This is a genomic window from Azospirillum sp., from assembly GCF_050789165.1.
The window spans coordinates 1-54,590 of the sequence record NZ_JBOZRT010000104.1 but is presented as its reverse complement, the minus strand read 5'-3'; the positions used below and the strand labels follow the sequence as shown (position 1 = coordinate 54,590).

The 54,590-nt window shown below is 64.6% G+C and carries 56 protein-coding genes, 1 tRNA gene and 1 pseudogene; 30 read left to right on the top strand and 28 right to left on the bottom strand.

The features are described 5' to 3' along the window. Positions 1 to 327: 327 nt before the first annotated feature. The 3 genes from ACRWK7_RS23340 to ACRWK7_RS23330 all read left to right on the top strand — a co-directional run bounded on the left by ACRWK7_RS23340 (position 328) and on the right by ACRWK7_RS23330 (position 1,468). On the top strand, positions 328 to 516 hold the full coding sequence (locus tag ACRWK7_RS23340; protein WP_431858712.1) for a hypothetical protein: 189 nt from the start codon (positions 328 to 330) through the stop codon (positions 514 to 516). A gap of 264 nt (positions 517 to 780) precedes the next feature. Beyond that, a complete protein-coding gene (locus ACRWK7_RS23335) occupies positions 781 to 1,137 on the top strand; it encodes a hypothetical protein (protein WP_431858711.1) in 357 nt (118 codons plus the stop codon). 103 nt (positions 1,138 to 1,240) lie between these two features. Continuing rightward, on the top strand, positions 1,241 to 1,468 hold the full coding sequence (locus ACRWK7_RS23330; RefSeq protein ID WP_431858710.1) for a hypothetical protein: 228 nt from the start codon (positions 1,241 to 1,243) through the stop codon (positions 1,466 to 1,468). A 179-nt stretch (positions 1,469 to 1,647) separates the two neighbouring features. Here ACRWK7_RS23330 and ACRWK7_RS23325 read toward each other — a convergent pair whose 3' ends face one another. Continuing rightward, a complete protein-coding gene (locus ACRWK7_RS23325) occupies positions 1,648 to 2,505 on the bottom strand; it encodes a 3'-5' exonuclease (protein ID WP_431858709.1) in 858 nt (285 codons plus the stop codon). 291 nt (positions 2,506 to 2,796) lie between these two features. Between ACRWK7_RS23325 and ACRWK7_RS23320 the strand changes: the two genes are divergently transcribed. The 6 genes from ACRWK7_RS23320 to ACRWK7_RS23295 all read left to right on the top strand — a co-directional run bounded on the left by ACRWK7_RS23320 (position 2,797) and on the right by ACRWK7_RS23295 (position 9,927). Next, a complete protein-coding gene (locus ACRWK7_RS23320) occupies positions 2,797 to 3,726 on the top strand; it encodes an HNH endonuclease (RefSeq protein WP_431858708.1) in 930 nt (309 codons plus the stop codon). A 97-nt stretch (positions 3,727 to 3,823) separates the two neighbouring features. Then, a complete protein-coding gene (locus ACRWK7_RS23315; RefSeq protein WP_431858707.1) occupies positions 3,824 to 5,548 on the top strand; it encodes a class I SAM-dependent methyltransferase in 1,725 nt (574 codons plus the stop codon). Positions 5,549 to 5,623: 75 nt separating this feature from the next. Continuing rightward, positions 5,624 to 5,944, top strand: coding sequence for an antibiotic biosynthesis monooxygenase family protein (locus tag ACRWK7_RS23310; protein WP_431858706.1), 321 nt, complete (start codon positions 5,624 to 5,626; stop codon positions 5,942 to 5,944). Between the two features lie 47 nt (positions 5,945 to 5,991). Further along, positions 5,992 to 8,247 carry an SF1B family DNA helicase RecD2 gene (gene recD2 / locus ACRWK7_RS23305; protein WP_431858705.1) on the top strand — a complete coding sequence of 752 codons (2,256 nt, stop codon included), beginning with the start codon at positions 5,992 to 5,994 and terminating at the stop codon, positions 8,245 to 8,247. Between the two features lie 271 nt (positions 8,248 to 8,518). Beyond that, positions 8,519 to 8,905, top strand: a complete 387-nt coding sequence (locus ACRWK7_RS23300; protein WP_431858703.1) for a hypothetical protein — start codon at positions 8,519 to 8,521, stop codon at positions 8,903 to 8,905. After that, positions 8,905 to 9,927 carry a hypothetical protein gene (locus ACRWK7_RS23295; protein WP_431858702.1) on the top strand — a complete coding sequence of 341 codons (1,023 nt, stop codon included), beginning with the start codon at positions 8,905 to 8,907 and terminating at the stop codon, positions 9,925 to 9,927. The genes ACRWK7_RS23300 and ACRWK7_RS23295 overlap by 1 nt, the downstream gene beginning before the upstream one ends. Positions 9,928 to 10,030: 103 nt before the next feature. On the opposite strand, the gene ACRWK7_RS23290 is transcribed toward ACRWK7_RS23295, so the two are convergent. The 3 genes from ACRWK7_RS23290 to ACRWK7_RS23280 form a co-directional block, all read right to left on the bottom strand. Continuing rightward, a complete protein-coding gene (locus tag ACRWK7_RS23290) occupies positions 10,031 to 10,480 on the bottom strand; it encodes a helix-turn-helix domain-containing protein (RefSeq protein ID WP_431858701.1) in 450 nt (149 codons plus the stop codon). A 136-nt stretch (positions 10,481 to 10,616) separates the two neighbouring features. After that, positions 10,617 to 13,046: a hypothetical protein gene (locus ACRWK7_RS23285; protein WP_431858700.1), complete on the bottom strand. Its 2,430-nt coding sequence runs from the start codon at positions 13,044 to 13,046 to the stop codon at positions 10,617 to 10,619. 500 nt (positions 13,047 to 13,546) lie between these two features. Continuing rightward, positions 13,547 to 13,759: a hypothetical protein gene (locus ACRWK7_RS23280; RefSeq protein ID WP_431858699.1), complete on the bottom strand. Its 213-nt coding sequence runs from the start codon at positions 13,757 to 13,759 to the stop codon at positions 13,547 to 13,549. Between the two features lie 110 nt (positions 13,760 to 13,869). Here ACRWK7_RS23280 and ACRWK7_RS23275 point away from each other — a divergent pair, with 110 nt between their 5' ends. Further along, positions 13,870 to 14,337 carry a thermonuclease family protein gene (locus ACRWK7_RS23275; protein ID WP_431858698.1) on the top strand — a complete coding sequence of 156 codons (468 nt, stop codon included), beginning with the start codon at positions 13,870 to 13,872 and terminating at the stop codon, positions 14,335 to 14,337. Between the two features lie 12 nt (positions 14,338 to 14,349). Here the strand turns inward: ACRWK7_RS23275 and ACRWK7_RS23270 are convergent, their stop codons facing one another. Beyond that, a complete protein-coding gene (locus tag ACRWK7_RS23270) occupies positions 14,350 to 14,823 on the bottom strand; it encodes an Lrp/AsnC family transcriptional regulator (RefSeq protein ID WP_431858697.1) in 474 nt (157 codons plus the stop codon). A 418-nt stretch (positions 14,824 to 15,241) separates the two neighbouring features. Here ACRWK7_RS23270 and ACRWK7_RS23265 point away from each other — a divergent pair, with 418 nt between their 5' ends. Genes ACRWK7_RS23265 through ACRWK7_RS23240 form a run of 6 tightly spaced genes read left to right on the top strand, consistent with a single transcriptional unit; the run spans position 15,242 to position 21,736 of the window. Further along, positions 15,242 to 16,051, top strand: a complete 810-nt coding sequence (locus tag ACRWK7_RS23265; protein WP_431858696.1) for a hypothetical protein — start codon at positions 15,242 to 15,244, stop codon at positions 16,049 to 16,051. Between the two features lie 7 nt (positions 16,052 to 16,058). Continuing rightward, positions 16,059 to 17,135, top strand: coding sequence for a cysteine synthase family protein (locus ACRWK7_RS23260; RefSeq protein WP_431858694.1), 1,077 nt, complete (start codon positions 16,059 to 16,061; stop codon positions 17,133 to 17,135). Next, positions 17,135 to 18,358: an ATP-grasp domain-containing protein gene (locus ACRWK7_RS23255; RefSeq protein ID WP_431858693.1), complete on the top strand. Its 1,224-nt coding sequence runs from the start codon at positions 17,135 to 17,137 to the stop codon at positions 18,356 to 18,358. Before ACRWK7_RS23260 ends, ACRWK7_RS23255 begins: the two co-directional genes overlap by 1 nt. Positions 18,359 to 18,381: 23 nt before the next feature. Beyond that, complete coding sequence (locus ACRWK7_RS23250; RefSeq protein ID WP_431858692.1) at positions 18,382 to 19,314, top strand: DMT family transporter; 933 nt, start codon at positions 18,382 to 18,384, stop codon at positions 19,312 to 19,314. Between the two features lie 36 nt (positions 19,315 to 19,350). After that, the gene (argH, locus tag ACRWK7_RS23245; protein WP_431858691.1) at positions 19,351 to 20,892 is read left to right on the top strand and encodes an argininosuccinate lyase; all 1,542 of its coding nucleotides are present in this window, start codon (positions 19,351 to 19,353) and stop codon (positions 20,890 to 20,892) included. A 22-nt stretch (positions 20,893 to 20,914) separates the two neighbouring features. Further along, positions 20,915 to 21,736 (top strand): JAB domain-containing protein, encoded by an 822-nt coding sequence (locus tag ACRWK7_RS23240; protein WP_431858690.1) that lies wholly within the window; start codon positions 20,915 to 20,917, stop codon positions 21,734 to 21,736. A gap of 87 nt (positions 21,737 to 21,823) precedes the next feature. Here ACRWK7_RS23240 and ACRWK7_RS23235 read toward each other — a convergent pair whose 3' ends face one another. Beyond that, positions 21,824 to 22,939 carry an endonuclease/exonuclease/phosphatase family protein gene (locus ACRWK7_RS23235; protein ID WP_431858689.1) on the bottom strand — a complete coding sequence of 372 codons (1,116 nt, stop codon included), beginning with the start codon at positions 22,937 to 22,939 and terminating at the stop codon, positions 21,824 to 21,826. 346 nt (positions 22,940 to 23,285) lie between these two features. On the opposite strand from ACRWK7_RS23235, the gene ACRWK7_RS23230 reads away from it, so the two are divergent. After that, complete coding sequence (locus ACRWK7_RS23230) at positions 23,286 to 23,831, top strand: DUF6398 domain-containing protein (protein ID WP_431858688.1); 546 nt, start codon at positions 23,286 to 23,288, stop codon at positions 23,829 to 23,831. Here the strand turns inward: ACRWK7_RS23230 and ACRWK7_RS23225 are convergent. Then, positions 23,819 to 24,226, bottom strand: a complete 408-nt coding sequence (locus ACRWK7_RS23225) for a hypothetical protein (protein WP_431858687.1) — start codon at positions 24,224 to 24,226, stop codon at positions 23,819 to 23,821. The genes ACRWK7_RS23230 and ACRWK7_RS23225 overlap by 13 nt on opposite strands. Positions 24,227 to 24,690: 464 nt before the next feature. On the opposite strand from ACRWK7_RS23225, the gene ACRWK7_RS23220 reads away from it, so the two are divergent. After that, positions 24,691 to 25,290 (top strand): hypothetical protein, encoded by a 600-nt coding sequence (locus ACRWK7_RS23220; protein WP_431858686.1) that lies wholly within the window; start codon positions 24,691 to 24,693, stop codon positions 25,288 to 25,290. 286 nt (positions 25,291 to 25,576) lie between these two features. Here the strand turns inward: ACRWK7_RS23220 and ACRWK7_RS23215 are convergent, their stop codons facing one another. From ACRWK7_RS23215 to ACRWK7_RS23205, 3 genes are all read right to left on the bottom strand, one after another. Next, entirely contained in the window at positions 25,577 to 26,149 is a 573-nt protein-coding gene (locus ACRWK7_RS23215; protein WP_431858685.1) for an endonuclease domain-containing protein, read from the bottom strand. A gap of 65 nt (positions 26,150 to 26,214) precedes the next feature. Continuing rightward, entirely contained in the window at positions 26,215 to 27,069 is an 855-nt protein-coding gene (locus tag ACRWK7_RS23210; protein WP_431858684.1) for a hypothetical protein, read from the bottom strand. Positions 27,070 to 27,116: 47 nt separating this feature from the next. Beyond that, positions 27,117 to 27,296, bottom strand: coding sequence for a hypothetical protein (locus ACRWK7_RS23205; RefSeq protein WP_431858683.1), 180 nt, complete (start codon positions 27,294 to 27,296; stop codon positions 27,117 to 27,119). 104 nt (positions 27,297 to 27,400) lie between these two features. Here ACRWK7_RS23205 and ACRWK7_RS23200 point away from each other — a divergent pair, with 104 nt between their 5' ends. Continuing rightward, positions 27,401 to 28,423 (top strand): hypothetical protein, encoded by a 1,023-nt coding sequence (locus ACRWK7_RS23200; RefSeq protein ID WP_431858682.1) that lies wholly within the window; start codon positions 27,401 to 27,403, stop codon positions 28,421 to 28,423. Between the two features lie 524 nt (positions 28,424 to 28,947). On the opposite strand, the gene ACRWK7_RS23195 is transcribed toward ACRWK7_RS23200, so the two are convergent. Beyond that, positions 28,948 to 30,030 (bottom strand): enolase C-terminal domain-like protein, encoded by a 1,083-nt coding sequence (locus ACRWK7_RS23195; RefSeq protein ID WP_431858681.1) that lies wholly within the window; start codon positions 30,028 to 30,030, stop codon positions 28,948 to 28,950. 183 nt (positions 30,031 to 30,213) lie between these two features. On the opposite strand from ACRWK7_RS23195, the gene ACRWK7_RS23190 reads away from it, so the two are divergent. Then, the gene (locus ACRWK7_RS23190) at positions 30,214 to 30,597 is read left to right on the top strand and encodes an MAPEG family protein (RefSeq protein ID WP_431858680.1); all 384 of its coding nucleotides are present in this window, start codon (positions 30,214 to 30,216) and stop codon (positions 30,595 to 30,597) included. Between the two features lie 105 nt (positions 30,598 to 30,702). Here ACRWK7_RS23190 and ACRWK7_RS23185 read toward each other — a convergent pair whose 3' ends face one another. From ACRWK7_RS23185 to ACRWK7_RS23175, 3 genes and pseudogenes are all read right to left on the bottom strand, one after another. Beyond that, a complete protein-coding gene (locus ACRWK7_RS23185) occupies positions 30,703 to 31,491 on the bottom strand; it encodes a cell wall hydrolase (RefSeq protein WP_431858679.1) in 789 nt (262 codons plus the stop codon). Between the two features lie 244 nt (positions 31,492 to 31,735). Next, positions 31,736 to 32,221 (bottom strand): phasin family protein, encoded by a 486-nt coding sequence (locus tag ACRWK7_RS23180; RefSeq protein ID WP_431858678.1) that lies wholly within the window; start codon positions 32,219 to 32,221, stop codon positions 31,736 to 31,738. A gap of 196 nt (positions 32,222 to 32,417) precedes the next feature. Further along, positions 32,418 to 32,618: pseudogene (locus ACRWK7_RS23175) on the bottom strand (FliG C-terminal domain-containing protein); the annotation flags it as partial. A 96-nt stretch (positions 32,619 to 32,714) separates the two neighbouring features. On the opposite strand from ACRWK7_RS23175, the gene ACRWK7_RS23170 reads away from it, so the two are divergent. The 3 genes from ACRWK7_RS23170 (at position 32,715) to ACRWK7_RS23160 (ending at position 34,469) form a co-directional block, all read left to right on the top strand. Beyond that, positions 32,715 to 33,314, top strand: coding sequence for a hypothetical protein (locus ACRWK7_RS23170; protein WP_431858677.1), 600 nt, complete (start codon positions 32,715 to 32,717; stop codon positions 33,312 to 33,314). Positions 33,315 to 33,376: 62 nt separating this feature from the next. Then, positions 33,377 to 34,198 carry a DNA/RNA non-specific endonuclease gene (locus ACRWK7_RS23165; RefSeq protein ID WP_431858676.1) on the top strand — a complete coding sequence of 274 codons (822 nt, stop codon included), beginning with the start codon at positions 33,377 to 33,379 and terminating at the stop codon, positions 34,196 to 34,198. Between the two features lie 13 nt (positions 34,199 to 34,211). Continuing rightward, positions 34,212 to 34,469: a hypothetical protein gene (locus tag ACRWK7_RS23160; RefSeq protein WP_431858675.1), complete on the top strand. Its 258-nt coding sequence runs from the start codon at positions 34,212 to 34,214 to the stop codon at positions 34,467 to 34,469. A 52-nt stretch (positions 34,470 to 34,521) separates the two neighbouring features. Here the strand turns inward: ACRWK7_RS23160 and ACRWK7_RS23155 are convergent, their stop codons facing one another. The 3 genes from ACRWK7_RS23155 to ACRWK7_RS23145 form a co-directional block, all read right to left on the bottom strand. After that, positions 34,522 to 35,928: a hypothetical protein gene (locus tag ACRWK7_RS23155; RefSeq protein ID WP_431858674.1), complete on the bottom strand. Its 1,407-nt coding sequence runs from the start codon at positions 35,926 to 35,928 to the stop codon at positions 34,522 to 34,524. 81 nt (positions 35,929 to 36,009) lie between these two features. Further along, positions 36,010 to 37,098: an IS630 family transposase gene (locus tag ACRWK7_RS23150; RefSeq protein WP_431858673.1), complete on the bottom strand. Its 1,089-nt coding sequence runs from the start codon at positions 37,096 to 37,098 to the stop codon at positions 36,010 to 36,012. Between the two features lie 57 nt (positions 37,099 to 37,155). Next, entirely contained in the window at positions 37,156 to 37,488 is a 333-nt protein-coding gene (locus ACRWK7_RS23145) for a transposase (protein ID WP_431858771.1), read from the bottom strand. A gap of 16 nt (positions 37,489 to 37,504) precedes the next feature. Here ACRWK7_RS23145 and ACRWK7_RS23140 point away from each other — a divergent pair, with 16 nt between their 5' ends. Further along, on the top strand, positions 37,505 to 38,812 hold the full coding sequence (locus ACRWK7_RS23140; RefSeq protein WP_431858672.1) for a hypothetical protein: 1,308 nt from the start codon (positions 37,505 to 37,507) through the stop codon (positions 38,810 to 38,812). Positions 38,813 to 39,077: 265 nt separating this feature from the next. Next, on the top strand, positions 39,078 to 40,049 hold the full coding sequence (locus ACRWK7_RS23135; RefSeq protein ID WP_431858671.1) for a hypothetical protein: 972 nt from the start codon (positions 39,078 to 39,080) through the stop codon (positions 40,047 to 40,049). Between the two features lie 251 nt (positions 40,050 to 40,300). On the opposite strand, the gene ACRWK7_RS23130 is transcribed toward ACRWK7_RS23135, so the two are convergent. The 5 genes from ACRWK7_RS23130 to ACRWK7_RS23110 all read right to left on the bottom strand — a co-directional run bounded on the left by ACRWK7_RS23130 (position 40,301) and on the right by ACRWK7_RS23110 (position 46,239). Next, positions 40,301 to 42,433, bottom strand: a complete 2,133-nt coding sequence (locus ACRWK7_RS23130) for a hypothetical protein (protein ID WP_431858669.1) — start codon at positions 42,431 to 42,433, stop codon at positions 40,301 to 40,303. Between the two features lie 598 nt (positions 42,434 to 43,031). Next, entirely contained in the window at positions 43,032 to 44,519 is a 1,488-nt protein-coding gene (locus tag ACRWK7_RS23125; RefSeq protein ID WP_431858668.1) for an SNF2-related protein, read from the bottom strand. Positions 44,520 to 44,819: 300 nt separating this feature from the next. Continuing rightward, the gene (locus tag ACRWK7_RS23120; RefSeq protein ID WP_431858667.1) at positions 44,820 to 45,338 is read right to left on the bottom strand and encodes a hypothetical protein; all 519 of its coding nucleotides are present in this window, start codon (positions 45,336 to 45,338) and stop codon (positions 44,820 to 44,822) included. A 242-nt stretch (positions 45,339 to 45,580) separates the two neighbouring features. Further along, on the bottom strand, positions 45,581 to 45,913 hold the full coding sequence (locus ACRWK7_RS23115; protein ID WP_431858666.1) for a hypothetical protein: 333 nt from the start codon (positions 45,911 to 45,913) through the stop codon (positions 45,581 to 45,583). After that, a complete protein-coding gene (locus ACRWK7_RS23110; protein ID WP_431858664.1) occupies positions 45,913 to 46,239 on the bottom strand; it encodes a hypothetical protein in 327 nt (108 codons plus the stop codon). The genes ACRWK7_RS23115 and ACRWK7_RS23110 overlap by 1 nt, the downstream gene beginning before the upstream one ends. A 611-nt stretch (positions 46,240 to 46,850) precedes the next feature. Between ACRWK7_RS23110 and ACRWK7_RS23105 the strand changes: the two genes are divergently transcribed. Next, a complete protein-coding gene (locus tag ACRWK7_RS23105) occupies positions 46,851 to 47,753 on the top strand; it encodes a hypothetical protein (protein WP_431858663.1) in 903 nt (300 codons plus the stop codon). A gap of 69 nt (positions 47,754 to 47,822) precedes the next feature. Further along, on the top strand, positions 47,823 to 48,362 hold the full coding sequence (locus tag ACRWK7_RS23100; protein WP_431858661.1) for a hypothetical protein: 540 nt from the start codon (positions 47,823 to 47,825) through the stop codon (positions 48,360 to 48,362). Between the two features lie 72 nt (positions 48,363 to 48,434). Here ACRWK7_RS23100 and ACRWK7_RS23095 read toward each other — a convergent pair whose 3' ends face one another. From ACRWK7_RS23095 to ACRWK7_RS23085, 3 genes are all read right to left on the bottom strand, one after another. Next, complete coding sequence (locus ACRWK7_RS23095) at positions 48,435 to 49,079, bottom strand: hypothetical protein (protein WP_431858660.1); 645 nt, start codon at positions 49,077 to 49,079, stop codon at positions 48,435 to 48,437. A gap of 16 nt (positions 49,080 to 49,095) precedes the next feature. Further along, entirely contained in the window at positions 49,096 to 49,926 is an 831-nt protein-coding gene (locus tag ACRWK7_RS23090) for a PD-(D/E)XK nuclease family protein (RefSeq protein WP_431858659.1), read from the bottom strand. A gap of 139 nt (positions 49,927 to 50,065) precedes the next feature. Beyond that, positions 50,066 to 50,611, bottom strand: coding sequence for a hypothetical protein (locus tag ACRWK7_RS23085; RefSeq protein WP_431858658.1), 546 nt, complete (start codon positions 50,609 to 50,611; stop codon positions 50,066 to 50,068). Positions 50,612 to 51,248: 637 nt separating this feature from the next. On the opposite strand from ACRWK7_RS23085, the gene ACRWK7_RS23080 reads away from it, so the two are divergent. Next, positions 51,249 to 51,322 (top strand) — tRNA-Gln (locus tag ACRWK7_RS23080). Between the two features lie 224 nt (positions 51,323 to 51,546). On the opposite strand, the gene ACRWK7_RS23075 is transcribed toward ACRWK7_RS23080, so the two are convergent. Then, the gene (locus ACRWK7_RS23075) at positions 51,547 to 51,759 is read right to left on the bottom strand and encodes a hypothetical protein (protein WP_431858657.1); all 213 of its coding nucleotides are present in this window, start codon (positions 51,757 to 51,759) and stop codon (positions 51,547 to 51,549) included. Positions 51,760 to 52,483: 724 nt separating this feature from the next. Between ACRWK7_RS23075 and ACRWK7_RS23070 the strand changes: the two genes are divergently transcribed. After that, positions 52,484 to 53,536 (top strand): permease, encoded by a 1,053-nt coding sequence (locus tag ACRWK7_RS23070; RefSeq protein WP_431858656.1) that lies wholly within the window; start codon positions 52,484 to 52,486, stop codon positions 53,534 to 53,536. A 15-nt stretch (positions 53,537 to 53,551) separates the two neighbouring features. Beyond that, positions 53,552 to 53,788, top strand: a complete 237-nt coding sequence (locus ACRWK7_RS23065; protein WP_431858655.1) for a thioredoxin family protein — start codon at positions 53,552 to 53,554, stop codon at positions 53,786 to 53,788. 15 nt (positions 53,789 to 53,803) lie between these two features. Here ACRWK7_RS23065 and ACRWK7_RS23060 read toward each other — a convergent pair whose 3' ends face one another. Continuing rightward, entirely contained in the window at positions 53,804 to 54,241 is a 438-nt protein-coding gene (locus tag ACRWK7_RS23060; protein WP_431858654.1) for a cytochrome C, read from the bottom strand. An 11-nt stretch (positions 54,242 to 54,252) separates the two neighbouring features. Beyond that, positions 54,253 to 54,590, bottom strand: a 338-nt coding sequence (locus tag ACRWK7_RS23055) for a flavin reductase family protein (RefSeq protein ID WP_431858653.1), incomplete at its 5' end; no start/stop codon positions are given.

The window sequence follows — 54,590 nt, the reverse complement described above, 5'->3', positions numbered from 1 at the left end:
TCCCTCCGGGCCATGGCGATGATCTCGATCACCGCCATGGCATGACCCTCAAGCTTGGCGGCGCATGCTGCGTTCTGTCCCCCGTCGGGACATAGAGATTGTTGATGTCAGGGGCCCAATGCATCGCTTTCTTCAAGCCTCGGTAGCCGCCATGATCGTCGTCGGTTCACCATCCGCGCTGGCCGCCAACCTTGCTGCCCGCGCCTTCAATCGCGAGGTCTACGAGGTCGTAAAGGATCAGGCGGTGCTGGACGCGGTGCGGAAAATCATGCCGCCCCGGACTTCGAGCTATGGTCGACCTGGGCCAAGCTCGGCGTCAGCGCACCCATGGAAGAGCGCGACGGTGTCGTGTTCGGCTTCGGGTGTCAGCCCAGCAACTGTGCAACCGTCCACGCCCGCCTCGCGCTCGACCACAACGGCAACGTTTGGGCGTCACTCACCGAGGACGGCCGGAACACGGTCTACTACGGCAACCCGCCCGACACCGTGAAGCCGCTGCTGACCATAGGGGACTGACCATCGGGCCGCACTCTGGTGTCAGCGGACAGTCGCGCCAATCCCGCGGACATCAATGCTCAACAGACGCCGGTCCGGTGACCTCAACATGTCGGCGCCTCAACAAGCGACGGTACCGGCGGACCAACAGGAGACGGCAAGCCAACATGGTGACGCCACCATGCCAGCGCGAAGTGGAACGCCCCTAAGCGCTGTCCCTGTTGTCGCCGCCCGTTCCGATGCCAGCACCATCGCCAGCCAACCGCGTTTCCGAAGGCTCTGTTCATGACCTCCATCTATCTCAGCTACATCGTCGGCATCCCGGTACTGACAGCTATCTTCTGCGCCATCGTACCCCAGTGGGGTTTTCGCGACGGGGACTTGGCAACCGGAATCCTCGCCATTTTCCTGTTCTTCTGCTGGATTGGAGGCGGCGCCATCGGTTTCTTCACCCCACAGTGGCTTGCCATCCAGTACGGCGATGGCACCTTGGGAGCCCTTGGCCGCACCGCCCAGATCGTCGGCGCCCCGTGCGGCTTTATCATCGCGCTCCGGGGGTCCCTCCTGTTCGCGACACTTGGACTGCTGGCCGCCGGGGTTGGCGGCATCATCAGCCTCGGAATCTGGGTCATCAACGGCTGACGTTCCCCCCTGGCCCGCCTGCGCCGGTCTGGAATGCACTCGGTGGCGGAAGGCCAGCGTTGGACTGAAGCCGCAGGCCCTGTCCCCCGAGGAACGGCGCGCCATGCTGCACTTCGCCCAGGTCTTCACAGGAACGCAGCAAGCCATGCTCCTCCGGGCAATGACGGAGATGAACGTCCGCCTGGAAGCTGAAGGCAAGCCGACGCTACGTCTGCTGGACGTAATATACGAGGTGCTCGCCCGCGGAATCGGCCCTGACGTCAGGTTCGGGGAACCGGCCGGTCCGGCATCGAGCGCTTCGACACTCTCGGGCGCCCCAGAGTCCGCGTAGACCTGACGGCAACCGGCCCCCTTCACTCACACCAAATCCGCCTGAGCCGGAACGCCTCGAACACACCGAACCCTCCAGGCGGCGTACGGCTGTGCCCGCCTTGACCACCGGCACCCTGGAGAAGTTCCGGGCAGTTCACAGGTGCTGCCGGAGTGCGGCTGCCGTGTCCTTCCCCGGCCCTACTCGGGCAGCACGTGCTCGCTTTCCAGATGCCGATCAGCGCCGTCGGCCAGCCTTATGACTGGGGGCTCGGATACCAGCAGGGGCATCCCGCGCCGCGTGGCGTTCTCGGTCCACATGTCCAGGAATACGCCCAGATGGGGGCGATCTCCCCGCTCACGGGAGAGGAGTTCGAGCAAGCTCTCCAGGCTCCGGTTGTGTCCGGTGGGCGTGGTCCGGCCGGAGAGCAAGGCGTAGCGGACGTAGAGGGCAAACGTGTTCAGCACGTCACCCTCGCAGTACGCCCGCACGTCCGCGATGCGCCCTTGAGCGACCATGTCGGCGACCTCGGAGCCGTGCCCGCCGATTTTGCTTGGCAGCCCCATGGACCGGCACACGTCGTCAAGGCCACCGAGGTTGCGCGTGGCGCCGAAATCGCTGAGCACATCGTACAGGTCACAGTGCCAGTCCGCGCTGTAGCGCTGACCATATGTCGACCACTTGTCGCCCGCCTTGTACCAGGCGTCCGCCGCGACACCGTGGAACAGTGCGCGGAGCTTGAGCAGCGGCAGGTCGAAGCCCCGTCCGTTGTACGTGACCACCCGCGGCTTCCGGTCGGCGAACCACCTCCAGAACGCCTTGAGGATCTGAGCTTCGCTGTAGTCCTCGCGCCCACCGGAGCGCACGCCGGTGACCCGGTACCATTCGTATCCGGCGTCTTCTCGGACGATCTCCGCCTCGACGAAGGAGACGGCGACGACACGGTGATACGGCAGCTTGGGGAACGCCGCCGGATCGGCGTCGGATGGAAGGAGATCGGTTTCGGGGACAGTCTCGACGTCCAGGCAGGCCAGCACCGAGTGGAATTGCTGAACCATGCCGTCTCCCGTCCGGGTTGATTCCACCGCGGAAGCTACATGACAACTTCCGCAATCAGCAATCGGACTGTCGTCCTAGAGCGCCAACGTGGATGCACTCGACCTGATCATCGGAGGCAAGGCCAAAGCCAGGGTGCCCCATCCTGGAGAACATTTATTGAGCAGTCGCACGACACCCGTTTCCGCGCCTGGGAGGCCCCTCGATCGCGATCGCCTCCGATACTTCAATCGGCGTGTCAGGATCGATGGAACCTGATAGGCTGAATGCTCCGGCCTCAATGCAACCACGCAATGCACGATCCCGACGCCCCATACCGGCTTGCCGCCTTCGATCGCCTCCGCATGCTGAAGGCGATCCATGGAAGCGCGTTGCCGTGGAGCGCCATCGCCGAGGGGTTCGTCTGCGGCACCGAACAGGTGCGGTTTGCCAGCGCAGCTCAGGGAATCTTCAAACCGGCCCAGATGAAGGGCGTCCTGAGCGTCAAGACGGTCGTCCCTAAGCCCGGTGGCCGCATCTGGTACCATGACCAGCTGGAGTCAGACGCCAAGCTCGCCACCGCTACAGACACCCTCGCCTACGCCTTCAAGGGAAGGAATCCGGACGATCCGCAGAACCGGTTACTGCGCGGCGCTATGGAGGGACGGCTTCCCATCATCTACTTCTACGGCGTGGCACCCGGCGCCTATGAGCCGATCTTCCCCACCTATGTGGTCGACTGGAATCCCAACGACCTCTCCGTGAAGCTCGCTCCGAAACCGGTCGCCGATCAAGCCACCCTGTGGATGCCGCCCGGCGCCGAGGAACGCCGCTACGCCCTGCGGCAGGTCAAGCAGCGGCTGCACCAGTCCTCGTTCCGCGAGCGGGTGGTCGCCGCTTACGAAGGACGGTGCGCGCTGTCCGGCCTGCCCGAGGTCCGGCTGGTAGACGCGGCGCACATCATCCCAGACAGCGATGAGGACCTGGGACAACCCGACATCCGCAACGGCATCTGTATGTCCAAGCTGCACCACGCCGCATACGATGCAGACTTGATCGGCATCGATCCCGACCACCGCATCCACATCTCCGAGCGGCTCCTGGAACTGCACGATGGCCCGATGCTCGAACTCGGCATCAAGGGGCTGAAGGGACAGGTGATCCGATTGCCCCGCGAGGATCAGCTGAAGCCCGATCCGGAGCGGCTGGCACTTCGGTTCGAACGCTTCAAGAAGGCCGCATGACCACCCGCCCCTTGCGTTCCTCCCCATGACCGGACCCATGCCGACCGCCCCAACTCCAGAAGCTCCAAAGACCGGCACGGCGCCCATGGGGAATCCGATGGCCGTGTACGACCGCCGGGCTTTGGAACTTGCCAGCCAGTACGAGACGGTCGGCTTCGACGAAGTCCACGCCGACATCCTGGATCTGTTGCCGCCGGAAGGAGCGACCATTCTCGATGTCGGCGCCGGATCCGGTCGCGACGCGGCTTGGCTCGCGGCCAAGGGGCACGACGTTGTCGCGGTGGAGCCATCCGCGGGCATGCGCGCAGAGGCAGTGCGGCGGCACGAAACCGGGCGCATCCGTTGGGTCGACGACCGCCTGCCCGGGCTCGAGTACGTCCACCGGCTCGGTGTGGCGTTCGATTTCATCCTGCTCAGTGCCGTGTGGATGCACGTGGCACCGGCGGACCGGCAGCGGGCGTTCCGCAAGCTCGTAACCCTGTTGAAGCCCGGCGGCCGGATGGTCATGAGCCTGCGGCACGGCACCCCCGACCCGGAGCGGGCCATGCATCCGGTCAGCCGGGCCGAGATCGAACGCCTGGCGGCCGAACACGGTGCCATGGTGACGCGGGCCATCCGGACGCCGGATAGCCTCGGACGCGCGGATGTCAGCTGGGAGACCGTTGTCGTCCAGCTGGCGGACGACGGCACGGGCGCCCTGCCCCTGATCCGGCACATCGTGCTGAACGACGCCAAGTCCAGCAGCTACAAGCTGGCGCTTCTGCGCGTGGTCGCGCGGGCTGCCGACGCCTCGCCTGGGTTGGCCATGGTGGACGGGGACGACGCGGTGGTCCTCCCCCTCGGCCTTGTCGCGCTGTACTGGGTGCGCACGTTCCTGCCCCTGGTCGCCGCCGACCTGCCACAGACCCCGAACAGCAGGAACGGCGACGGTCTGGGATTCGTCAAGGAGCCGTTCCGGCGCTTGGTCGGCACGGCCCCTCCGGAACTGCGTATCGGCGCGCACTTCCAGGGGGACACGGCCGCCGTTCTCGCCGCGGCCATCCGTGACGCAGCGAACACCATCACCAGGATGCCCGCCAACTACATCACCTATCCGGGAAGCGATCGGCAGGTTTTCGGCGTGGTGCAGAGGCGTCCGCCCCGGGTCGCGGGGTCCCTGGTGCTGGACGCTCCGTACCTCTGGTCGCTCGGGGACTTCCGCATCCCGCTGAACGTATGGCACGCGCTCACCCGGCTGAACACCTGGATCGAGCCTGCCCTGACGGCCGAGTGGACCCGGTTGATGCAGCGGTACCTGGCCGGTCAGGGCCGGTCAGTCCCCGAAGGTCGGATCGCGGAGGCCCTGACGTGGCTCGATCCCGAGCGCGGGACCGCCGAGGTCCGGCGCCTGACCGCGGCCATGCTGGATGCCGGGGAACCTGTGTATTGCGTCTGGAGCGGACGCAGGCTCAAACGGGACGGGCTCGACATCGACCATTGCCTTCCCTTCGCGGCATGGCCGAACGCGGACCTGTGGAACCTGATGCCCGCGGATCCGCGGGTGAACCGGCACGCCAAGGCCGACCGCCTTGTCTCGGGAGAACTCCTGGACCGCGCTGGGGATCTGATCGTCAGCTGGTGGGAGCGCGCCTACCTTCGACAAGGAGATGTCCTGGCCAGCCGCTTCGGGCGCGAGGCTGCGGCGTCGCTGCCAGTGGGCGTGGCGCCGGGCGGGCTCGTCGGTGCCGGAGAGGTTCTCGAAGCGCTGGCCGCCAAGCGGCTGATGCTCAAGGTCACCCAGCAGCTTCCGGAGTGGCACGGTCCTGCGGGCGCATGGAAGTAAAGTGACCGGGTCTGCCTTGAAACGAAGGATGCCTGCCTCCATGATCGACACGTTCGACGGCTGGGAGGGCTGACCATGTTCATCGCCATGAACCGCTTCCGGGTCCGCCTGGATGCCCAGCAGGACTTCGAGGACGTGTGGCTCAATCGGGAGGTCCACCTGACCACGGCCCCCGGTCTCGTCGAGTTCCACATGCTGCGCGGTCCGTTGCGGGAAGACCATAGGCTTTACGCCTCACACACCGTCTGGGAATCCGAACAGCACTTCCTTGACTGGACACGCTCGGAGGCGTTCCGGGCAGCCCACCAAGGGGCTGGTGGCCGTAAGCCGCTCTATCTCGGACCGCCCGAGTTCGAGGGCTTCGAGGTGATCCAGACGGTGGCTGGACAGCGCTGACGGAACGGTCGATGGCAACGCGGGCCTGAACTCCTTATTCTGAGGGCATGCCGCACGCGCGCGACCAAACTCCAGGAACCCGGGCAGAGGACCGCGAGCCGCTGTCCGGGCTTGTCGAGCGGGTCACATACCACAACGCTGAGAACGGCTACTGCGTGCTGCGGGTCAAGGCCCGCGGGCATAAGGATCTGGTCACCCTGGTGGGGCACACGCCCTCCATCACGCCCGGGGAGTATGTGCAGGCATCCGGCCGCTGGGAGCAGCACCGAGACCACGGTCCGCAGTTCCGCGCAGCCTTCCTGCGCGCCGCGCCGCCCACGACGCTGGAGGGCATTGAGAAGTACCTGGCCAGCGGCCTGATCAAGGGCATCGGTCCGGTCTACGGCCGGAAACTCGCGCGGGCCTTCGGCGAGGAGGTCTTCGACGTCATCGAGCAGCACCCCCAGCGCCTGATCGAAGTCCCGGGCATCGGACCCAAGCGCGTGGCCAAGATCACCCGGGCCTGGGCGGAGCAAAAGGTCGTCCGCGAGATCATGGTCTTCCTCCAGAGCCACGGAGTCGGCACATCCCGTGCCGTGCGGATCTTCAAAACCTACGGTTCGGATGCCATCCCTCTGGTGACGGAGAACCCCTATCGGCTCGCCCGCGACATCCGTGGCATCGGCTTCAAGACGGCCGACACCATCGCCGAGCGCCTCGGCATCCCTAAGGACTCCATGATCCGGGCACGCGCCGGGATCTCCTACGCCCTGCTGGAAGCGGTGTCGGATGGGCACTGCGGACTGCCTGAAGACGACCTGCTCAAGCTGGCCGAGGAACTGCTCGACATCCCGCAGGCGACGCTGGTCGATGCCGTCGCGCTGGAAATCAAGGAAGGCAACGTTGTCGCCGACACGCTGAAGGATCGGCGCTGCATCTTCCTCATGCACCTGTGGCACGCCGAGCGCGAGATCGCCGACCGGCTGCTGGCATTGGCGGACGGCGTTCCGTCATGGGGCAAAATTGACAATGCACAGGGCATCGACACCGCAAAGGGCATCGACACCGCGAAGGCCATTCCGTGGGTGGAGGGGAAGCTGGGCATCGCCCTGGCCGCCAGCCAAAAGGAGGCGGTGGCCAAGGCGCTGACCTCGAAGGTGCTGGTAGTCACCGGCGGGCCCGGCGTCGGCAAGACAACCATCGTCCGCAGCATCCTGAAGGTCCTCGTCGCCAAGGGCGTCGCCGTCGCGCTGTGCGCGCCGACCGGCCGCGCCGCCAAGCGGCTGTCGGAAACCACCGGGATGGAGGCGAAGACCGTTCACCGGCTGCTCGAGACGGACCCGTCGAACGGTGGGTTCCGCCGCGGTGCCGAGGCCCCGCTCGACTGCGACCTGCTGGTGGTGGACGAGACCTCAATGGTCGATGTCCCGCTGATGGCGGCGCTGTTGCGCGCCCTGCCCCGCACGGCGGCTCTGCTGCTGGTGGGCGACGTCGACCAACTGCCCTCGGTGGGCGCCGGGCAGGTGCTGGCCGACGTGATCGGCTCCGGCGCCGTTCCGGTCGCCCGGTTGACCGAGATCTTCCGGCAGGCGGCCGAGAGCCGGATCGTCACCAACGCCCACGAGGTGAACGCCGGGAAGATGCCCGATCTCCAGGCTCCTCGGGAAGGCGATACCGACTTCTACTTCGTGCCCGCCGATGACCCGGAAGACGGCGCCCGCAAGGTGGTCGAGATCGTTCGAGACCGCATTCCCCGGCGGTTCGGATTGGACTCGATCCGCGACATCCAGGTGCTCGCCCCCATGCAGCGTGGTGCGCTCGGCGCCCGTGGCCTGAACCTCGCCCTCCAGACCGCTCTGAACGGCGATGCCGCAAAGCCATCCGTCGAGAAGTTCGGCTGGACGTATCGGGTCGGCGACAAGGTCATGCAGACCGAGAACGACTATGAGAAGGAAGTATATAACGGGGATATCGGCACCATCGTCGACTTGAATGCCGAGGATGGCGAACTCGCTATCGACTTCGACGGCCGCGTGGTGCCCTACCCGTTCGGTGAGCTCGATCAAGTGATGCTGGCCTACGCGACGACGATCCACAAATCCCAAGGCAGCGAGTATCCGGCCGTGGTGATGCCGATCGCGATGACGCACTACATGATGCTGCGCCGGAACCTGGTGTACACTGGCATCACCCGCGGGAAGCGGCTGGTGGTGATCGTCGGCCAGAAACGGGCGCTGGCGTTGGCGGTCCGGACTTCGGACGAGGGGCGCCGATGGGCGAAGCTGCGCGAGTGGCTCCGGAAGTCCGCCGCCTCCTTTTGCTGACCAAGAAATCTGGCGTCATTAGCAATTACAACCAATTACACCATGTGCTTCCGCATATGATACTATCCACTTGATGCGCATTATTAACGCCATGTTGGCTGCAATGAACTTGCATGGCGCCTAGCAATACCATCGTATGCGCATCATCCGATCTTTGTTTATTTTTCAACATCTAGCGCCTGACAGAGCCAATAAGGCGCATGCTTGCGTTGACGTTATTGTTTAGTGTATGTGAGGGATAATGGCCACAGGGCATTGTGAGGACGCATGCGTGACGAACCTGAAGCACATTGCCTCCCAGACGTCCTACTTTGCAATCTTAATAAGCGGCAATGAGGGAAATATGCCAAACAAAAAGGGTAAGGACGAAACCACAACATCTCTTATGCAAAAATTGGCTCGCCTGGAAGCGAGCGCCGACATTCTTAGAAAAGCAATAGAACGTCACCCTAATACTGATATAGCGTCATCTGCTGATGAGATCATAGCCGCCACCCGAGACCTCCTTGAAAATGTTGGCGTAGTTTCGAATAAAGGTAGATTTGTAATATTTGATCCAACAAAAATGTATCTTGTCCAACAGCACGACTATGTTCCTCCAGGTGGATACGAAACGTGTGAAAAATGCGGAGCCAAGAAGCTTCCAGGAGATAAATAATGAGCAAAGACCATAGAATTGGCGGAGACAGCAATGCAAACGGCAGTAACGAGGAAACGAAAGAACCAATAAATATATTTGCTGCCTCTGGGGAGCGCCCATCAAGCCATAATACAGATAATAACGCAGACGAAGAAGAAGACACCAAGCCGGTCATGGACGCGACCCAAGGAAGTTCTTCAGGCGAAGAGCCCCCTTACGTCAACAACGATCACACTGCGAAGAACCCTGCTGTCTATGAAGCAGTGGAACTTGACGACGACAATCACCCAGAAATGCTAATTTTCAGGCGCGAAAAAAATGGTTCGACCGAACCACAACGAATGAAAGATTTGAGAAAAGCAATATCCTCGGTATCTCGGGTAATAAAAATATTCATGGCCGATGATCCAGTCGAAAAGAAAAAAATGTTTTACAGGCTTCACCTGACCGCTGACACAGGATGCCGAGGACCAAATTATAATATTGATGATGGTTGGTCAAATTTGGAGGAGATACAACAACGCCTAACAGACTACGGCATAAAGGTTAGATCGACATGGTTTCAGCGTTACTCGAAAACCGCGCTGCGGGTATTTATTCCGTTTTTCATTGCTGGTGGATTGGTATATGAAATGTCAATTAACGCCTGGCTATTACCAGCGCCGCACAATGGTGTATTCATTCCACCGATCACACTAGCAGTAGCCTTGTGCTGGATTATTGCCGGTTCTGCATTTGGAGTCTGGTTGGAGTTTGTACTACGAGTTCAAACCATAACGTTTGAGCAGCTTTTGTATTTTGATCCAGGCCGGTGGTCTCCCAACGAACGCTTCTGTCTCGCATCAGGAGTTGCCTTAGCTTTTGGATTTTTCCTTGCGCTTCCAGCAGTTCAAATTGGCATCGGCCCCCTTTTGTTAAATCAGTTTGCTGACAGCAAGCCCATCTATTCAATTGCAGTGGGAGTTATTACTGGATTTTCGTTTCCATATGTTCGGGATATACTATATAATATTAGGCCAGTCGAAAAACCAAAGCCGTAAAGATCATCGAAGCTGGCACATGGGGCTCATTATTGCCCCCCCTGACGAGCCTGTGGCCTGTCATCCACCTGCTAGTTGCGCGAGTCGAACAGGGGGTTACGTTCTACAAGGGATGTCGGCACGCTGAGGGACATGGATGTCTGCCGCTGGGCCATTGACCTGAAGCTCGCTCCCGCTCACCCCGCTGGCCGCCGCCATGGTGCGACTGCTCCAATGCGTCGCCTCGCCGGGGGGGCTCATTGAGCGTCATCTCCACGACGCGCTCGACGACATCCGGGGCCACGGGCTGGATGCGTGACGGGCGCGTCTTGTCGCGCAACAGCCCGTCCACGCCCTGATCCTGGACACGGTGCTGCCAGCGATGGACAGTGGGCAACGACACCCCGACATCCTGAGCGATGGCACCGTTCAGGCGCGTGCCGTCGCTCCGCAGCGCAATGCGGGCGCGCGGCACCAGTTTCTGCGGGGTGTTGCCAATGCGGACGAGATCCTCCAGCCCATGCTGGTCGACGGGAGCGAGCTTCAGGTCAATGGCCCACTGCGTGACATCCATGCCCCGCAGCCTGCCAGCACCCTTTGTAGAACGTAACTGAGCGTTCGCGCGGGCGACTAGGTCAGGTAGGAAAGGTTCTCATCGGCAGGGACGGTGAACGCTTGCGCTCTCCCGCCATGACCTCGGCGCTTGATCCTCACGCAGACTGCCAGACCTTGTTCAGCACCTGGGCCGCCAGCGATACCTTGTCCCGCGGCAGGAACCGCCCGTAGTGCTTTGCCACCATGTCGGGCGTGTCCTGGATGGCGTAGCTGGCCTGCTCGTAGGAGCCTGTCTGCTTCAGGACATGGGTCGCCAGCACGTCCCGGACATTGTGCGGCCCGTGCGGCAACAGGCCCCGGATGGCGCCCCGGCCGGTGTAGGGGTTGTAGATACCGAAGCGCTGGATGATGAGCCGCCAGGCCTCATAGAAACTGGTCTGGTCGTAGCTGGCGTCCCGTGAGTTCGCCTTGACCGTCTTCACGAAGAGGGTACCGGGATCGCGGGCACGCCGGAGCAGCCGCGGCCGGTGCCGATCCAGGTAGGCGTCGATGAAACCGTACAGGCCACTGAGGTTGGGCAGCATGAGGCGGAACGGGTTGTTGTCGAAGAAGGAGGACGTCGCGTTCTTGAAGGCCAAGGCCGGGATGAAGATCTCCCAGCCTGCTTCCCGCACGTTCCAGCGAAGCTCGCCGCGTTTCCGATCGGCGAGTTGACGCTCCGTCAGGGGAGCCTGACCGCGCGGGCACACCAGCAGCTGGCGCAGATTCTTCTGCCGCAAGCCGGTGTGGAGGCCGAGGCGTATCATCAGGATCGAGCGCACGGCCTCGGCCGCCGAGATGGGGTAACGCTCCTCGTTGGGCATCAGGCGGATGATCTCGTCGACAATCTTCCGGTACTCGGCCAGCGGGCTGTCGGCCTCAAGCACCGGCAGGATCGACTCGAAGGGATCGCGGTGGACGCGGGCGACGCGGTCGAGTTCCTTGGCCCTGACGAGCGCGTGCCGGTGCATCGTCCCACAGGCGCCCTCCCAGTCGGCCCGGACGCGCGCGATGTCCTCAGCTGAGACGAGGCCGTTGATCGGCTGCAACCGGTCGGCCAGTCCGGGCGTCTGCCGGAGCCATCCCGTCCCCTCGCGGGTCAGGGCGGCCGCCACCCGGAGCATGTCGAGTTCCCAGGCAGTGTAGAAGCCGCGGCGCCGCTCCCGCCATTGGATGTACCAGTCCCAAACAGCGGGGAAGACGAGGTGAGCAAAGGAGAGGTCCGTCAATCGAGCTCCGAATCCATGGACGGCGCCCCTGGGGCTTGCGGCGAGGGCGCCGAACAGCAGACCAAGATGCTCGACCTTCTGGGCGGCGGTCTCCTCGCCCCAGACCCCGTTGCGTTGGTACCCGATGGCCGTCAGAGTCGAGGTCTTGAAGCGGAGCAGCCGGTCCATCTCGTCGGCGAGCGCTGGTGGGGCGATCACGGCGCCGCGCGCCAGATCGGGATCGACATCCGCCACTTGTTCGTCCTCGTCCCCTTCGGCGTCAGGGGCCGCCTCGAGAACTGGGTGCACGCCGTGCCGGGCGGACGGCCAATTGGGGAACCGAACCCCGTAGCGGTTCTTGACGGCGGCGGCCTGAAAACGCCGGTAGTCCGTGGCGCCGGAGATGATTGTATCCCGGACCCAGGTCAGGATCTCCTCCTGCTCGGAGGCATCGCGCGAATCGAAGTCGTCCGGAAGATGCCAGGCGAGCCTGCGGCGTTCTGCCGTCGAGATCCCGGGCATCGGCAGACCAGACGTCGCGCGCGCCGGGTGGGGAAGCTTGGCCTTGAAGTAGCCCGTCGGCAGACGATACCGTTCCTCGATCCGAGCGAGGACCTCCAGGCTCTCGGCGGTCCGTGGTGCCTTCATGCCGCGGCGCCAAGCGGCGATGGTGCTGTTGTTCAGGGTGTCGCCGGGCCTGACGATCGATGCCCACAGGGAGTAACTGCCCTCACCGTGACGGCGCATGTGCAGGTCGAGGGCCTCGTGGAAAGAATCGGGATCGTCCCAGGCGTCCCATAAGGACGGTGGCACCTGCACCCGCGGCTTCCGCTCGCGCCCACGGCGCTTGGCAGCGATGGCCCCGGGCCGCTCGATCGCTGAGGACTGCGGGCGGGCAGCCGGGAGACGGGCGGGCGGCAGGCGGCCGCTGCGTTGGCCGCGGTCGAGTGTTGCCGCCGGGGCGCCACTCGCTTCATCAGGCGACGCGGCAACCTCATTGATCGAGCGTGGGCGACGGCCAAGCCGCCGGAGCGGAGAAATGGGCGTCTCCTGCTTGCGTTCCGGCGCTCGCTCGAGCTCCCGTTGCAGGGCGCTCAGAATGGGCTCCACCGCGTCCTTCTTGTCGCGCAACTGTTCGGGATCGATCCCGCACTGGGCGGCTATCTCGCTCCAGGCCCAGCCCCTTGGCGCCTTTGGCGGCCGACGGCCCTTCACGAAGCATTCAGAAAGGTACGCTTCCAGGCGGCCCGCCTCCCGCGGAGGAAAGGCCGTCGTCAACCGCTGTCGGCAGAATTGGGTGATGATCCGTGGAAAGCGGACATTGGGTTTGGCGGACATTGACTGGCCTCGGAGCGCCGTCGAATACGTCGAGCGGCTCCCGGCAAGGCAGCCCATCGCAAGAAGACGGGATGACTCCGATTTCGAACGGGATCAAGAAGTTTTCCTATTCCGATCCCTTCGTGGGTCCGTGATCCTAAGGTGGGGTTGATGTAGCCATTTCGTCAGTTGCGGGAAGCTCTATTACTGCCCCTTCATCGGGAAATGGCTATGCCCCTTCCCACTCAAGGAGCCGCCGCGCGGCCTTCAGCATCAGCCGCCTCACCGACAACGCTTCGAGGACTTGGCCGAACCCCGAGCGTGCAGCCCGCTTCGACATCGACGGGCAGCGAGGCCGTTGCTTCCCAGCCGAATCGACGCACCAGGATGTCGCCGCTCCGTAGGCAGGCCTGCTCCCACCAGTTGGCACTCTGACCACCGCGGCGCTCCAGTAGGTTTGCCGAGGTGAGTCGGTCAGCCTTCTCATGCCGATCCACCCGCGGGTGGGCGGGCATCAGGTTTCACAGGTCGGCATTCGGCCAGGCCGAGAACGGCAGGCAATGGTCGATGTCCAATGCCTCCTGACACAGCTTCTGGCCGGTCCACACGCAGTAGACCGGCTTCCCCGCGTCAAACATGGCGGCGGTGATGCGCCGGACAACCGTTCGCTGAGGCGGCGGGCTCCGCCGAAGCACTGCGTCGAACACTTGGCGATCGCTGCCCAGATTGGCCATGGCAGGCAACAGCTTTCTGCGCCGTCCTGGAGGTGGTGGGTTTCCGAGCGGTTGTCCTGCTGCTCCCGGGGTGGCATACGTATGTGTGAAGCTCTCCTGTGGGTAGGTTGATGACCTTGCGCCCCATCCATCTGATCGCGGGAAAGCCAACGGTCCTCTCGGTCGCCTTGGCGGTGCTCCTGACGCTGTGCCCGCCCACCGCGGCTCAGGCCAGGGAACTGTCCGTGATATCCGGCACCGTAATCGACGTGAACGGGAAGCGGATCCGGCTCTGGGGCATCAGGGCCCCAGAGACCGATACCGTGTGCCGTCTCGGAGGCACCGGGGATAGTTGTGCGGCCATGTCCCGCTGGGTGCTCGAGCGGTTCATCGGGGACGAGGAAGTCCGGTGTCTGGTGATGATCAGCCAGCCCGCTGAGCCCGTCGGCGCCCAATGTTCCGTGCAGGGAAACGACCTCGGGCACCTGATGGTCCTTTCCGGCTGGGCGAGGGACGACGGTGCCGAGAGCGGCGGCTTCTACTCCTTGCAGGAGGAAGTCGCGCGTGAGCAGCGGGTCGGGATGTGGAAGGGCAATTGACCGCGTCGGTGTTCAGACGTCGATGGGCACCCTGGTCTCGTATTTGACGCGGTTGATGACCGTGAGCGTGATGAAGCGCTTCACCAGCGGGCTGGCGTAGAGCGTGGCCCGGGAGAACCGCTCGAACTCGGCCATGTTCCGCACACAGACCAGCAGAACGTAGTCCGTCGAACCGGTGACCAGGTAACACTGCATCACGCAATCGTGGGCGTGGATGGTCTTCTCAAAGGCATCCATCAGGACCCGGTCGTCGCCCTTGAGTTCGACGCTCACGATCAGCTCGATGTGAGTGCCGAGCTTGCTGGGGTCCACGATGGAGACATCCCTGGCGATGACTCCGGCCTCGCGCAGCCGACGGACCCGGCGCAGGCAGGTCGGCGGGGATACGGCGACCGCGTCCGCGAGTTCCAGGTTCGTGATCTGGCTGTTCCGCTGAAGCAGGTTGATGATCTTCTTATCGATCTGGTCGAGTTCGATGTCCGGCATGGGTTGAGTGCTCGTATGAGGCGATTTCACACTTATGAATGTCGCACATAATGGCGTCAATTTTTCCATCGTGGCAAACCGTAGGGCGAAATTAGAAATTTCATGCCACCCGGATCGCGCTACAGTTTGTCCATGAACACGAGATAAGCAATCAAGCGAAACGAATGTATCTGAGTGACGCCGCGGGGCACGGGACTGAACCCGCACGAGTTTACTGAGAACGAGACAGCAAGAACCGAAACATTCAGCGAAGAGGTCTTGGATGCCCGGAGACGTAATCTCTCGGTTTGCCCCCGTGCGCCTTTGCGTCAGGGGTGGACAGCGGAAGGAACAGGGATTTGGCCGCGTCAACGGCCATCACGGCGAGATCCTCCAGGGGGTTTTCCCCGACGAGATGGGGCGCCTGCACCGCGGATTGGTGACCCTCCCGTGCAACGTCGTTTCATCGGCCGCCGTCTTCCGACCGGCCGCGGGCCCGCTGGTCACAGTTCCCGACGACAAGCGCAAGGCGGCCGACGCCGCACGGCTGGCGCTGGATACCTTGGGCCTGCACGACCAGGGCGGCCACCTGACGGTCGAGAGCGACATCCCGGTCGGCCTGGGCATGGGCTCCTCGACCGCCGACGTGGTGGCCGCGATCCGCGCCGTCGCCGACGCCCATGGGACCCAACTCGGCGCCGACGAGGTCGCCCGGCTGGCGGTGCGGGCGGAGATGGCCAGCGACAGCATCATGCACGGCGACTTCGCTCTCCTGTTCGCCCAGCGCGAGGGCGTCGTCCTTGAGCACCTCGGCCCCTCCCTGCCGCCGCTGGAGGTTCTCAGCGTCGACACGGCGCCAGGTTCACAGGTGGACACACTGAAGCAGCCCGCCGCCGTCTACGACGATTGGGACATCCAGGCGTTCCGGCCGCTGCGCGGTATGCTCCGGCGGGCGATCCGCACCGGCGACGCCGCGCTCCTCGGCCGGGTGTCCACGGCCAGCGCTTGCATCTCCCAGCGCCACCTGCCCAAGCCCGCCTTCGAGGAGATCCAGGAGATCGCGACGGCGGCCGGGGCGCTCGGCGTCCAGGTCGCGCACAGCGGCACCGTCGTCGGCCTCCTCTTCGATCCCCGCCACCCCGCCACCGGGCGCCGGGTCGCCGAGGCGTCCGCCCGCCTCCAGGCCCTCGGCCTGCCCCCCGTCCTCCACTTCCGCACCGACGCCGCCGAGGTCCGCCATGCTGCCTGAGATGACGATGCCCCGCGAATCCCGTGGCTTCCCCGATTACGAACTCCCCCGTCTGGTCCGGTTGGCGGACAACTTGTATGGCGCCGCCTTCTTCCTGATGAAGCTGCTCCCGGCCCGCCACATGCTGGATCGCGCGGCAGCCGAGGGCCGCCTGAAGCCCGGCGGCACCATCTGCGAGACGACCTCCGGCACCTTCGGGCTGGCGCTCGCCATGCTGGCCGCCGTACGCGGCTACAGGCTCATCCTGGTCAGCGACCCGGCCATCGACGAGCACCTGCACAAGCGCCTGCTGGAACTCGGCGTCACGCTGGAGATCGTCGAGAAGCCCTATGAGATCGGCGGCTTCCAGACCGCCCGTCTCGACCGGCTGCGGGCCGCCATGGAGACACATCCCGGCAGCTTCTGTCCCTCGCAGTACGGCAACGCCGACAACCCGCGCGCCTACGCCGAGGTGGCGGAGCAAATTGCCGAGCGCATCGGCCACGTCGACTGCCTGATCGGCACCGTGGGCTCCGGCGGCTCGATGTCCGGCATCGCCCGCTTCCTTCGCCACCTCAACCCGGATCTCCACGTCATCGGCGTCGACACTCCCAACAGCGTCGTCTTCGGCCAGCCCGACGGCAAGCGGTTGCTGCGCGGCCTCGGCAACAGCCTCGTGCCGCCGAACGTCGATCACCGGCAGTTCGACGAGATCCACTGGGTCGGCGCGCCCGAGGCGTTCCTGGCGACCCGCCACCTGCACCGGGGCCACGCCCTCTATCAGGGCGGCACCAGCGGCGCCGCGCACCTGGTGGCGGACTGGTGGGCGCGGAACCATCCCGACCGCAAGGTGGTGACGCTGTTCCCCGACGAGGGCCACCGCTACGCCGCCACCATCTATAACGACGACTGGCTCGCCGCGCTGCCGGGCTGGACCGGCGTACTGCCCGAGGCGCCCCGGGCGGTCGCCCACCCGAGCGACGTGCGGCCGGATTGGAGCAGCTTCCGCTGGGGGCGCCGGACGCTCGACCAAGTGCTGACGGCCGAGAAGATGTTGGCGTCCGACGAGGCCCTGCCGGACGGCGGGCTGGCGGAGGCTGCGTGATGCCCCGCCTCCTCCTGCTGATCGAGAGCAACACCTCGGGGACCGGCCGCCTGTTCGCCCGGACCGCCCGCGACCTCGGTCTCGAGCCGGTGCTGATCGGCCGCCAGCCCGATCGCTACCCCTACGTCGCCGAGGACGGCATCCGCGCCATCATCTCCGACACCGCGAACCTCGATGCTTTGCGGTCGCTGGTCCGGACCCTGGACCTCGGGGAGGGTGTTGCCGGGATCACCTCGAGTTCGGAGTATTTCATTGCCACCGCCGCCCGGCTGGCCGGGGAACTCGGCCTGCCTGGGCCGGATCCGGACGCCGTGACGGCCTGCCGGAACAAGGCAACGCAACGGCGGCGCTTGGCGGAGACCGGTGTCGACTGGGTGCGCCATGCCGAGGTCTCGGACCCCGGCGACGCCGTGCAGGCCGCCGACGCCATCGGGCTGCCGGTGGTCCTGAAGCCAGTGGCCGGATCCGGCAGCTTCGGCGTGCGGCTCTGCGCCACCCTGGCCGATGTGGCCACACACGCCCGGCAGTTGCTCGCAGATGGCGCGGGCGCGCTGCTCGTCGAAGAGGCCGTCCGCGGCGCCGAGTATTCGGTGGAGATCTTCCACGATGCCGTCGTCGGGGTGACCCGCAAGCACCTGGGCGCGCTGCCGCACTTCGTGGAGATGGGGCATGACTTCCCGGCCCCGCTCGCCCCGGCCGAGACGGAGCGGCTAGCGGGCTTCGCCCTGGCGGCGACGCGAGCGCTCGGGCTCACCTGGGGGCCTCTGCACGTCGAAATGCGCCTCGACGGCGACCGCCCGCACATCATGGAGGTCAACCCCAGGCTGGCCGGAGGCTTCATCCCCGAACTCGTGCGCCATGCCACAGGCATCGACCTCATCCAGGCAACCGTCCAGCTTGCTGTGGGCGAAGTTCCCGACGTCGCCGCCACCCGGCGAGAGCACGCGGCGATCCGCTTCCTGGTGCCGTCGGGGGACGGGCTGTGGGTCGCCACCGAGGGGCTGGAGGCCGCGCGCGGCGCGCCGTACCTGCGCGACCTGCGCCTCTACCGGGCGCCGCCGCTGCCGGTCGTCCGCCGGGGCGACTTCCAGGACCGCCTCGGTCATGTGCTGACCTGCGCTCCCCGGATGGAGTCCGCCGTAGGTGCCGCCGAACTGGCGCGCACAGCCATCCGCTTCCGCATCGCATCCGATGGTGCCGGGCTGCTCGCCACCGTCGCCTGACGCAAACCAGGAGGACCACCCCCATGACCTCCACCTCCATCACGGCCGCCATGCCGACACGCGCCGGGGCGAACCCGGCGCTGCTGTCCCTGCTGGCCGGGGCGCTGGCGATCGCGCTCGCACCCATTCTCGTCCGGGTCAGCGAACTGGAGCCGGTCGCCACCGCCTTCTACCGGCTGGTCATCGCGCTACCCTTCTTCTGGCTAGGCATGTTCACCGAGCGCCGAGCGCATCGGATGACCGCCAGCGCGCCCGTTTCCACCGCCGATGCGGCGCTGATGGTGCTGGCCGGGCTGATGCTGGCCGGAGATCTCGCACTCTGGCACCTGAGCATCACGATGACCTCGGTCGCCAAGGCGACGCTGTTCAACAACTGCGCGCCCGTCTTCGTAGCCCTGCTGGGCTGGCTGCTGTTCCGCGAGCGCATCCGCCTCGGCCTCGTGGTCGCCCTGGCGGTGTCGCTGTCCGGCATGGCGCTCCTGATCGGCGACGGGCTGTTCCTGGCCGCTGGTGCGCATCAGGACGAACAGTGGCGGGGCGATGCCATCGCCGTCAGCACGGCCGCCTTCTACGCCGTCTACCTGATGGCGGTGAAGCGCCTACGCGCGACCCACTCCACCAGCGTCATCATGGCGGGATCCAGCGCCGCCGCCACGCTGGCGCTGGCCGTGGCCGCTTGGATCGAGGGCGGCCCGATGCTCCCGGCGACCGCATGGGGCTGGGGCGTCGTCCTGGCGCTGGGCGTCGTCTGTCACGTCATCGGCCAAGGCCTCATCACCCACGCGCTGGCCCACCTGCCGGTGACCTTCTCGTCCATCGGCCTGCTCGTCCAACCGGTCGCCGCGGCCGCACTCGCCTGGATCCTGTTCGGCGAGGCTCTCGGCCCCCTCCAGTGGCTCGGCGGCACCCTCGCGCTGGTCGGCATCACGCTGGCCCGGCGGGTATCCAGCCGCTGACCTCGTCCCACCCCACTTTCACCGGGAGTCCCCCTTATGGTGATCAGCCACGCGCAGATCCTGGCCCACCTCGGCGACACCGGCCGGGTCGCCGGGACGCTCAACCCGAAGGCCCAGGCCATCCTGTTCGGCGACGTCGCCGACGACGCCATCGACCGCGACCTGCCCTGGATCACGCAGGTGGACCGGGCGCATCTCGTGATGATGGCGGAGACCGGCCTGCTGCCGGTGGCGCACGTCTCCCCGCTGCTCCGTCGCATCGACGAGATGGAGTGCTCGGGCTTCGCCGTCCTGCGCGGCCGGTCGGCGCCGCGCGGCGTCTACCTGCTCTACGAGACCTACCTCATCGCCGATCTCGGCGAGGAGATCGGCGGCGTCCTCCAGACCGCCCGCTCGCGCAACGACCTCGGGGCCACCGTCCTGCGGCTGCGGCTGCGCGGGGTCGTCGCCGACCTGCTGACCGGCCTGTCCAGGCTCCAGGCCACGCTCCTGCGCCGGGCCGCGGCCTACGCGGACGCTGTCTTCCCGATCCACACCCACTACCAACCCGCCCAGCCGGTGACGCTCGCCCACTACTACGCCGGGATGGCCGCGGCGCTCGACCGCGACGCCGAAGCGCTGCATGCCGTGCTGGCTGACTTGGACCGCTGCCCGCTCGGCGCGGGGGCGGTGGGCGGTACCGGGCTGCCCATCGACACCCGGCGGACGGCGGCGCTGCTCGGCTTCTCGGCGCCCTGGACGCATTCCATCGACGCCGTCGCCTCGCGCGACACCGTCCTGCGTCTGCTGGCGGCTCTCGGCATCCTCGGCGTGACGGTCAGCCGCCTTGCCCATGACCTCCAGCTGTGGACCACCGGCGAGTTCGGCTTCCTGGCGGTGGCTGACGACTTGGTTGGCACGAGTTCGATGATGCCGCAGAAGCGCAACGTCTACATGCTGGAGCACGTCAAGGGGATGGCGGCCGCGCCGATGGGCGCGTTGACGACAGCGGCTATGGCGATGCACGCCACGCCCTTCTCCAACTCCATCGCGGTCGGCACCGAGGGGGTCAAGCCGGTGTGGGCGGCGGCATCGGGGATGGCCGACGCGCTGACCCTGATCCGGCTGATCGTGGCGGGAGCCGAGCCGAACCAGGGGGCCATGCGCCTTCGCGCCATCTCCGGGCAGACCAACGCGACCGCGCTGGCCGACTGGCTGGTGCGCGAGCGCGGGATGCCGTTCCGCCGCGCCCACCACGAGGTGGGGGACGTCATCCGCAGCATGACGGTCCAGGGCGTCGTCGACCTCGAGACCGCTGCGCGCGACGCCCATCCCGAATGGTTCCACGGAGAGGGCGCACCGCACCTGAGACCGGGCGACATCGTCATCGCCCAGGAGCACGGTGGCGGCCCCGGTCCCGTGTCCACTGCCCGGGAGATCGAGCGGGTCCGGGCGTCGTTGCGGACCCGCCGCGCGGCTTTGCTCGGGCAGCGGCGCCGCTGGCGCACGGCGCGAGAGGAGCTTCGTGTTGCCGTGCAGAGCATCCTTGACATCGCAGTCATCGAACGCCCGTGCCGGGGTCGTCCGGCTGGGGCGTAATCCGGGAAGCGGGAACGTCAACATGCGCAACACGGCCAAACCCGGTCCCGCGACAAGGAATGGGAAACAGACGGCTTCCAGCTTGCGCCCCTATCCGGCCACGACCGCCTTGACGGTGGGCCGCAACTTGGAGGTCGTTCCGGACGAGGCGCTGCTGGCTTCCCTGCTCACCCTGGCCGATCCGGAGGTCGATGGCGATATCCTGGCGTTGCGCCTGCTGACCGGGCACGGCTCCCTGGAAGAGGCGATTGGGGCGGTTTCCGTGGGGAACCTGCCGGGCGGGACGGCATTGGACGACCACGCGGCCATCCGATTTCGGGCCGTCGTCGAACTCGCGGCCCGCTTGGTTCGGCCCTCACTGGAGCGCCACCCGGTGTTTGTCTCCCACGACAGCCTCGTGACCTACGGTCGCCTCCGGGCCGCCTGCTCCAAGGTACAGACGCTGCGGCTCCTGTTCCTTGACGGTCGGCGGCACCTGATCGGGGACGAAATCCATCAAACGGGGACGATCGGGGATATCGTGATCTACGTTCGGGAGATCATGGGCCGCGCTTTGCAGGTAGAGGCCCACGGGCTGGTCATCGTCCACAGCGACCCCGGGGACGCCCCACCGAACCCGGCGGGGGCCAGGGCGCCCTGTGCCGACATCCAGCAGGCGGGAAAGGTCCTCGGGATCGAACTCGTCGAATACCTGTTGGTCGGCAGACGCTCGTATCGCACTCTCATCCGGGAACCGGCCGATGACCGCGTTGGCCGTCGCTCCTCCCGTGCAGCGGAGAGCTCAGGAAACCAGCAGGATCGTGTCCGTGAGCCAACACGGTGCTCGTCCCCGCGGGTGCCGTGAATCGCTCCCTCGCGGACGGCGGGCTTGGTCTGTGTCAATTCAGTGCTCAACCCCATTCCGCCCAAGCCCTGAGCGTAGAGGAGGGTGTCAGATGTTCAGGTCAGCCCAGATCGCTGCGTGATCGGAGGCGGCTTCCACCTCCTTGGTAAGCTCGGGCAGCTTTGGCCAGAGAGTGCCGTTCTTCCCGCCCCAGACACCGGTGCGGTTGACCCCCGCAGCCTGCACCTGGGCGAACAGAGCAGGCGAAAGAAGGATGTAGTCGATTTTCCCCGATTTAGTGCCGTTACCGTATGTGCCGGGCCGCCCGTCATCCTGGTAGTTGGGGTGCTCGCTCACATCCTTCAGATCCGAACCGCTTCCAAGCAGTGGCGAGAGGGGGTCGCTGTCCGGGGTGTCGTTCATGTCGCCGACAATGGCGATTAGGTCCTCTCCAGACGCCCTTCTGGCATCATAGATCTCGCGGACGCGCAGGGCTTGAGCCTTACGGCGCGCATTCGATTCCGCCGGTTTGCCATAACCTTTGCTCTTCAGGTGGTTCACAAGTATTCGCAGATTGGCACCTGAGGGCAGCTTCAGGAGGTATTCCGGGCAATCACGGCTGAACAGGCGCTTGCCGCCCGCGTCGCGGTCGTCGACGTGACTACAAATCGAGGCAATCTCTATCCCGTTGCGCATCATGATCCCGACGTCGATCCCGCGCTCATCGTTGCCGTCAATAAGCATGACGTGATCGTAGCTCTCGCCGCCCACAGCCTTTATCACTTGGTCGTTGAAACGGAGCAGTGCGGTTCGATCCTCTGCTTCGACCACCCCCAGCACGTCTGCTTTGATGTCCCGAATGACACGGGCGGTGTTCTCGATCGCGGCCTCATTCACCGCTTCCCGCTCCAGTTCTACCCACCCGATCCAGTCTCCACGACCATCCGCAACCACTTCAATCCCGCCGCCGGTAGGCCGCCGGACGAGTCGTCCGCGGTTCTGGCGCAGCATGGCGAAGGGCCCATCGTCGCTCTTCTCAAGGCCGAGCGCCTTCAGAGCCTCGAGAATGGCCTGTTTGTCCGCTTGAGAGTACGTCTGCTTCTGCAAGATCGCGTTCAGTCGGGAATAGGTTTCCAGAACCTCACGGCCTTCTGCCCACGATTCTTGGTTTAGCGCCTTCGCACGGTTGAACAGGTTTTCAACATTGTAGCTGGCAATTCGCATATCGAGCTCCCCTATGGAGGCAGGCCAGTACGAGTCGCGCCCGATTGCAAATGATAAGGTATGATTCTGATCTTGTCACACCGCATAGCTGTATCAGGTGTGCCATGTGGCAGGCCCTGATTCGACAAAGCCACAGACGAGGAACTGGGCTGCGCGGCCGCCACACGCTGTTCTTCATCCCGATGGAATGCTGTGGCGCGATCATCCTGATCCTGGACATCTTGGTGGTGTCCCAGCCGCCGTCGTGTAGGGTGCCGCGGACATTCCGGCGTCCCGGCTGTCTTACCGACAAGGAAACTAACGGCGCGCCTACACCGATGACGCGGCCTCGAACAGGGTGCCCGACATGACGAAGCCCAAGCTAGAGCCGACGGTCTCGGTTCCGAAGGCGATGCAGGACCGCTACGACGCCATCACCCGGATCACCGACGCGGTCTGTGACCGCCACCTGAACACCGAGTACCGGGACATGGCGCGCCGGATGACGGCGGCCCTGTGCCGGAAACGGCCCAGCCCGCTGGCAAAGGGGCAGCCGCGCACCTGGGCGTGCGGCATCGTGTGGGCGCTGGGCAAGGTGAATTTCCTGTCGGACCCGTCGACGCGGCCGTCGATGACCCTGGCCGAGTTGAGCGCAGCCTTCGGCGTTGGGGAAAGCACGGCCAGCGCTAAGGCCCGCATCATCGACGATCTGCTGGAGTTGCACCGGCTCACACCGGAGTGGACGCTGCCGGGCATGCTCGAGCGGAATCCCCTGGTCTGGATCGCCACCGTCGACGCCCTGCCGGTGGACCTGCGGAACATGCCGCGCGAGGTCCAGCAGATTGCTTACGAGAAGGGGCTGATCCCGTACGTTCCTGCGGATCGCCCCGAGGATGGCGGTCAGGGCGGGTGAAGCAAGCCCTCGGTCTCGATGAGCCGCAAGGCTTCCTCCAGCGGAACGCGCGTGAACAGCGTCCGCCATTCACCGGTGTGCCGATGCCAAGCGACATTGAACGTTCCCGGCGCGGTCCATTCGATGCAGGCGAACGGTGCATCGAACTCTGGTTTGATGGCGTCCGGGCGGTCGGAGCAGTACCGTTGGACGAAGCGGTACCGGTTCGCCCGCCAGCGGCCCCGGATGTCGACGGGGTAGTTCCACTCGGTCGGCCTGACCTCGGGCAGGAAGCGCGGCTTCAGCACCTCTGCGATGAAGCGCTCGCAGGCGGCGACGATCTCCCGCATCTCCGCCTCGGTGATCGTTGGTGCGTAGACCCAGACCTTGCGGGGCTTGGGCTTCCTGCTGGTCATAAGGGTGTTTCTCCCGATGATTCGTGTAACCGCCGACATGACGTTACCCAGCGATAGATCGCAGAGACATCAACACTCCGGCCAAGCAGGTCAACGCGCAGATCCGGCGGGGCTAAACCGTTGACGGCTGGCGATGCCGCACGCCGTCATGGCGGTGACGCGAATTGGACGACCTCGTGTCCGCGGTCAGCTTATGGCAGTGCCGCGCTCCTCCGACCTGGGTCTTCCAGCAAGCCGCCGATGACGGGGGCAAGGGGGATGTGGTGGTGCGCCGCCTGAGGATGGCGAGTTCGATGCTCGAGGCGAGCGCCCGAACTCGTACAGGCATTCGTCCCATTCCGGGAGCCTTTGGCCATCGGTGTCGGCGTACCGCGTGCCAGCACGATGGGCTCAGACCGAGCGAGCTTCGGTGACAACCACAGCCCCCTGTCGTAGCCTCCGTCCAGCCGACAGAGGGAGGGCGCATGCTGAGGGTCACGGTCACGCGCGAAACGGCGACGGACGCCGAACCAATTGCCGAGGTGGTGATCGGAAAGTTCGCCGGGGGCGAGAAGCGGGCAGGCTACGCCGCCCGCGTCTACGAACCGCCGTCACCGTACTCGGAAGGCGTCGATGCGTGCTTTGAGGTGCGCGGGCATGAGCGCTACCAACCCGCTTTCGCGTTGGTGGCGGCTGTGCTCGGTGCGTGGCGCGAGGGCCGCGTAGACGAGGTCGGCGACGGCGTACGCGCAGCCCTAACGAACGCTCTCGGCTCACGGAAGGCGGCAGAGCCGACCGGCAGGATCACCGCTCCAGCAGTCGAGAACGATGGCCCGTCAGCCCGGATCGCCCGCGCGTTGCGCACCCTCGGGACCATCGGTGACGACGATCCCCGTGCACCGGCTGCCGAAGCGCTGGCTGGGTTGCTGGAAACCGTCGTGTCCGCCATCGAGGACCTTGGGGCGGACGGCAGCGTCACGCCCTCCGTCCCCACGCTGAACGCCGCCGAAATCCTGGTGGGGGACCGCGGTGACCGGGCGATTCTGGCGCTCGCCGACGCCATCGGCGCCGTGGCTGAACGATGACCGCTGAGTGTATACCGGTGCGCAGGACATCGACGGCGGCGTCCCGGGTTCTACCCCTGCTGATGCAGCTCGCCGTCCCCTTGACAGCGAGCGCTGCGCCGACGGCGTACCCGCAGCACTTCCTCGAAGCGCAGGCGCCGGATCTCATGAACGCGAGGCTGGCGCCGAAGACCCGCGAGCTCTGCTACTCCGGCTATGCGCGGGACGGAAGCAGCATCTGCGTAGCGTGACGAAGTTCACCTTGCAGTATCAGCGCACCGCCACGCGGTGGTCCAGCGCGCATTTCTTACCCAGCGCATGCCCGATCAAGCAATTCACCGGGATAATTCGGCTTCGCAAGGTGCTCGAAAATTTCCCGCACACATCCTTCTGGATCTATGAATATCTCTGATCCGGTAAACCTCAACACACTGTACCCTTGCTTCTGCAAATCCCGATCGCGCCGCTTGTCCCTCTTCGCCTGCTCTTTTGTCTTTTCATGGAAGTCGTGGCCGTCGCATTCCACCACAACGAAGTTGGACATCGGGTTCAGCGGATTCAGATGCCCAACAACCAGAAAATCCACCCGATGCTGACCGATGACGGCCTGGGTATACACATCAACGAAATAACCATCGTGGTCCAGAGTACACCGCGTGAAATCGTCCGCGATGACAAGCTCACAGCCACACCACCTCGGGACAAAATACCCACCTCCAAGCCCTTCAAAATATCTTGATAGCAGATAAGCGCCAAGCCGTACCTCGATGAAACTCTCACAGAACAACAGCCCACACTTGACCATAGTCGCTTCGTACTCGGCCACCTTTAGATAATATGTCCGCATGCGCTGCTGCAATGCACCGATGGTGGCTGCCATCTGCTCCTCTGAATACTCCGTCAACATGCTCTATACATCCCGACCTTCACGATGGATCTGAATTTTCATTTGGTTGAGTAGGCTCCATAGACCTTGCCCGCTTGGTCGGCCACAAGGCCGCACTCGATGTCGCCGGTCAGAACCTGAAATCTCTCGGTAATGTCCCTGGGGTTATCAACGGTGATTTTGAACGGCCTGTGCGTACCTAAAATCAGATAAGGCGGACGTGGATGGATCATGAAGATCAGCTTGGCATTGGCTTTAAGAGCCTTGGCGGTATCTGGAGGCATGGGGATGCGGCCGATAATGCCCTCATGCTCCACCGACTTCATGCTATCGCCCATCTTGTACGGGTTCGGTTCCTTGTTCTTCGGGAACAAGGAACCGCAGCCATATGACTTGCAGGCGCGCGTCCTGTCAAAGATCGCGGTAGTTTCGGAGTCGATGTTCGTGACATTGACCTTCACACCCATTTTGGTGGTCGCCTCGTACTCGCCCACGACCTTCTGCTTCTGTGTAACTACAGCGTGAATAGAATCGCTGAGCCCCACTTCCTTCCCGTTCGGGTCCTTGTACCCACTCAGCGCCGACCACCACGCAAAAGCCTCGTTGCTGAACGCATAGGTGCTAACGATCAGCACTTCCTTATCGGCGTCGTACTTCAGGTATTCGACATTTGGCGCCCGCTCAATGAGCAGGGTCTGAGGTGCCTTCTTCGCCGCCTCAGCGACCCTGGCGTTGTACGCGGCTGTCGTCTCGAACTCGCTCTTCGGTTCGATCTTAGGGAGCAATGCGGCGGCCTCGTCGAACGGCACGGAGGACACCGTCTTGCCCTTGTAGTCGCCGCATGCGGCGGCGATGGCCACAGACGGGGGCACGCAGCACACAAGCGCCAGAACCACAACGAACCGAAGCGCCATTGCCGCCTCCCAACCAGCATCCGTGGAGTTCGTCGAAGACTCTACACTCAAGCGTGAGCTTTGCAACGGCGTCCCAGCGTCATCGTCAGATCAGGATCATGGAAAACGCGCCATGCGTTGGGCGCGTTGATGGCTGCGGCGACCGCACGGACCTTCTTTTCCCGGCCCATCAGGCGCCCGATCGTGCCGTTCAAGGTCAGGCACCCGACGCTCACGGCGACGAACACATCAACATCAAGGCGTTACCGCACAGCAGTGCGAGAGCGACGTCGTTTCGGTTGCATTTGCGTGCGCGCGTTCTTACCCTGGCTGCGTCTCTTGGGAGGTCGCCATGGCGCTGAACGTGCTGGGACGGTTTGTGCTCATCGCCGGGGTGGCAGGTCTGCTCGGCGGGTGCCAAGCGCCAGTCGGTGGACAAGTTGCACGATACTGGGGGCCTGGACCCAGCGCTACCCCCGGCTACGCTGCGACCTGCCGTTCTGCGCTGACAGGCGAGGTGTACACGGCGAGGAACGCCGGGTGCTCGGGTGGAGATCAAATTCTGACCAGTGCTGCCGATCCCGCCTACTCGTCCGTCCCCATTCCTGTGGCAGCCCGCGCCCCTGCGAAGGCCATCGACGCTCCCGTGCGGAACGTGTGCGTAGACCATATCGAATCCGGCTCCCGGAAAGCGGTGAGCATCCCCGAGCTCATACGGGCGATGTCCACGATGAACCTCAAGAAGGACGAGTTCGAGACTACGGACACCTATCGCGCGCGCTTGGGCCAGCAGATGGAGAAGGTCAATGCGCTGCTGCGCTCCAAGATCGGCGAGGAAAGAATCGTGGTCAGCGTGCCAGTGGTGCAGCACGCGATGAAGTACGATGCCGATCGGGGCGCACTGACCATCGGATCGTTCTTCTCGCCCGTGGAAACTGGGGAGGCGGGGGGATTTCCAGAGAGCGTCTACCGTACCGTGATTGTGACCGACACCCTGGACCGGCAGGTTGGGGGGTACGTCGGCGAGAACGCCTACGGTGCCAAGCGAGCGGTTTCAAAGACGACCGTGCGTCAAGCCGGGATTGCCGTATCCGAGAACTCCTCGTCCATCGACGTGCGCTATTGGCCCCGAAAAGACTACTCGCTCACCTTGAACATGTCCGCCGATGAGGCCCGATCTGCAAAGGCCAACATGCGTGTCCTCGCGGTTGGACGCCTGCGCGAGCCCTACGTAGTCCAGGGTACATACCGGCACTCCCCGACGATCGACATGCCGATGGATACAGAGGTCAAGAGTACCGCTGTGAACACGGCGTTAGACTGCGCGATCATGTACAACCCAGCCACGAAGAAGGTCTACGCGACGCTGTGGTGAGGCTCCCTCACGCTGAGGCATGGCCGCCGCGCATCCTTTCTGTGAATCAGCACCGGCCTTTGCAGCCGATCACGATGCGCGGGCCATGCTTCCATCGTCATTCGACCGGCGACACGATCGATGTAGCCGCTCGTGACGGCACGGCCAATGTTTTCCGCAGATGCGCTGCGGCACGCTCATGGTGCAATTCTGAAGCTGGTGGCGGTGGGTTGCCGGAGCCGGGGGCTGCCGCAGCTACTGACCATGTCGCTGCCCGACACCGGTCCGCACCGTTACAACGCGCTGAACCACATGTGCGCGGCTCTCTTACGAATAAGTGGTATTGGTCGAGTAATGTGGTCCCGTTCACATGACGTTAACCATAGAAGAGATAGAACAGGCATCGACGCTTTCGGGCGTTTCCTCCCTGACTTGGGGCCGCGCCTGCGATGGCTGCGGCCCTTTTCTTGTGTGGGTTCAGTCCGGGGATCTCTTGGACAGTGTCTTGGCCGGGGCACAAAGTGTCGTTTTGCCCCATGCTTCGTTCAATCCACCGCGAACCGTGCAATGGCGCCCTCGTCCCACTCCATGCCAAACCCCGGCCCACGCGCTGTGACCATGCCATCGACCGGGCGCACCGGCTCGGCCAGGACGGCGCCAGCCATGTCCAGGTATTCCAGGAAGTGGCAGGTCGGGCTGACGGCCAGTGCATGCGCGCTCGCCTCGATGAACAGGTGGCTGGAGAGCGGCAGGCTGGCCGCTTCGGCCAGCGCCGTCGCCCTTAGCCATCCCGTGATGCCGCCGATCTTCATCAGGTCGGGCATCGCCAGGTCGCAGGCGCGCGCCGCCACCGCACGCGCCATGTCCGCCGGGAACCACCAGTTCTCGCCGGTCTGAACGGGGACCGGCGACACACTGCGCACGCGGGCGTGCCCTTCCAGATCCTCGGCGGCGACCGGCTCCTCCACCCAGGTCAGGTCGTAGGCAGCCAGCCGGTCGATGCGGTGGATTGCTTCCGTGACGCTCTGCGACTGATTGAGATCGACCATGAGCCGGACGGTGGCCCCAATGGTGTCGCGGACGGCGCAAACCATGGCCGCGTCCTCGGCGCTGCTGCGTTCGCCGATCTTGATCTTGATGGCTCTGAACCCGGCGCCGATGGACGCCTCCAGCATTGCCCGGTCGGCCACCGGATCGACGAGGCCGAAGCTGTCGTAGGCGGGCACGGGCTTGGCGGTCCCGCCGAGCAGTTCGACCACCGGCCGATCGGCGGCGCGACTCAGCGCATCCCACAGCGCCATGTCCAAGCCGGACAGCGCCATGCCGACAAGGCCCTGGCGACCCAGCAGACGGAAGGTCCACGACAGATCCTGGAACCGATCGGTCGGTGCGACAGGCTTGCCGACGATCAAACCAGCGAGGTCGTTGAAGAAGGCGCAAAGCGGCTTTAGCACCATGGGCGTGTAGCAGAAAATATAAGCACGCCCGATGACGTCCTGATCGGTCTGTACGTCGATGAGGATCAATGGTGCGGCCGGGATAGCGCCGGAGGCCGTCCGCAACGGCCGCGGCATCGGCGCGAGCACGGGTCGCACGCGCAGGGATCGGATGGTCGGCAGCGTGGTCATGTTTCGCCCCCTGGATCCCGGAGCCTCGGGGACTCTCGGCTTCGGTTAAGATCGCTTCTGTGCCGGGAAAGACGAGGGGCTATCGCACACGGCAACAGATCGGCGCCCCTTGTGCAACGGCCCTGAACGTGGGACTGGCATCCACTGGCGGTAACGGCCGCCGGACAAGGGGGAGTGCCGACCATGCCGCTCAGTTCGCTGTCCACCGCGTTGGCACTGGTGGTCTACGTGGCCCTGTTGTTCAACGTCGCTCGGGCGCGAGGCATCTACGGTGTGAAAGCGCCGAACGTGACCGGCCATCCCGAGTTCGAGAAACGATACCGCGTCCAGATGAATACGCTGGAGCAGCTGGTGTTCATGCTGCCTGCCCTATGGCTCTGCGCGGTGTGGGTTGGCGACGGGTATGCTGCCGTCGGCGGGGCGGTCTGGTCGGTCGGGCGCATCGTCTATGCTCGCAGCTACTATGCGGCGGCCGAGAAACGTGGCCCGGGGTTCATGCTGACCTTCGTCCCGGCGGTGGTCATGTTGGTGGCCGCGCTGATCGCCATTGTGACGTCGGTCAATTGAGGGGACTGTGGATCGGCATGGGTTCCCGGCGCCGACTGACCGGCTGCCCCTGACCAACTTGTGCTCAGCTGGCATGGCGTCATCGGGCTTGCCCCCCAACCTGCCTCAGATACCGGGCGCCTGCTCGACCATCGCTTCGATCTCCTGGATGCGGGCGAGAACCGTGCTCGGCTTGCGGAACGGCCTCGGCGCAAACGGCCCGTCGGGCACTTCCGCACCATCGGTGGCCAACAGAGCGTCGTCCTCGTCCGCATCGCGCGCCTTTACCGTACGGCTTCTCGGGCTGACGCTGAGCTTGACGCCCGCAGCCTTCGGGCCGTCGGCCATGCGGGCCTTGGGATCGACCAGGAACGTATGGTCGCCGTGCCGCGCCGTTTCAACCATGCCCGCCGTCCACGACGGGGCACGCCGCAACTCGTCGTGCGAGTAGAAATACCGGGCACCGTGCGTCGGATCGTCGAGGTGGCCGGTCAACGCCAGGGCGGCGATGGTCACCGCCCGGGTCCAGGCTGTGGGGTCGAAGTCCCTGGCCTGCTCCATGCGGTGCGCCCGGCCCTTCCGGGTCGCCGTCCAACTGAACTGCGCCTGCTGGTAGATCACCTTGCAGACCGGCCCGGCCGCACGACCGCCGAAGGAGGCTGGAACCGGCCGCGGTGAACCGAAGGACGCCGCGACAGCGGGTTCGACGGTGTCGCGGACGCGGTTCAGCGTCACCATGGCCACCGCCGACTGGCTCGTGACCGATTGATCGCGGGTTTCAAAGTAGACGTTGCGCGCCAGACAGGTCACTTCGCGGTGATCGGTGACGGTCGAGGCGGTCTCGGTGGGGGCGGTCATCATCCAGACCGCGGCGATGACGCGGGCGACGATGTCGGCTGATGCGATGTCGAGCATTGGTTTCCCTCTGTTCGCGCTCATCCGGTGAATCAGATCAGTCTCGTACTGGAAAGCCGTGGTCGGCGGTCACGGCGGACGGTCTCCTGGTGTCGTGCGTTGCTGGACGCGAGTCGTCGGGTAGCGAAGAGGTCGAAGGGGGCGACGGTCGGGAGACGCGGTCGGGGTGGACAATGCAAAGGCCGGGTGGTGATCGTGTCGATCGCCAATCCGGCCCTCAACTTCAACCCAAATGGGCCGACCGTCAGGCGGCCAGCGGCTTGGAGACGGCTGCGACCGTGACCTCGACGCGAGCGGCGATCGGGGCGAACGCCTCCTGGACGATCTTGGCCGACAGCTGCGACAGGCGGGTGCTCTCGGCAACAAAGGACTGGACGCTCTGCTGGGCGAAGGCGCTCTGGAGCGCGAAGGCGTCCTGCGGCGACTTGACCGACAGCAGGCTCTGGCCGGTGGCGGCGGCCTTCTCGAACGACGCCTGGGTGAAGGCGGCGGCTTGGCGGCTCACGTCCTCGAAGCCCTTGAAGAGGATGGTGTTCGCCTTGACGACGGCGTCCAGGTTGGCCTGGCCGAGCACGGCGAGGTCCTGGTAGCCCTTGTTCAGCTGCTGGCTGGCCTTGGCGACCTGCTCCTGGCTGGACTTTGCGAGATCCTCAAAGCCCTTCTTGGCCTGGGTGGCGACGTCGTCAAGAACCTTGGGGGCCTTGGCGATGGCAGTGATCTGGGCAGTCATGGTCGTATCCTTTGTCCGTGAGAGCGAACCGCACCATCCCGAAAGGTCATGGCTCCGGAGGGACGCCAATGGCGGGGCTCCTCAGTTCATGTTGCAATGCAACATAACCGCATCGTACGTGATTCACGACCAAGGTCAAGATTTTTTGTGCAGTGCACAATGAGCGCTCCAGCCCGCTCATCCGACCAGGACGCCATCAGTAGATGAGTTCGCCCTCGCCGCCGCCTTCGGAGATGACGATCTCACTGCGCGCTGCCAGATCCTTGGCCAGCTGCACCATGTACATCTGCGCCTCGTCGACGTCGTGCACCCGCACCGGGCCCATCGCCGCCATGTCCTCGCGCAAGATCTTCGCCGCACGCTCCGACATGTTGGAAAACAACAGGTCCTCAAAGCTCGACAGGAGGATACCGGAGGCAGCGGCTGCGGGAGCTTCCGGTGACAACCGGGAAATCCTGTCGTAGCCTCCGTGCCGCCGACAGAAGGAGGGCGCATGCTGAGGGTCACGGTCACGCGCGAGACGGCCACGGAAGCCGAGCCGATCGCCGAGGTGGTGATCGGAAAGTTTGCGGGGGGCGAGAAGCGGGCAGGCTACGCGGCACGAGTCCACGAACCCCCTTCGCCGTATTCGGATGGCGTCGATGCGTGCTTCGAGGTGCGCGGGCATGAGCGCTACCAGCCCGCTTTCGCCCTTGTGGCCGCGGTGCTCGGAGCTTGGCGCGAGGGCCGTGTGGACGAGGTCGGCGACGGCGTGCGCGCGGCCCTGACGAACGCCCTTGGCTCACGAAAGGTGGCGGAGCCGGTCGGCAGGGTCGCCGCTCCAACCGTCGAGAACAATGCTCCGACAGCGCGGATCGCCCGCGCGCTGTGCACCCTCGGGACCATCGGCGACGACGATCCTCGCGCACCGGCTGCCGAAGCGCTGGCCGGGCTTCTGGAGACCGTCGTGTCCGCTGTTGAGGAGCTTAGGACGAACGGCAGCGTCACGCCCTCGGTCCGGGCGCTGGACGCCGCCGCGACCCTGGTGGCGGACCGCGGCGACCGGGCGATTCTGGCGCTCGCCGACGCCGTCAACGCCGTGGCTAGCCGATGACCTGGGACCCCGTGTCCATGCGCAGGGCAGCGGTGGCGAGTTCCTGGGTTCTCCCCCTGCTGATGCTGCTCGCCGTCCCCTCGGCAGCGAGCGCTGCGCCGACGGCGTGCCCGGAACATTTTCTCGAGGCACAGGCGCCGGATCTCGTCAACGCGAAGCTGGCGCCGAAGACGCGCGAGCTCTGTTACTCCGGCTACGCGGCACTGCACTCGGGCATCACCAGGACCTCGCTGTGGACAGCCGAGCGCCTGACGCGCGAACGCCTCACGGCCGCCAAAGGGCTGGAGCGCAACAACACCTTCCACGCCGACCCCAACCTGCCGCAGGATGAGCGCGCCGAGTTGGCCGACTACCGCGGCTCCGGTTTCGACCGCGGTCACTTGGCGCCGTCGGGCGACATGCCGGACCCGCAGGCTCAGGACGAGTCCTTCAGCTTGGCGAACATGGTCCCGCAGAACGCTGACAATAACCGGAACCTCTGGGAGGGGATCGAGTCGTCGGTTCGAAACCTGGCGCGCCGCAACGGCGAACTCTATGTGGTCACGGGTCCCTTCTACCAGGGCTCGAGCATTCAGCGCATCCGCGGTCGCGTCCTGGTGCCAACCCACCTGTTCAAGGCGGTCTACGACGTCCGCCAGCGCAAGGCCGCCGCCTACTTGGTCGAGAACGCCCCCGGCAACAGTTACCAGCGCATCTCCATCGCCGACCTGGAAGAGCTGACGGGAATCGCCGTCTTCCCCGGCCTGCCGGAGACGCAACGCGACGCCATGCTCGACCTGCCCGAGCCCCGCCCGCACGGAAAGGGCGGCCGGAAGGCGAAACCCGACGAGCCGGGGTTCACCGAGATGGATGTGCTCAGGTTGCTGAAGCAGTTGGCACGCTGATGAGAAGGAAACCATGACGCAGGCATTGAGGCCCTTCGCCGACGATGCGGCCGCCACCCAGATTGGCGACCTCTCGATCGAGAACGGCACCGACAAGGTGGCGGTCTACGGCTCGCTGGACATCACCCGGGACAAGCAGGGGCTGGAGCACGCGCGCAGGCTCAAGGACCTGCTCGATGCCGTCGTGCATGCGCTCGAGGCGGAAAAGAACCTGCCGGACAGCGTGCCGCCGCCAGAGGCGCCCGACACGGTGGAGAACCCGTTCGCCTGACGCCCAGTAGCATCTCAGGATGCCGGTATCTGCCTGCTCGTGCATCTGGTCATCATCGGGGCCGTGGCGGAAGCGCCGTCCTCGGAAATTCTGCGCCTAGGGTTCCGGAGGAACCTTGCGGCCCACGCCCAGAGGGTGAAAACGGATAGCCCCTCTCCCCGTGTTGCAGCCTGCGCTCGAATGAACCTAATGGGTCTGCGATTTTACTATGCGCCACGGCGTCCATCACGTTTTTGTTGTTAATGAAGCTGATGTTTCTTTTTACGTAATCAACTCTTCTGCCGATGTACCGTTGCAGATAGGAAGAAGTGATATTTGAGGCATTCTCGCTGACAATGATATTCGCCCCCTTTCTGATATATGGGGTCAGCAGAGCTTTCGCAAACTCCCCAATTACAGCCTTGCCGATCTCGCCAGCCGGTAAGACATCCACGGCTTTCCCCAGCATACCAGCAATGGTCTCTTCGAGCGCTTGTCTCCTGGCCTTCAACATCTCCGCATGGTTCCACCGTGCCTCCTTGTCCGCCAAGCGCCCGGCGATATCCTTGGGTGGCTTAACATCCTCTTCCTCGGGAGGCGGCTTCACGAGGACTTCGCGGCTTCCCTCGCCCCTATCGTCATCATCATTATCGTGTGGTCCGCTGTCGCGGTCATCAGTATCACTCCGCACGTTCAAGATTACCGTGGAATAAGCGTCGAACAGTGGATGGCACGGCTCACTTGAGCGCCCCCAACTGCCATGAACGGTATATTGAAAGCGATTGCCTCCGCACGATCCAGCATACTTAATACCATACTTCATAATGTCTTGGAAGTCCGGATCACTCACCAACGTTTCATTATGCAAAAGCTTGATAACGGTTTCGTCTATGAGTATCATCCTTGCTTGCTCAAGCTCAAAGCGAAGAGATGCATGCCATCTCCTGAGGGCCTCTTCGTTGGTCGCCTCGTATACAGCCAGAATCCCAAATGGCGACAGAATTGTGAAAAAGGACATCGAGAACACAACGAGTGCAAACCCCTCAATAATGTCTAGCGTCCTGTGTGCAAATCGATAAATGATCGGCCTCGCCAGGACCACACCAACGCACCCCATAAGCAATACCAATACCCAAGACTCACCCGCGGCTTTCACGTAATTCTCGTACAACTCCTTAGCAAGCTGAACCTCCCTCCAGACATTTGCAGTAATTAATTTATATGAAAACGATGATAAAAAATAGACAGCAACGGCTTCCACGCTAAGTATAATCGAGACAATAAACACAACATTAGCCAGTTTTCTGGCGGCATCGATTAGTCTGGAAGGAGCCTGCTCGGCTACCAACAACACTGCAAATCCTGCGAGGAAGCTGAGGGCGTAGGGCTCGCTTTTTGAAAGCTCCCAATACAGCATAATAATCAGCATAGCGAGCATCATGGCGACTAGAACAACCGCCACCTTCAGCAATTCAACCATGCCCGCCCTCCAAGACCACTGTCGCGCAGTCCCATGGTGCGGAACGTAGGGATCCAATGCCCCCGCGTCAAAGCGCATGCACTAGTGGCCCGCACCTGACGCTCGTTTAGCCTTGTTGATGCTGGCGATGATGCGGTCCGGATCGGCGGTCCAGACGAAGCGCTTGGCCGTCTTGTTGTGCTCGGCAATGTAGCGGTGGATGGCGGCTTGCAGGTCCACGATGCCGCGGAAGCTGCCCCGCCGCAGGCGTTTGGCCGTCAGCTTGGCGAAGAAGCCCTCGACCGCGTTCAGCCACGACGCCGAGGTCGGGGTGAAGTGGAAGACCCACCGCGGGTGCTTTTCCAACCAAGCGCGGACTTTCGGGTGCTTGTGGGTGGCGTAGTTGTCCAGGATTACGTGCACCACCTTGCCGACTGGCACAGCCGCCTCGACGGCGTTGAGGAAGCGAAGGAACTCCTGATGGCGGTGCCGCGCCGCGCACTGGCCGAGCACGGTGCCGTCCAGCACGTTCAGTGCTGCGAACAGCGTCGTTGTGCCATGGCGGGTGTAGTCGTGGGTGTGCGTGGCGGGTTGGCCCTTGGCCAGCGGCAACCCCGGCTGGGTGCGCTCGAGGGCTTGGATTTGCGACTTCTCATCGACCGAGAGCACCAGTGCGTGCTGCGGCGGGTCCATGTACAGGCCGACCACGTCCTGGACCTTCTCGACGAACTTGGGATCGCGCGACAGCTTGAAGGTGCGCACCCGATGTGGTCTGAGGCCGTGAGCGCGCCAGATGCGGCGCACGCTGGTGCCGCTCACCCCGCTGGCCGCCGCCATCGTGCGGCTGCTCCAGTGCGTCGCTTCGCCGGGCGGTTCCTGGAGCGTCATCTCCACCACGCGCTCGATCACCTCCGGCGCCAAGGCTGGGATGCGCGACGGGCGCGTCTTGTCGCGCAGCAACCCGTCCACGCCCTGCTCCTGGACGCGCCGCTGCCAGCGGTGCACGGTCGGCAAAGCGACGCCGACCTCCCGGGCAATGGCGCCGTTCAGGCGCGTGCCGTCGCTCAGCAGAGCGATCCGGGCGCGCGGCACCAGCTTCTGCGGCGTGCTGCCACTGCGGATGAGGCCCCCCAACCGATCCCGGTCGGCCGGAGCCAGCTTCAGATCAATGGCCCACTGCGAGACATCCATGCCCCGCAGCCTGCCAGCATCCTTTGTAGAACGTAACTGCCTGTTTGGCGCAGGCCACTAGGCTCTGTCACCAAAGCTGCGTAACCAGACCATAACCGAGGCGATCCGGACGAAGGCGAGAAAGTGGGCATCGAGCTTGCCGTAGCGGGTCGCCACACGGCGGAACTGCTTCAGCTTTCCAACCAACCGCTCGACAAGGTTCCGCCGCCGATACGCAGTATGGTCGAAGTCCGGATTTCCGGGTTGGTCGGCACGACTGGGGATGATCGGTACGATGCGCTTGCGGCACAATGCCTTGAGCAGCCACGCAGCCGAGCACGCCTTGTCAGCGATCACGGCGCTAGATTCCAAACGCGGCCGGATGTCCACGCAAAGCTGGGGCTCGGCCAGAGTTGAAGTTGAGACGATGTCGAACGATGGTCATCCGATGAAGGGACACCGATTTGTCGCGTGGTTGATCGCCGCGGGGATCATCGCGGCCAGTCCCGCCCTGGCTGACACGCCGACCGGCGCGGCTCGGGAACTCGCAACGAAGACCTGCGCAGTCCTTGCCGCTCGCGTGGACGAGATACCCGGCTCCGGGCCGGTCTTCCTGCGCAGCTATGACAGCAGCTTCGGCCAGGGACCGACCGCGGAACCAGCGTTGGCCAACGCCGCCTTCACCTACGACAATGCGCTCGCGGCCATTGCGCTGACCGCCTGCGGTCACCGAGCCCATGCGCAGCGCATCGGGGAGGCGTTGCTGTCCGCTGTCAACCTTGATCGCGCAGGGACGAAAGGGCGGCTTCGCAACACCTACCGAGCCGGGGCACAGACCCAGCGGCCGATTCCGCCCATGGGGTGGTGGGATGTCGTCGCGAGCCGTTGGTTCGAAGACCCTTACCAAGTCGGAACAGCCACCGGGAACGTGGCGTGGGCAGCCCTGGCGTTGCTGACCTTGAGCGAGGTTACGGGGAAAACCCGATTCCGCGACGGCGCCGCAGTGCTGGCCGAGTGGACGGTGCAGCACACGCGCGATGGGCAGGGACCAGACGGCTTCACCGGCGGCGTCCACGGCTACGACGACGCGCCCCAGGTGCTCACCTGGAAATCGACCGAGCACAACACCGATCTGGTGGCCGTCTTCGACTGGCTGGACCGCGCGGGCGCACCAGGAGACTGGTCCCATCAGGCCAAGGCCGCGCGAGCGTTTCTGGACGCGGTGTGGGATGAGGCCAGCGGGCACTTCTTCGTCGGCACCACGCCCGACGGCGTGACGGTCAACCGCGCGGTCTCCAGCCTCGATGTCCAGCTCTGGCCACTGCTGCTCCACGGCGCGCTGGAGCGGTGGCAAAGGTCGCTGACCTACGCTGAAGGCGCTCACGCCGTGGATGGTGGGTTTGACTTCAACGATGACCGCGACGGGCTCTGGGTGGAGGGAACGGCACAAGCCGCCCTTGCCTTCCGCGCTGTCGGCCGCGCCACCGATGCGGATCGTCTACTCGCCGAGGTCGCCAAGGAGCTGAGCCCCAGCGGCTACATTTGGGCCACCCGCCAGCCCAGCATCTCCACCGGCCTCGCCATCGGCCCCTCCAGCGCCACCGACGACTTCCGCTACTATCGCCGCCCCCATCTGGGTGCGACAGCGTGGGCGGCGATGGCGGCATTGAGCTGGAATCCCTTCACTGGGCAGCGCTTGCAACCAGTTCGGGTGCGGACGACCGGATCGAAATGACCGCATCGACCCCTTCGGCGGCTCCTGCTTCGAACACTGCGCGCGCCAGGACGCGGCCCCACGTTCATTCAGCTTCTTGCGGCTTCATGGATTCATCCCGACACCCGGTCGCCTTCGACGGAAAGCTTGCCCCGGCGCGGTTGTATTTGTCTAATCTAGTCATGTTGGCGGTTGCGTCGATTATGGAATCTCCAGTAACTGTCCCTACGGCCGTCCGCCGAACCAACGCATAGTACCAGAACGAGCCTGTGGGAGGTGCAGTGGGATGGCTGATCCAGGCAGCGATAAGCCTCCGTTCGTGGACTGCGCAGAGCCGGGCGGCAACAGATTCGTGACCTATGCGATCCGTTGCCCGCACACCGGCGCAGCCTTCTATGTCGGTCAGACGGAGGACTTCGCCAAGCGGCAGCGGACCCACCTCAAGGGACTCCGGGTCCGACCGCGCGGAACAGGTGTGCGGAGGTGGCTCCATGCAGTGGTCTCGTCTGGGGGAACGCCGGTATTCGAGGTGCTGGAGGAGGTTGGCACCCTGGCTGAGTCCATCGAATCCGAGAGCCGATGGATTGGACTCCTGGCAACTCGCGGCGAGCCGCTGCTTAACAAGCATCGTTGGCATCGCGACATCATGGCAGAGGCGATAGGTGGGGTAAGGGCGACCATGGACACGGCGACTGGAAATGGGGCGGAGCGTGAAGCCGCTATCACCGATCATTGGACGGTCTACGGCATCGTCGATCCCGCCGATCACCGGGTCTTCTACGTCGGTACGGTGAACGGCACCCGCGCATACAGAGCAGGCGAGCATCCGAAGGTTGATGAACGCATCCGTCAGATCCGCGGGGGTGGGGCGATGCCCGTGTTCGTCGTCTTCGAAGTGACCGGCGGAAGCGACGCGGCTGAGCGAGCCCAGGTCTTCTGGGTCGAGGTGCTCACAGGCCGGGGAAACAAGCTGCTGAACGGGGGTGGCTACCGCCCGCCGCCTAAGGTGGCGAAGCCGAAATTGTCGCCGGAGGAACGGCGCGCGGCGGCTCGCCAGCGCGCCATAGAACATGGCCTGCCGGAAAATACCGGGCAGGCTTGGACCGACGAACAGGACGTTGAATTAACGCGCTTGTACCGTGACGAGGGAAAAGGTGGAACGGAACTGGCCGACCACTTCGGGCGAACCCGTGGTGCTATTGGGTCACGTCTTGTAAGGCTTGGTCTGCTGGAGGACAGGCGCGATCTGCGGGCGTGAGGGGAACGCCGACGCCGTGACTGGGGGCATAGGGTGGTGAGCGAGAGGGACTGGGGTGTCCCGACGCGCTCGCCGTGGTTCTCGGCCGGTGGCTCTCGGACACGCCGGTGACGGTGAAGCCATCGCAGCGGCTGAGAGCCCCGACCGGGTTCCATTTCAGATGCTCGAGGCGTACGGGGAGACGGAACTCGTCAGTCGTCGCCAAGCGGACGAAGACGATGATGCGAGCAGATCAAGGATGTTCATCACGATCAAGCGGCGCAGATACCTACAATCCGCTCTCCTTCGATCTTGAGCAGCATCCTGACCGGCTGGAGCCGTTCGGTCGCCACCGCTTCGGCAGCCCGGATGTCCAGGCCGATCTGTTCCTTGCAGAATGCCACCTCGCCCACCAGCGCTTCATTCCACGCAAGCAGGGTCAGCTTGCGCTCGTTCAGGGTCGCCGTGGTGTTCCAGAACGACGAGAGGCCCTTCACCTTCTCCCGGACGAACCGGTCGGTCTCCTTGAGCAGGTCGCCGCTTTCATCGAGCCTGCCGAGCGCCTCCTGGATGCTGCGCTTCCGGTTCTCCTTCAAGCGCTCCTCACCCGGGAAGACGACCAGCAGCTGCCAGCCGCAGGCGCGGGCGCGGATGCAGAGCAGCAGCTGGCGGTACAGCTCCTCGAGCTGCTTCTGGTGCGCCTTGATCGCATCCTGCGTGCCCTTGGTCCCGAACGTGTCCGAGCCTTTGACGTCGAGGATCTCCCGGGTCTCGTGGCGGATGTCCTTGAGCAGGTGCTCCTGGATCGGGAGCAGATGCGCCTCGTGATGCTCGATTTGGTTCCGGATGCTGTCGGACAGCTCTCCGGCCAGCACCGACGGCGCGATCTGCTCGAAGTAGCGAAGGGCACCGGTGAGAACCGACCGGCGCTCGTCGGTCAGAAAGCGTTGGATTCGGTCGACCGACGCCTTGATTTCCGACAGCTTGTGGCTGATGTCGGCCAAGTGCTTTTGCGCGACGGCGACGGACGCAATCTGGAACAACGCCCCTGCACTCACGACGTTCGACAGGTTGGCGGCTTCGAAGAGTCGGGCCTGCTCCACGATTTTCCCTTCAGCCCCGCGCACCCAGCCCCTGAAACCACCGCCGATGGCCTCGGCGAGCGGACCGTTCACCACCACCTCCATGTAATTGGTCGTTGAGACCTGGAGCGCGGTCCCCAGTGCCGGAACGGCCTGGAGCAGCGGGTTCAGCCTGCTGATGCCGTCGCCCGACACCGCGACAGGATTCCAGGCTTGGTCGCTTGGCTCCGGAATGCGCGCCAGCGACAGCACCGGCTTGTCCGCGGAGGCGCCGATGATGAGTGGCGCTGATCGGATGTCCGACGGAACCGATGACGTAGATGCGGCCGGAACCGGAAGGCCCGGGCCATGGACGGTGACGTCGGCCCCTGGGGTGGCCGCTTCGGCGGACCACTCGGACGCAGGTAACGCCGCAAGCGGCGCCGCACACCCCGCCGCCGACAGCCTGTCCAGATGCTTTCTACGAAGGTAGGCGAGGTGCAGGACGCAGGGGACGGTCACCTTGAACAGCGGCTCCGCCAGAGTGAACCCCGATGCGCTCTCCTCCAGCGGACGGAACACGGCGCGGGAGAGAAACGAGGTCGCCTCCTCCCTGGCTATGGACGCCACGCTGGCGGCCTTGCTGGCAACCTCCTGTGCCTTCGCGACAACGGTGGCCTGCTCTCCGGAACGCGACGCCGTCAACTTCTCACCCAAACGGGCGGCTCGGGAAAACAGGGAGTTCGCTCTCTCCTTGGCCGCCGTCACCACGCTGGCGGCCTTGTCGGAGACCTCGCGCACCGTTCCTACGACGGCCGCCTGTTCGTCCAGGCTCAGCGCCGCCACCTTCTGGCGCAGATCAACCGCATGGGAGAGCAGGGAGCTCACGCCTTCCCTGGCCGTGGTCGCGAGGGTAGAGGCCTTGCCGGAGGCCTCCTCCCGCGCCTGCGCCAGGATCGCCTCCCGCTCTTCCGGGCTCAGCGCCGTTAACTCCTGGCCCAGGTGAATGGTCAGCACGTTGCGTTCGTTTTTGGCGGTCTGTCCAACTTCGTATGGAACGTCGAGCTTCTTGCAGACCTCGACGACCAGGTCGTCATAGGAAGGACCTTCCCCGCGGGCAGCGCCAACCGCGGGGCTGTCACCGCAGTGACGAAGCGCATCGCCGATCAGACGATGGTATCTCGAGTGCTGGGGACGGTGATTCCGGTAGTCTTCGTCGGCCTCGAGGAACGTCGGTACAGCGTCGGCAATGCGCGTGACCAGAGGTTCGAGATCGTCATCGGAGCAGACCGACAGCAGGGCGTAGAGGTCGCCCCGGCGAATAGTCTCGATCACGTCGCTCATGTGAATTTCCCTTTACCTGCGGCCCGCGCCCCGCGCCTTGACGGCCAAGGAGCCTATCCCGCCATGCGGGCGGCGGGAAGGAACATTCACTCATCGCGTGCTTTTGCGCTTCTCCAGGTGCAAGGAGGTTGATTGCCAGCCCAATGGGTCGGCCTGAACGTCAGCTAAAAACATGTAGGGCGGCACCAGAGTTCGGATGTCGGACGTCATCGTTCCCCTCCCCTGCATTCCCCACTTGCGACCAGGACCCGGCGCGACGGCACACACCGTCGTCATGCTCCTTTACGCTGGCCGCCATGACCTGAATGGACGCTGGTCACGGCGGTCAGGATGTCAGCCGGTCAAGCCTCAGCTGCAACCGCCTGCGGTCGACCCTGAAGGCGCGCAGCAGTGTGAGGGCCCGCAGTGCGTGCCGCGCATACACGGCGAAGGCCGCACCCGCGACGATGAGCACCGCTCCCGCGACCAAGCGAACAGCATCCGGGGAAAATTCCATCGCGTCAGGCCTCACTCCGCCTTGGCCGCAAACGTGCCCGACGCGCTTGCTCCCAGTACCCGCTGGGGTCGAGGGCAACGTTTCGCCAATGGTCTCGCCACGTCACGTAGCGCGGGCACGCGGCGGCAAGGGCTGCATCCAGTCGGCCATAGCGGAACAGAGCGGTGTCGGCCAACGAGACGATAAGCGGATTCGGCTGCATCCGGGCATCATCGTCCTGACGAAGGAGTGCGGCGACGGCATCCGCTTCGGCACCTGGCCCAGCCTCGTCGGCGATGATGGCCAACGCGACCGCGGCCGACCGGGAGACGCCGTGCTGGCAATGCACGGCAAGCACTCCCTCAGGGACCCGAGGACCGCGACAACGTGCTCGACGACCTGGGGCACCTTCGCCAAGGCGGTGTCGTGCCGCAGGCGCGACATCTCCTTGAACGCCGCGCTGCGACCAGCTTTCAGGTTGGCTACCGCCGCCCGGTATGCAGCCTCGTTGCCACCCTTCTTTGCCAAATCAACGATGGAGCGCAGGCGCGTCTCCTCCTGCTCAGCACGCTTGAGCGCCTCACGTTCCGCGACGACGACGTTGCCGAGAGCCGGGCTGTCGCAGGGAAGCTCGACGACGGAGAACCGCTTCTCCGGCAGATCGGTCAGGACATCGGCCTTGAGGCGGCGCACCATCACGGACTGGCGCAGGACGCCCTGAAGCTCTTCCAGATTGCTGGCGCCGCTGGCGTCGAACCCGAACCGCGTGTGGCGCCCATCGCAGTACCGGCTGGCGAAGCGGAAATAGTTGCTCGCCTCCGGCAACCCCATTGCGTGCAGCATCGGGTAAAGTTCGATGGGCCGGTTCAGGATCGGCGTGCCGGTCAGGAACAGCCGACGCTTGGCCGGGATCGGCGACTGCCCCTTGCCGCCCAGGGCGGCTTTGGTCCGAGCCGTCTTCTCGTCCTTGAGCGCGTGCGACTCATCGTAGACGACGATATCCCACTGCACCGACCGCAGGCGGTCACTCAACTTTGACAGAATATCATAGTTGATGACCACAATATCGGCTTCGGGCCAGTGCTTCGTGGTCGCAATGCCGACGGTGAGCGGCTTGATCAGCCACTTGGTGAGCTCTCCGCGCCAGTTGATCAGCGCGATCTTCGGACCAACGATGAGCGCACGCGCCCGGTCGCGAGCGGCAAGCTCAGTGTTGATGATGCCGATGGCCTGGATCGTCTTCCCCAGGCCCATCTCGTCCGCGATCAGGACGTCCTTGCGCGCCATCGCGTAGGCGATGCCAGCCTTCTGGTACGGCAGATAGGACAGCCCGGTCGGGACGGGGATCTCGACGTTGGCATCCGTCGCTCGCGACGCAGCCGCCGAAGCCTGCTGAAGAGCCGTTGCAGCGGCCGCCGCCGCGCGCAGTCCGGTGGCCGTCTTCAGGTCGGCATGGTCCGCGAGCTTGACCGCGATCAGCGGGTCCGTCGTCCACCAGTGCTTCAGGGGCGCAGGCGCCCAGCGGAAGCCAGCACCCTTCGGCAGGTGGCGCTCGGAGAACTCGGTTCGGCACTCCCAGTGGCCCGTGCCCGCGTTGTAGTTCAGGTTCATGATGTCACCGTGCGGTGCAGGGGTTGAGGGGAAGCGGCTGACCTGTGGCGGGATGGAAGATGCTCGTGGGGGCTCATTGCACGCCCCCCTCTGTTGCGACCCGTCGCGCAGTGGCCTCGCTTCCCGCACAGCCGTTGCGCAGCACGGCGCCATCCGGCAGAGAGCGCACGGTCCAGAGCCAGCAATACGTAGCCTCTACGAGTTCGACAGCGACCAGACGCGCCCCTGTGCGACCGATGACAATTCCGGTCTCGATGATGATGCGGCGGTTGGTAACCGCGTTCCAGAATTCGCGGCGGCTCAAACGCTGCCTCCCTCGGACTGGACGGCAGCTCGGCCCTTGTCCGTCAGACTCCATTCGTACATGCGGCTGTTCGCCTTGCTCGGCTTGCCCGTGACCATGCCGATCCGTGACAGCTGATTGAGGCAGTTCCCGATACGGTCCTTGTTCGCCACGGTCGGCGGGATGTGTTCGTGTACGGCCTCGACGACATCAGCCGTCGTGAGCGGGCCGAGGGTGTCGTACTCAGCGAGCACACGGCGAATGGTGGCAGGCAGGTCGCCACGGCGACTGCCGAGAGCACCGACACGAACCGGTGGCGAAGCAGAAGGCGGAAGCACCTGAGACGCCACGGCAGGCGCCGCTGCACGACTACGCTGCCCACCGATGACCTGCATTGCCTGTTCAAGCGCATCCAGATCGTTGGCGACCGTTTGCTGCGTCCGTTCCAGCCGAGCCAACTGCTCGGCCAACTCATCGCGGCGCTGGCGCAGTCCTAAGATGAGGGTATCGGCCGGGACGTTGAGGATATGGCTCATGGATCACCCCCTCGGCTTCATCTTGGTCGCAGTACGGTCGACGTCCGGGGTATAGGTGTGCGCGGCGTAGTCCAGGACGCCGCGCAGGCGGATAACGGAACGATGGTAGCCGCTACGCGGCCCGCGGTAGCGCCCCTGACGGCGAATGACCGTGCCGCCGACGTTGGGGCCATACACCCGGCTGGCGGATCGCCTGCTTAGGCGATTCCGCCCGCACGCGCGGCAAAGAGGATTTTGGCGGCTCATGCGGCACCTCCCGCATACAGAGCCACAATCTTGTTCGCCTGCGAGCGCAACAGGGCCACTGCAAGTTCATTGTTGCCGATGCCGACCGGCATGGGCTGCCCACTCGGTTGGAGGGCGTCAACCGCCTGGAAGATGGCGCGGGCAGCCAGAAGCAGCGTACCGTCAGCCACGTCTTCCGCATCGAGTGCACGGACGGCAACATCAAGGATTCTGTGCGCTTCCAGCAAGATCGGGTCCGGCCCAGGAGGATCCATGCGGGCGGGAAGCGTTTCCAAGATTACAAGGGCGGCATATGCAGCCGTGATCGCGGTTTCGAGCGGGGTATCCATCACAGACCCTCCCCTTCCCGGAACTCGACATGCAAAGGCAGAGGCGGCGCGATGTTTCCAATCTGGGCAGTAATGGCGATACGCTCCTCCTCCGAGATCCACTCGACATCCTCAGCCGAGCAGTAGACCTCCCCGTCCTCATGTTCGAAGGGGAAGTTAAGCTCCGTAAGGACGTCGCCATCCGGCTTGACGACAAACCAGTCTTCGTCCTCGAATTCGTCCAAGTGCCAGAGCGCCACGTAGACTGCCGTGCAGGCATCCAAGGTCGGCAGGCCGTCAGCTCGAAATTTGTTGCGCCAAGTACGTAGCGAATAGCTGTTTTTCATCACTTGATGTCCTCGGCCTGACTGAAAGAGTTATGTGCTATGGCGCGCATGGACTTGAGAGACGCCTGGATGTCCTCGATCAAATAGATCACCAACGCGGTTGACGGTTAACGGGCTGTCCCCGCCAAACCCGCATCACCGGAGCCTCAGCGAGCGCAGCGATGCGTGCCTTCAGCGTGCGATGGCCGCAACGCGCGTTTGCCCGTCGTGCCCGGCTCCTCAGCAGGTACGGCTACCTGCTGGATCGCTGCCCACCCTGAGAGCACCTAATCAGACCTGATATCCGGTGCCTTCACGGTGGGGTCGCCCGCCCCGCTCCCAAGCCATCAGAAGCGGCAACGATCAATATGTAACCCATCGATTCAAATTACGCAACGCTAAATGAAACGTAACGTTACTTTACGCTTGACAAGCATGCCGCATCAAACAACCAAGCCACTGTATTAAATCCACGATCGCTCCGCGGGATTTTTTTTCGGGGATTTTCGTAATCGAAGAGGGTGATCATCCAGAGAAATCATTGACAGAAGCGCCGATGCAGGACATATACTGCGCCGCCGATTTTTGTCCGACAGAACTTCAGCACTATGGCGTGATTCCAGGAGGGCGGCATGGAGATGGTCGAGAGCGGAGCGGTGGCCGATGCGATCGTGGCAGCGTTGGAGATGCGAGGCATCACGGGGGCCTCGGCGGATGCGGACTACAACCTCGTGTGGGTCAAGGTGAACGGCGTCGTTGTGGGCATCATCTCCAGATACGACGGGTGCGAAGCGGACACCTTCGCCATCATCGACCGCTTTGGTGACAACTACGGGGGCGACGACTATGGCTACACGCTCGACGAGGCCGTGGCCGCCGCGGCTGTCTACATCCAGGATGGCAAGACGTACGACACCCGAGCTTCGACCAACGTTCTGGTCGACGACGGCAAGTCCGAGGACCTGAATTGGAACACCGTCGACCTGAGCGATGGCATCGACAATTTCCTGGAGGCCGAGGCCGGGGAACTGCGTGATGACGCCTTCCGGGGTGACCTTGACACCATGAATTGGGAGGACGCAGAGGTCTACGTCCGCATTCTCCCTGAGGGCGAGAACGTGGAGCTCGCCCGCGCCCCGGTCTTCACCGATTCCGAAGGCCCGGAATCCTATGAGGCCAAGCGCAAGGACGGGCTGGAGTCCGACCTGGAAGCCGAGGTCATCCTGTCCCTCAGCGCCATCCGGAGCGAAGCTGGCCTTGGTGACGATGAAGACATCGAAGCCCTCGTAAACGCCATCGAGGAGGCCATTGGCACTTGGTCGAACGGCGAGAACTGCCTGGGGCTGAACATCTTCAGCTGTCAGGTCGGAACGGCCGACGAGGACGACGATGGGGAGATCCAGGTCTCGGTCTCTTGCGACCGCGAGATCTTCCAGGACGACGCGGCCAAGCTCCAGGATGAGCTTAAAGAGTTCGTGCGCGACACCATCGCGGGGGTCATCGCCGACGGGGCCTGGGAGAACGAAAGCGAGTAAGGGGATTGAAGGGTGCACTTGGTGCTCAGCTGGTGCACCTGCGATGAACGGATACCGGATGGATAGCGGATGACCGCGGAGCAGATGAAGAAGATGGGTCGTCCTCGCAAGCTGGCGGAGGACCAAGCCAAGCTGGGGGTGCGCCTGGAGCAACGCGACCTGGCCATCATCGACATGCGCAGCCGCGGGGAGAGGGGCCGCTCGGAGGCGCTGCGCGACCTACTGCGCCGATACTCCGCCATCATCGAGGCCGCGACACCGCGCCTGTCAAGCCACGCTTGGTCGTTTGCCATCTATGCCCTGCAAGGGATGCTGGACGACGAGGCCGATGACACCCCGGAGTTCGTCCTCACGTTCGATATGTCGCCCGGTACCGTCCGAACGACGCTGCACGATGAACTCAAGGCATCGGTGCTGCCCGAGCAGATAGAGCAAGCCTGGAGCGAATACGCCGACCTGTCCGATGTGGAGCTGCTGACCATGGTCGATGTCGCCCAGCGACTATGGTCCTTGCCCGACGGCGAGCGCACACTGGACCGTGTCCTGGACTGGCGGCACGTGAGCGATTGGGCCGCGCCTGACAACCATGATGAGCTGGCCTCTGAATGACTGGGCAGGCCCGCAGCTCCAATGTTGTCGGTGGAGCGAAGCTGTAAAGGCCTACACTGAATTAGGTCAAAGCTAACGCTCCACAGCAGCTTCCGCCTTCTCGGCTTTGATCTTAGCTCCGTTTACGATCGCGTCGAAGATTGGTAGATCATCCACTAGGGTATCTAGTGCCCGCTTCAGCGGCGCCAGTGCCTCTACCCAGTCCTCATTCTCCCAGGCTGAGGCCAACTTGTCGGCGGGCAACACCACCGGGCGGAAGAAGACGCCCTTGCCTTCGTGGACCCAACCACGCCCGTCGAGTTGCTGGCCAAGCTCAACCAGCCCCTTGGCATAAGCGTTCCACCCCGTTTTCCCCCCAAACCAGGCGTGCTCAACCAAGAAGCGGAATCCCCAATCCGCTTGCCCTGCTCCGAACAGGTCAGCGATCTCAAACGAGTGGCCCTCCCAGTTCGCGCGCCGACCAAATCCGAACCATGCGTACCATTTGTCCTCTTCCGGCGCCTTCCATTGGCGTGGAGCCACCCACAGATCATCAAACTGCCCGGAGACGTCAGCCTTGCCTGACCAGTTTCGGGCCTCCAGCCAGGAGGACACAACCTGCCCGATCTCGGTGCGAATCAGCGGGTCGATCTGGTCTTCGAAGAAGACGACCGCCCTGTTGAAGAGAGCCAAGTCATTGAGAATGATGGCTCCAGCTTTGCAATCGTCCGCATCCATCGTGCGGGTCTCCTGTTCAGAAGTTGGTGATGTGTCTAGCGAATGTGGTCGCCAGGAAATGCGGGACGCCCGCAGGCGTGCGGCCTTCTAAAGTTCGACCTTTTGCGGAAACCGCCCGACGCAGCCCTGTGGCGATCATCGACCACGCAAATGGGACGACGTATCCGCCGTACTCACCAGCGGTTACCGGTAGCCGTCCACTGGGCGTCAAAAGCGCGAGCGCCCAGGGTCTGCCGCATGCCCGTTCGGCGGCGATCCGGCAGTAGCGCTCCATTTGGCCCGGCTGCTCCGGCGCATCGATCTTCACCTCGACAACGACGATGAAAGTTGGGTCATCCACCTGGATGTCGACACGGTTGGCTCTTGATCCATCCGGGCACTCCTCGACGGCCACAGTGCAGCGGAGCGATGGCCGTTCCGGGAAGTCCAGCAGGCGACCTCGTATGCGGTCGAGGAGAGACACCAGAAGGGCATCGCCGCACCCGTGGCCGCCCCTCGGATCCAAGAACCACGCCAACACTGAAGCATTGCGCACTTCATCCCGCCGGAGAGCAGCAGCGGCCCAAGGGTTGCCAAACAGCCCCGCGTCCCAGCAGTCGGTGAGCGGGCCTCGCAATTCTCCAAACCAGCTTATTAAGGAAGACGTCTGCCCCACACCGAATTGCGCTTTGGGCAGTTCAGGTCCAACGTGACCAAAGTTGAGCCCGCGCAATGTGTCGAACACGGCGGGGAGTTGCTCGGCGAGGAGCGGGCGCTCACGGGCCATGACCGGGCGAAGCTGACTGAAGAATGCTGCCAGTTCCAAGGCCGCCGGAGGTCCCAAAGCCTCCCCATCCTCTCCGTTCATCCTGAGTCCCCGGACGTGCAGTTGGTTGCAAGATAGCAACCACACTCAACCCCGGCAAGCGCTCGATGTCCACCACACGCTCAATGCAGTTCCGAGCGCCGCCAATTCCATGTACGAGCTTGTTTCAACTTCGTGCGGCCTACAGCTTCGAGGCTTCCGCCGTATCGATTCCCGAGTAGGTGACCGTGAACTGCCCCTTGAGCTCTTTCTTCGCGCTGGGCAGGAGCATGCAGGTGAGTTCGATGCGCGTGGGACCAAGCACCCAGAGGCGAGAGAACGAAGAAGAGACGGTGTTCCGCTCTTCCTTCGAGGACGCGGGCGCTCCGTACCGGGACATCAGCATGTCGGTGAAATTGTAGTAGGCCTCCAGACAGCCGCGGCCATCGCTCGACTTATCGAGCATACCGAGCGAGTACAACCCGCCGCCCTTGTCGAACCAAAACTTCATTAGAAAGTCGTGCTGGGCGACCGTGTAGCTGTCGAGCACCAGCAAGAGGCTGTTGCCGTAGCCGTCCTTCTCCGGCTTCACCATCCGCTTCGAGCCCGGCACCGCCCCAAGCACATCATCCGCCGACATTCCCCACCGTGCCCCCTGCCATCCTGACACGGCATCACCGGCGGCAGCCGGAACAGTCATCCAAAGGGTGAAGATAAGAGCACCAACCATGAGCAGCGAGCGAAGCATCGCCTTCCCTCCTGACAATCGACAAGGCCGAGCCCAAGGTACATGCAGCGCGGTCAGGTTGTCGTGGGCCAGATCAACGCGACATGGGTCGCATCCTGTTGCGATCGTCCGCGGTCCAGGTGCATTAGAAGCGCCGTAGACATCTGCCTCCGCGCCACCAGTCGACGCTCCATTCCTGCGGTCGCGCTGGTCGTAACGGCGCCCCAGGGCGGGAAGGCCACGGTCAAGGACCTGCGCTTCCGCTGCTCGTGCTGCGACGAAAGAAGCGTCCACGTCGAGCCAGAGCCCGCGTGCCGCTGAAGCAGGCTGACACGGTTCGCCATCACTGCCTGCTGAGCGCGCTTACCATATGCGACCGGACTGGCGCCGCAACATCGCCTGCTGGCGGCGAACAGCGCCAAGCCCGGCAAACCGATTGATGAGCAGGGCGCCAACCACTTGGTCCGGCGCCATTGCGTCGAGCCAAGCGCCCGCCCTGATGCGCCCACGGTCCCTGAATCGTCTCGGAAAGCACGCCTTGACGACCGCTGCCGATCTGCGTCACAACGTTCCCCACACCAGCGAATATGGTGGTTTCAGTAGGATAGCCGTCCTGCTTTCGGTCAATGGGGAACCGTTGATGGATCAGGGCTGCCTCTGGGGGATCGTCTAGCGGTAGGACAGCGGACTCTGACTCCGCCAGCCTAGGTTCGAATCCTAGTCCCCCAACCACCTTCTCGGAAAAGCCCACATCCTTAGGATTCTACGGGTCGCGCGCATCCCGGCCGGCCCGAAGGGGCGTTCCGTGGCCAAGTTGGCCCAGCTCTGTTGGTGCATCGGATTCTGGCATCAGCGCCGTGACGGCCCGCGGCCTCTTTCATCTTCCGCATGATCCGACGTAGACGGTGGCACCTCCCCCAGCGGCGCCCGGCGGGTTGCCGACCCGTCCGCCGTGATTAGTCCCCAACGCGCAGCCAAATCGCCGGGTCGAGCAGCGCGGAGGCGCCGACCAGGATCTCGTCGACGGGCACGCCGCCCTCCGCCGCGAGGCGGACATGCAGCGGGTGACCGGGTTTCTCGACCAAGGCGACCACGACATAGACGTGTCCCGGCGTACTGGCGCGGGCAAACCGCTCTCCCATGGAAATTGGACGTTTACGAGCCATCATCGGCACCCGTCATCGCGGCGACCTCGTTGAGCAACCGTTCATGGTCCTTGCGACTGAACGCCCACCGACGGTGGCCATGCGCGTCAGCGCGGCAAACCCAAGCGTCGTGAAGGCGGCGGTCGGCCAAGGTTCGTCGAGATCGTTGAAGGACGGCCACCCGCGATCACGCACGAACTGAACAGCCGCCGGCACCTTTGGTTGCCCCTTGAGTGCACCCGTTGAGCAGCGCCGGGCTAGGAGCCCGTCGTGGATCGGACGGGCGGTGCCGAAGCGGAGCACGAACTCTCACCGGAGCGGGGCGTGTTCCTTGCGGTGAAATCGAGGGCGTCGATCATCGCGGCGCCAGGCGCGTGGAGCACGCGGAATGGCATTGGGCTTTTCCGATCGAAGGTTTCCGACGCCCGAATGCCGCACGCCCGCCATGGGAAAATGCCTCCGGCATGCATCGGAGCGGTCTGGACCCACGCGCTTGCGTCCGTTCTGGATACGCGAGCGCGCACGGCGGCACGGGACCGGCGCGCACCGCCGGTTCGCCGGCAGGCTGTGACAGCGTGTCCCAGCCCCGGTGATGGCCGGGGACCGGAGAAAGTATTAGGATACACTTATGCGCAGAAGCGGCGTCCGGCCAAGCCCGCTATCGTCGGAAGCCCGGCGCTGAGTTCCACCATGGCCGCGTTGGTCATGCGGACTTCGCCGCCATGGCGGATGAGGGAAAGGATGCGGCATGACCAACGCATCGCCCGCGGCACCCCGCCGCCCCGACACCGGTCTCTGGCTCGCAGGCATCCTGGCCGCGCTCGCCGCCTGGGGGGTGCTCTACAACCAGCTCGTCCCTCTCTCCGACTGGGTGGTGGCGCGCCTGCCGCTGACACCCGGAAGCGCCGTGGCCGAGGCGGTGCGCTTCTTCGTTTATGACACGCCCAAGGTGCTGATGCTGCTGACGCTGGTGGTCTTCGCCATGGGCGTGGTGCGCAGCTACTTCTCGCCGGAGCGCACGCGGGCCCTATTGGCGGGCCGGCGCGAGGGGATCGGCAACGGGGCCGCTGCCGCGCTGGGCATCGTGACGCCATTCTGCTCGTGCTCCGCGGTGCCGCTGTTCATTGGGTTCGTGTCGGCCGGCGTGCCGCTGGGGGTGACCTTCTCGTTCCTGATCGCGGCGCCCATGATCAACGAGGTGGCGCTCGGCCTTTTGCTCGCCTTGGTCGGCTGGCGGGTCGCGCTCGCCTACCTCGCCTTCGGACTGGCGGTCGCCATGGTCTCCGGCTGGGTGATCGGCCGGCTGCGCCTGGAAGGCTGGCTGGAGCCGTGGGTTCTGGCCGTGCGGGCTGGCACGGCGGACCTTCCGGTGCGGGAGATGACCACGACCGACCGCATCCTGGCGGGGATCGAGGCGGTCCGGGACATCGTCGGCCGGGTCTGGGCCTGGATCATCGCGGGCATCGCCGTCGGCGCCCTGATCCACGGCTACGCGCCGGCCGACCTGCTCGCCGCCATCATGGGCCGGGAGGCGTGGTGGTCGGTGCCGGCCGCCGTGCTGGTGGGCATCCCGATGTATTCGAACGCCGCCGGCATCATCCCGGTGGTCGAGGCGCTGATCGGCAAGGGCGCGGCGATCGGGACGGTGCTGGCCTTCATGATGTCGGTCACCGCCCTGTCGCTGCCCGAGACGATCATCCTGCGCAAGGTGCTGACGGCCCGGCTGATCGCCGTCTTCGTCGGCGTGGTGGGCCTCGGCATCCTGGCGGTCGGCTTCCTGTTCAATGCCCTGTTCGCCTGACCGAAGGAGGACGTCATGAAGAACGTGAAGGTGCTCGGTCCCGGCTGCAAACGGTGCCAGACGACGGCGCAGATGGTCCAGGCCGAGGCCGACCGCCTGGGCGTGGCGGTGTGCATCGACAAGGTGACCGACTACGCGACCATCGCCGGCTACGGCATCGCCGCGACCCCTGGCGTCGTGGTGGACGGCAAGGTCGTCCACTCCGGCGGCCTGCCCAGGACGGAGGACATCGCCCGCTGGCTCGCGGCATGAGCCGCCGGCGGCCGGTCAGTGGTCGTAGTCGCCCTTGCCGGCCAAGCGGTGGCAGGCCTCGCAGTTGGCCTTGGAGCCGACCTCCTTGCGGCCCCAGACGTCGGCGCGGAAGTCGTGCTCGTGCAGCCACCAGCGCTGCTCGGTGATGCGCAGCAGGCGGCCGTCGCCGCGCCCGGCGTTGCGGGTGAGATAGGCGCGGATGTCGGCGGCGACGGCGTCCGGCAGGGTGGCCTTGTCGCCGAAATGGTCGGCCAGGCCGTCCATAATGCGGGTCCAGCTGGCGGCCGGCAGCAGCCCGGGCTGGTAGGCCATGTGGCACTCGCCGCATTCCTTCTGCGTGGCGGCATGGGTGACGGGCGGCACGCGTTCCATCTCGTCGGCCCATGCGGCTGTGGCGGCGAGCAGGAGGACGGCGGTGGCGACGATGTGCAGGTGGTTGGCGCGCAGGTGCATGGCGAACTCCCTCAGGCAGCCACCGCCGCCGGCCGCAGGGCGGCGTAGCGGCTGGAGAAGTACAGCAGCGGATCACCGTCGCGGTGCTCGAAACGCTCGACACGGCCCAGGAACATGAGGTGGTCGCCGGCCTCGAAGAGGTGCTCGACCGCGCATTCGAAGCGCGCCAGCGCGTCGTGCAGCAGCGGCATCCCGCCGCCGCCCGGCTCCCAGCCCACCCCGGCGAAGCGATCCTCGGCGCGCGAGGCGAAGCGGTCGGACAGCGCCTGCTGCCCGGCCGCCAGGACGTTGACGGCGAAGCGCGGCGATTCAAGGAACACCGGCAGCAGGGCGGAGCGTTGCATCAGCC

Excerpts from the sequence above, each read along its gene's own strand:
- ACRWK7_RS23140 (WP_431858672.1), top strand. The coding sequence starts at position 37,505 with ATGTCGAACGATGGTCATCCGATGAAGGGACACCGATTTGTCGCGTGG.
- ACRWK7_RS23095 (WP_431858660.1), bottom strand. The coding sequence starts at position 49,079 with ATGGATGCGGACGATTGCAAAGCTGGAGCCATCATTCTCAATGACTTG.
- ACRWK7_RS23135 (WP_431858671.1), top strand. The coding sequence starts at position 39,078 with ATGGCTGATCCAGGCAGCGATAAGCCTCCGTTCGTGGACTGCGCAGAG.
- ACRWK7_RS23340 (WP_431858712.1), top strand. The coding sequence starts at position 328 with ATGGAAGAGCGCGACGGTGTCGTGTTCGGCTTCGGGTGTCAGCCCAGC.
- ACRWK7_RS23315 (WP_431858707.1), top strand. The coding sequence starts at position 3,824 with ATGGCCGTGTACGACCGCCGGGCTTTGGAACTTGCCAGCCAGTACGAG.
- ACRWK7_RS23100 (WP_431858661.1), top strand. The coding sequence starts at position 47,823 with ATGACCGCGGAGCAGATGAAGAAGATGGGTCGTCCTCGCAAGCTGGCG.
- ACRWK7_RS23295 (WP_431858702.1), top strand. The coding sequence starts at position 8,905 with ATGAGCAAAGACCATAGAATTGGCGGAGACAGCAATGCAAACGGCAGT.
- ACRWK7_RS23285 (WP_431858700.1), bottom strand. The coding sequence starts at position 13,046 with ATGTCCGCCAAACCCAATGTCCGCTTTCCACGGATCATCACCCAATTC.
- ACRWK7_RS23155 (WP_431858674.1), bottom strand. The coding sequence starts at position 35,928 with ATGGTTGAATTGCTGAAGGTGGCGGTTGTTCTAGTCGCCATGATGCTC.
- ACRWK7_RS23105 (WP_431858663.1), top strand. The coding sequence starts at position 46,851 with ATGGAGATGGTCGAGAGCGGAGCGGTGGCCGATGCGATCGTGGCAGCG.
- ACRWK7_RS23235 (WP_431858689.1), bottom strand. The coding sequence starts at position 22,939 with ATGCGAATTGCCAGCTACAATGTTGAAAACCTGTTCAACCGTGCGAAG.
- ACRWK7_RS23075 (WP_431858657.1), bottom strand. The coding sequence starts at position 51,759 with ATGATGGCTCGTAAACGTCCAATTTCCATGGGAGAGCGGTTTGCCCGC.
- ACRWK7_RS23240 (WP_431858690.1), top strand. The coding sequence starts at position 20,915 with ATGCGCAACACGGCCAAACCCGGTCCCGCGACAAGGAATGGGAAACAG.
- ACRWK7_RS23070 (WP_431858656.1), top strand. The coding sequence starts at position 52,484 with ATGACCAACGCATCGCCCGCGGCACCCCGCCGCCCCGACACCGGTCTC.
- ACRWK7_RS23320 (WP_431858708.1), top strand. The coding sequence starts at position 2,797 with ATGCACGATCCCGACGCCCCATACCGGCTTGCCGCCTTCGATCGCCTC.
- argH (WP_431858691.1), top strand. The coding sequence starts at position 19,351 with ATGGTGATCAGCCACGCGCAGATCCTGGCCCACCTCGGCGACACCGGC.
- ACRWK7_RS23260 (WP_431858694.1), top strand. The coding sequence starts at position 16,059 with ATGCCCCGCGAATCCCGTGGCTTCCCCGATTACGAACTCCCCCGTCTG.
- ACRWK7_RS23065 (WP_431858655.1), top strand. The coding sequence starts at position 53,552 with ATGAAGAACGTGAAGGTGCTCGGTCCCGGCTGCAAACGGTGCCAGACG.
- ACRWK7_RS23210 (WP_431858684.1), bottom strand. The coding sequence starts at position 27,069 with ATGGCGCTTCGGTTCGTTGTGGTTCTGGCGCTTGTGTGCTGCGTGCCC.
- ACRWK7_RS23220 (WP_431858686.1), top strand. The coding sequence starts at position 24,691 with ATGCTGAGGGTCACGGTCACGCGCGAAACGGCGACGGACGCCGAACCA.
- ACRWK7_RS23160 (WP_431858675.1), top strand. The coding sequence starts at position 34,212 with ATGACGCAGGCATTGAGGCCCTTCGCCGACGATGCGGCCGCCACCCAG.
- ACRWK7_RS23150 (WP_431858673.1), bottom strand. The coding sequence starts at position 37,098 with ATGGATGTCTCGCAGTGGGCCATTGATCTGAAGCTGGCTCCGGCCGAC.
- ACRWK7_RS23090 (WP_431858659.1), bottom strand. The coding sequence starts at position 49,926 with ATGAACGGAGAGGATGGGGAGGCTTTGGGACCTCCGGCGGCCTTGGAA.
- ACRWK7_RS23085 (WP_431858658.1), bottom strand. The coding sequence starts at position 50,611 with ATGCTTCGCTCGCTGCTCATGGTTGGTGCTCTTATCTTCACCCTTTGG.
- ACRWK7_RS23165 (WP_431858676.1), top strand. The coding sequence starts at position 33,377 with ATGCTGCTCGCCGTCCCCTCGGCAGCGAGCGCTGCGCCGACGGCGTGC.
- ACRWK7_RS23270 (WP_431858697.1), bottom strand. The coding sequence starts at position 14,823 with ATGCCGGACATCGAACTCGACCAGATCGATAAGAAGATCATCAACCTG.
- ACRWK7_RS23200 (WP_431858682.1), top strand. The coding sequence starts at position 27,401 with ATGGCGCTGAACGTGCTGGGACGGTTTGTGCTCATCGCCGGGGTGGCA.
- ACRWK7_RS23130 (WP_431858669.1), bottom strand. The coding sequence starts at position 42,433 with ATGAGCGACGTGATCGAGACTATTCGCCGGGGCGACCTCTACGCCCTG.
- ACRWK7_RS23255 (WP_431858693.1), top strand. The coding sequence starts at position 17,135 with ATGCCCCGCCTCCTCCTGCTGATCGAGAGCAACACCTCGGGGACCGGC.
- ACRWK7_RS23250 (WP_431858692.1), top strand. The coding sequence starts at position 18,382 with ATGACCTCCACCTCCATCACGGCCGCCATGCCGACACGCGCCGGGGCG.
- ACRWK7_RS23275 (WP_431858698.1), top strand. The coding sequence starts at position 13,870 with ATGACCTTGCGCCCCATCCATCTGATCGCGGGAAAGCCAACGGTCCTC.
- ACRWK7_RS23335 (WP_431858711.1), top strand. The coding sequence starts at position 781 with ATGACCTCCATCTATCTCAGCTACATCGTCGGCATCCCGGTACTGACA.
- ACRWK7_RS23110 (WP_431858664.1), bottom strand. The coding sequence starts at position 46,239 with ATGAAAAACAGCTATTCGCTACGTACTTGGCGCAACAAATTTCGAGCT.
- ACRWK7_RS23230 (WP_431858688.1), top strand. The coding sequence starts at position 23,286 with ATGACGAAGCCCAAGCTAGAGCCGACGGTCTCGGTTCCGAAGGCGATG.
- ACRWK7_RS23325 (WP_431858709.1), bottom strand. The coding sequence starts at position 2,505 with ATGGTTCAGCAATTCCACTCGGTGCTGGCCTGCCTGGACGTCGAGACT.
- ACRWK7_RS23190 (WP_431858680.1), top strand. The coding sequence starts at position 30,214 with ATGCCGCTCAGTTCGCTGTCCACCGCGTTGGCACTGGTGGTCTACGTG.
- ACRWK7_RS23120 (WP_431858667.1), bottom strand. The coding sequence starts at position 45,338 with ATGAGCCATATCCTCAACGTCCCGGCCGATACCCTCATCTTAGGACTG.
- ACRWK7_RS23225 (WP_431858687.1), bottom strand. The coding sequence starts at position 24,226 with ATGACCAGCAGGAAGCCCAAGCCCCGCAAGGTCTGGGTCTACGCACCA.
- ACRWK7_RS23330 (WP_431858710.1), top strand. The coding sequence starts at position 1,241 with ATGCTGCACTTCGCCCAGGTCTTCACAGGAACGCAGCAAGCCATGCTC.
- ACRWK7_RS23290 (WP_431858701.1), bottom strand. The coding sequence starts at position 10,480 with ATGGATGTCACGCAGTGGGCCATTGACCTGAAGCTCGCTCCCGTCGAC.
- recD2 (WP_431858705.1), top strand. The coding sequence starts at position 5,992 with ATGCCGCACGCGCGCGACCAAACTCCAGGAACCCGGGCAGAGGACCGC.
- ACRWK7_RS23310 (WP_431858706.1), top strand. The coding sequence starts at position 5,624 with ATGTTCATCGCCATGAACCGCTTCCGGGTCCGCCTGGATGCCCAGCAG.
- ACRWK7_RS23280 (WP_431858699.1), bottom strand. The coding sequence starts at position 13,759 with ATGGCCAATCTGGGCAGCGATCGCCAAGTGTTCGACGCAGTGCTTCGG.
- ACRWK7_RS23185 (WP_431858679.1), bottom strand. The coding sequence starts at position 31,491 with ATGCTCGACATCGCATCAGCCGACATCGTCGCCCGCGTCATCGCCGCG.
- ACRWK7_RS23060 (WP_431858654.1), bottom strand. The coding sequence starts at position 54,241 with ATGCACCTGCGCGCCAACCACCTGCACATCGTCGCCACCGCCGTCCTC.
- ACRWK7_RS23180 (WP_431858678.1), bottom strand. The coding sequence starts at position 32,221 with ATGACTGCCCAGATCACTGCCATCGCCAAGGCCCCCAAGGTTCTTGAC.
- ACRWK7_RS23195 (WP_431858681.1), bottom strand. The coding sequence starts at position 30,030 with ATGACCACGCTGCCGACCATCCGATCCCTGCGCGTGCGACCCGTGCTC.
- ACRWK7_RS23115 (WP_431858666.1), bottom strand. The coding sequence starts at position 45,913 with ATGGATACCCCGCTCGAAACCGCGATCACGGCTGCATATGCCGCCCTT.
- ACRWK7_RS23215 (WP_431858685.1), bottom strand. The coding sequence starts at position 26,149 with ATGGCAGCCACCATCGGTGCATTGCAGCAGCGCATGCGGACATATTAT.
- ACRWK7_RS23125 (WP_431858668.1), bottom strand. The coding sequence starts at position 44,519 with ATGAACCTGAACTACAACGCGGGCACGGGCCACTGGGAGTGCCGAACC.
- ACRWK7_RS23170 (WP_431858677.1), top strand. The coding sequence starts at position 32,715 with ATGCTGAGGGTCACGGTCACGCGCGAGACGGCCACGGAAGCCGAGCCG.